The organism is Maridesulfovibrio frigidus DSM 17176 (genome assembly GCF_000711735.1).
Taxonomy (GTDB): domain Bacteria; phylum Desulfobacterota; class Desulfovibrionia; order Desulfovibrionales; family Desulfovibrionaceae; genus Maridesulfovibrio; species Maridesulfovibrio frigidus.
This window is the reverse complement of the sequence record NZ_JONL01000010.1, coordinates 1-57,671: the sequence shown is the minus strand read 5'-3', so window position 1 is coordinate 57,671 and position 57,671 is coordinate 1. Positions and strand designations below refer to the sequence as shown.

Below are 57,671 nucleotides of genomic sequence, written 5' to 3'. Positions count from 1 at the left end.
GTCGTAATAACTGACAAAATATTCAACAGCATTATTAGGGAAAAGAGTTTTGAATTCATTAAAAAGCTGTGCGGCAAGTGTCTTATTAGGAGCCATAACAAGAGTCGGCCTATTAAGCTGGCTTATCACATTTGCCATGGCAAATGTTTTACCCGTACCCGTAGCGCCAAGCAGAACCTGATCCTGCACACCGTGCTTCAAGTTCTCCACAAGTTGCTTCACAGCTTCAGGCTGATCACCTTTTAAAGTAAAGTCGCTGACGAGTTCAAATTTTCCAGACATCCTGCTCTTATTTCCTGACTTGTATAGTTAAATTAAAAAAGTTATGATAAACAGATTATTGGATAAACAAAAAAGTATTAAAACATTCATTTTAAGAGGTAGCAATGATTCCTATAATTCAAATCGAAAATGGCGCGATTCCGATAGACCGTGGATATGCAGTATCAATGGTAGTTCGCAGCTTTAAAGGTCGCCGCGATGTCGAAGTCCACCTTTTCAGACCTGAATGGCCTGAGAGTGACGAAGCATCTATTGATTGGAATAACCTCTTCGGACCACCAGCAATGCTGGATGCAGTATCGGACGAGAAAAAAGATCGCAAAATAATCCTTGAAGCCTTCACATCCGCTGAACGCGATCAGATAATTGACTATCTTAAAGACCACTACTCTTCAAGACTGGATTACATCAATTCAAATCCACTAGATTTCCCAGTTCCATCAGGCCTTCCGCCTCTTTCATCAATAGATGAAGGTAAAGATATTGGGCTGATAAAATTTGAAAAAGTGCCACATTTCAACCTCCCTTTCGCATTAAGAGGACTATATAATCTTAGTGCTCATCTGCCTTTAGTTGAAACACGCGAAGACGGTTAAAATTAGACAGGCCTACAGCCAAACAAGCAGTGATAAGCAGATTGCTAAGATATGAAATGTAAAGTTCAGATTTACTAAACTTTATGGCACGTATTTTACATGCATAAACGGAGAATTTCGTAATGAAATTCTCCGTTTTTATTGTGCGGGGAAATTAAAAAATCAACGAATGAGGTTTTCCGTTATCAAGTCATACTCATTAGCTAAAAACTCCCAGCGCCCTCTCAGGGCCGAATATTCCAATGAATCATCGAGCATAGATAAAAACTCTTCACGAGTGACTTCTTCCGCTCCAAGCGACTTAAGATGATCTGTAGGTTGCTGGCAATCTACGAAATGAAACTCTCTATTTTCCAGGTATTTTACCAAGTACGAAAATCCTACTTTCGAAGCGTCCGGCTCCAGAAAAAACATAGACTCACCAGAGAAAACCCTGCCCAGTGAAACACCGTAAAGGCCTCCTGCAAGCTTTCCATCCTTATTCCAGACCTCCACACTATGAGCGAACCCCAGCTTATGGAGTTCGACATAGGCATCAATAATTTCCTGAAGAATCCATGTGCCACCCTGCCCGGGTCTATTTTTTCCAGCACAGTTCGTAATTACATTCCGAAAATCCGTATCAATGGTGACGCGATATTCCTGCTTTTTAATCTTACGCTTCACGCGCTTTGAAATATACAGTTTGTCGAGACGTAAAATTAAACGCGGGTCCAAAGACCACCACAGTATAGGTGAAGTTTCATCATACCATGGGAAAATACCGGAAGCGTAAGCAGAAAGTAATCTTTCAGGACTTAAATCACCACCGACGGCAAGAAGTCCATCTGGTTCTGACTCATCAGGATGAGGAAAAATCGGCTCTTCAATTAGCCTATATACAACCATAAAAATCCCCTAAAATATGTCTTTCCACCATCATAATCTAAAGTTCATTTTTTACAACAAACAAATAAATAAAAAAAGGGACAGACGCTCAAACGTCCGCCCCTGATTATTTTATTAATAAATCAAATCAATTCAAAACTATTTCTCTCCAACAGACTTAAATTCAAAGGATAAAACTTCATCTTCTTCTTTAGATTTTTTAGTAGAGACAATAACCTGTCCACCTTTAACTAGCTTTCCGAAAAGGATTTCATCCGCGATTTCATCTTTGATGGAAGTCTGAATAAGGCGTGCCATTGGACGCGCTCCGTATGCAGGATCATGTCCTTTTTCTGCAAGCCAGCGTCTGGACTTATCATCAATGACAACAGTTATTCTTTGATCGACAAGTTGAGTGTTAAGCTCTTTAATAAACTTGTCTACGATCATTTCCATCACATCTAATTCGAGAGAATTGAAGGAAACAATCGCATCCAGCCTGTTTCTAAATTCAGGACTGAAAACCTTTTCTACAGCTTTAAGAGCAAGCCCCTTATCTTCTGCACCTTGAATTCCAGCTCCAAAACCGATGCCGCTCTTAGTCATTTCACGCGCACCGGCGTTAGATGTCATGAGCAGAACTGTATTTCTGAAATCAGCCTTACGACCGTTATTATCTGTGAGTGTTGCGTAGTCCATGACCTGCAACAAAATGTTAAATACATCTGGATGTGCTTTTTCGATTTCATCGAAAAGAATGACGCAATGAGGATTCTTGCGAACTCCCTCGGTAAGCAATCCGCCCTGATCAAATCCGACATATCCGGGAGGCGCACCGATCATACGAGCAACAGCATGTTTCTCCATGTACTCACTCATATCGAAACGCATGAAGTGAATACCCATGGTTGTGGCAAGCTGTCTTGCAAGTTCTGTTTTACCAACTCCGGTAGGACCGGTAAGCAGGAAGGAACCTGTTGGGCGACCGACCTGTTTCATGCCAGCACGCGAGCGAAGAATAGCCTTAGCAATAAGGTCTACAGCTTCGTCCTGCCCGAAAACAACAGACTTGAGATTGATATCAAGTTCCTGAAGACGGGTGCGGTCTGACATGGTGATACGCCGTGTAGGAATGCGGGCAATCTTTGAAATTACCTTTTCCACATCGGAAACAAGAATCTTATTCCCTTTGCGTTTACGCTGACTGAGGCCATAGAAAGCTCCAGCCTCATCAATTACATCAATCGCTTTATCCGGTAAAAAACGTTCGTTGATATGACGCGCTGAAAGCTCCGCCGCAGCTTTGATCGCTGACGGAGAATAGAACACATTATGATGCTCTTCATAATAAGGCTTAAGCCCTTTAAGAATCTCAATGGTTTCTTCAACAGAAGGTTCACTGATATCAATCTTTTGAAATCTACGTGACAACGCACGGTCCTTTTCAAAGTGATTTTTGTATTCTTCGTAAGTAGTCGCGCCAATGCAGCGCACTTCTCCAGAAGCAAGGAACGGCTTAAGGATGTTCGAAGCATCCATAGATCCGCCGCTGACGGCTCCTGCACCTACGATGGTGTGAATTTCATCCACAAAAAGAACTGCCCCGGGCATATGTTTGATCTGAGCCAAAACACCCTTAAGACGTGATTCAAAATCACCTCTATATTTGGTTCCGGCGAGAAGTGCTCCCATATCAAGAGCAAAAACGTCTACGTTCTCGAATGATCTGGGAACCATACCTTTTGCAATGGCAAGAGCCAGCCCTTCGGCCATAGCAGTCTTACCGACACCGGGATCACCAACGAAAATCGGATTGTTTTTGCGTCTGCGGGAAAGCACCTGCAAGGTTCTTTCAATCTCATCATCACGCCCGATAAGCGGATCAATCTTACCATCGCGAGCTTTCTCGGTCAGGTTTGAGGCAAACTCTTCAAGTGGAGATTGTTTATCATCTTTACCACCCGGCTTACCTTTTTGTCCGGCCTGCCCAGGCCTTTGCCCAGGATCATTATGACCATGACTTTGTCCAGAACCGGGATTAGGGCTAATGTTAAGCCCTTCTGCCCAATCGTTTTCACTATTAAGGGCATGGGAAATATATTCGAGAATGTCGAGGCGAGTAATGTCATGCGTCTTCATATAGTAAACGGCATATGAATCCTCTTCCTCAAACATAGCGGCAAGCACGTCGCCCACTTCGACAACATCTTTGCCTGCCGCTTTTTTCTGCCATATAGCTTTTTGGAGAACGCGTCTTACGCCGAGAGTCTGAATTACTTCAGTTTCAACTCCCTCAGGAAGAGGTTCAAGATTTTCATCAAAAAATTTCTCTAACTGGCTTCTGAGCTGTATTAACTCAGCACCGCAACCAGCAAGAATATCCGCGCCAACCTCTTCTTGAACAATTGCATAAAGCAAGTGCTCCAGAGTAAGGAACTCGTGATTTCTGAGCCTGACTTCATTCACAGCAGAAGTCAGAGACTGTTCAAGGGCTTTGCTAAGCATTATTATCAGACCTCTTCGATTGAACATTTAAGAGGAAAGCCGGCTTGGGTTGCAAGCTGCCTGACCATTTCCACACGAGTTTCAGCAACCTCTGCGGTGTAAATACCACAAATTCCGAACCCGTCATTATGAACTTTGAGCATGATGTCAGTAGACTCTTCTTCAGTTTTTCGGAAAACCTGAACGAGAACAGCTATTACAAACTCCATGGAAGTATAATCGTCATTATGCAACAACACTTTATACTTCCGAGGCTCTTTAAGCTCATCCTTAAATAACACATTTGAGTCAGAATCTTCACTATATTTAGACATATCCTACACACAATTTAAAATTTTTATCTCAACTTTATTTAACAATAAGAACTAAATTCCAACCTGTCGAGCAAGAATTAGCTGTAAAAAAGATATTAGCCCTCTTTTGTCACTTAAATCTACTGGAAGATTACTCCAAAAGTTTAACTTCCTCAGCTGTGAAAACAAAATTTTCATCAGGTACAAGCCCTGCCTTTGCACGGTAGTCCCTATTTAACTCGTGATATGTTTTCTTGCTAGAATCAGAATCCTTAAGATTGAGCTTTACGGCGCAGGATATAATATCCTTTTCAGAGCCCTCGATTTCTATAAAAGACCCGAACGGCAATTGATCCAGACATATAGTACAATTTTCTAAATCCCATTCTTCCCTGAATTTCTCGTACTTAAACACGGGCTTATATCCCAAGACCTCAAGTGCTGAGACTGTTGCATCAAAATCAGACACTTCAGTTTCGTGCTCAACATATACCTTCGCTTTTGAAGGTACTGGATTTGCTGGAATACGCTTAACAGTCATAGTTGTTTTTCCAGCCTGCCTGACTCTAAGCAGTGCTGACCTTTTAAACAAAGTGCGCCCCGGATCATCTAAAACGATATTTCGCTCATAGTGACGGGAAAGAAATTTTCCACCTAAAGATTCAAGGGTCTTTTTAAGCTTATCAATGTCCGCATTCAAATATTTAAGTTCTATCTCAAAAGCCATTTCTCTTTTCTCTTATAGCTTGAAGTGTTACTGATTTTTCAGCATTAAAAGTAAAACAGGACATAGTTTATGTACAAGTATTTATACTTAGCTGCTGGCGGAGCTGCCGGCACGCTATGCAGATATATGGTTTCGGGCGCGAGCCAACGCATCTTCGACACATCTTTCCCAGCTGGTACATTCACAGTTAATATGCTCGGATGTCTGCTATTTGGTATTATTAGCGGAACCTTTGAGGATAGGCTAGGACTTTCGCCGGAAATGCGGCTTATGATTCTAACCGGATTCATGGGAGCATTTACAACTTTTTCAACATACATGTTCGAAACAACCGAGCTGGTAAAAACAGGACAATGGCCCTTAGCAGCCCTTAATATCGGAGGCCAAAGCGCCTTAGGATTTGTTTGCGTTATTGGGGGCTTAGCTCTTGGAAGATTAATAGTTTCATAAATATATTTCCATTATTAAAACATTTCAAGAACGGAGAGACATATGGATTTACCAGAAAAAGCGGTTCGACTCAGAATTTTTACTGGAGAAGAAAACCGCGTCAAACATAGCCCAACTTTTGAGGTAATAGTTAACGAGGCAAGAAAACAAGGTCTTGCTGGAGCTACTGTTTATCGAGGGGTTATGGGGTATGGAATAAATAGCCAGGTAAGAACAACTTCCATTTTAAGGCTTTCAGAAGACCTACCAATGATTATTGAGATTGTTGATTCTGCGGAGAAAATTGAAAGCTTCAAAGAATTTTTAACAGAAACAATGACAGAAGGTTTAATTACCGCTGAAGAAGTTGAAATAGTCTTCCATAAACACAATCAAGGTAAAAAATAAAAATCTGTCAGGATATTTGCTGGAAAGCTATATCCTGACAGATTTAAAATTTCATTACATTCTGCGAATCAAACTACTTATTACCTAGCAGCATTTTGCCACAACTTCGTGAGCAATTCTTTTAAGTGGAATTACTTTATCCACACCACCATGCTTAATTGCTTCTTGCGGCATACCGAAGACGACACAGGACGCCTCATCCTGAGCAAAACAGTATGTTCCAGCATCGTGCATCTCTTTCATGCCTTTAGCGCCATCATCACCCATTCCGGTCATGATAACCCCGACAGCGTTCTTGCCTGCACTATGCGCTCCCGATCTAAATAATACATCAACGGAAGGCCTATGGCGGCTAACTAATGGTCCGTCTTTAACTTCTACGTAATATCTAGTTCCAGACCGCTTGAGGAGCATATGTTTATTGCCTGGAGCAATTAACGCCTGCCCTCTAAGAACAGTATCCCCGTTAACAGCTTCCTTTACGGTAATGCTACAAACGGTATTTAATCTTTGCGCAAAAGCCGCGGTGAAATGCTCAGGCATATGCTGAACAATTGCGATACCGGGACTATCAAGTGGCATTGCCTGTAGAAAAGTCTGCAAAGCTTCAGTACCACCAGTTGATGCTCCAACCAGAATGATCTTTTCGGTAGTCTGCAAACAGCTTCTTTTACTCATGGGAAGCACAGCGTCTGCGGTCAACTTAGGCTGAACATTCATAGGCTTCGATGAAAGTTTTTTAGGCTTAGTGAGCGCCGCAGCTTTAACAACATCACAAACACTGATGCTGGACTCTTCAAAAAATTGTCGAGTACCAACTTTCGGCTTAGTGATTACTTCAACAGCACCATATTCCAGAGCCTTTATGTAAGTCTCAGAACCTTTTTCGGTAAGAGTTGAGCAGATAACAACAGCTATTGGATGCTGAGACATAAGTTTCCGCAAGAAAGTAAGCCCATCCATTTTCGGCATTTCTATGTCTAAAGTTATTACGTCAGGAACAACAGTCTGCATTATCTTTGCTGCGGCAAACGGATCACCCGCACTGCCGACAACCTCGATATTAGGGTCTGTGGCAAAAAGTTGCTGCAAGGTACTTCTTACAAGAGCAGAGTCATCAACAATCAAAACACGGGTTATCTTTCTCATTTATTTCCTCAAATCTTCTGATAAACAGTGGGAGCTATCTGTCGTAAGGGCAGGTCCATTCCTGAAATACTTTCAGAATGACCAATGAATAAAAAGCCACCTTTGGACAGTCTCTCACAGAACTTTGTAAATAGACTAAATTGGGTAGGTCGATCAAAATAAATAACAACATTTCGACAAAAGATGATGTCTTTCACATCATCAAAAGGGAATTTTTCCATAAAATTAAGTCTACGAAATTCTATTTTTCGTCTCAATTCAGGAGCAATCCTAACGAGAGGCTTATCCTTACTTTTACTTTTCAAAAGATATTTTTTCTTCATCGCCATAGGGATCACTTCGACTTTACTCATGGGGTAAACTGCGTTTACAGCCTTATTTAATATGTCGTTCGAAATGTCTGTTGCGAGGATTGAAAACTTGAAATCACGGTTTTGATCGGCAAACTCACTGAGGACAATCCCAAGGGTATAAGGTTCTTCACCACTTGAACATCCAGCAGACCAGACTTTTACAGGTGCGCGTCGCTCCGCAAGTTCTGGTAAAACCGTGCTGAGAAGCAATTCAAAATGCTTGGGTTCACGAAAAAAATCAGTTGTATTAGTAGTCACAACGTCAATAAGCTGCGTCAATTCTTTCTCAAGACCGCCCGGACTGAACAAAAAATCACAATATTCAGAATGTGTCCCAAATCCCAAAGCACGCAACCTTTTCTGAAGCCGTGCCTCGAGCATAGTTTTTTTGGTTAGAGGCATTTTTATTCCAAACTCACTCTTAATAAGGTTGCTGAATTTTTTAAAATCAGCCTCCTTCATCTTAGGAGTAACGGAAATGGCAACATCATGTGAAGCCGGGCGTTTGGTCTCTGCTTTTTTCATTGTGACTATTTAACCTACAGCCTTTATCTCGGCAACGACAGTGCGGACAAGTTTAGGGACATCAAGTATTAACGCAAGAGTTCCGTCTCCTTTGATCGTTGCCCCTGAAATTCCTTCAACATCTCTGTAAACACGACCTAAACTCTTAATTACAGTCTGATGCTCGCCAATTACAGTATCGACGACAATCCCCATTCTATTGCCCTCTACCCCGGTTATAACAATCTGCTCAATAGCGGGTAATTCACCTTCAATATCAAACCATTCCCTTATTCGTAAATATGGAACAATTTCCCCGCGCAAATTAACAAATTGCTGCCCATTAGCTTCTTCAATATCTTGGCGAGTTAGTTCAACACACTCTTCGACCAGGGAAAGTGGAATTACGAAGAATCCATCATCGACCTGAACCTGTAAACCATCAATAATTGCGAGGGTTAAAGGCAATTTAATAGTGATAATCGACCCTTTACCTTCTTCACTATTGACATCGATTCGCCCTCTCAGAGAATCTATAGCTCGTTTAACAACATCCATTCCGACACCGCGTCCGGAAACATTGGTAACCTTAGCAGCAGTTGAAAATCCGGGCTCAAAAATAAGATTAAAAATTTCTTTTGATGAAAGTTCAGCATCGGCAGCGACAAGGCCTTTTTCAATAGCCTTAGCCATAATAACATCTTTGGACATGCCCTTACCGTCATCTTTAATCAAAATGACAACTTCACCGCCGGAATGTTCAGCAGAGAGAGAAATGCTACCGCGGCGAGGCTTATTGTTGGCTTCGCGGACTTCGGGAGATTCAATACCATGGTCAATTGAGTTTCGCAGCAAATGAACTAGAGGATCACCAAGTCGCTCGATTACAGTTTTATCAAGCTCAGTTTCAGCTCCAATAGTATGAAGATCCATCTCTTTACCTAGTTCATCAGACAGGTCGCGAACTAATCTTCTAAACTTACTGAAAGTGCTCCCAATCGGCAACATTCTGATTCCGAGAGTGCTATCCCTAAGTTCATCAGATAGACGTTCCAACTCTTCAGAAAGAACAGTAAGCGAAGGGTCATTCTTTTCGCCAACCACCTGGCTTATCTGTGCCTGAACGATGACTAGCTCTCCGACAAGATCTACCAGAAAATCCAGTTTTTCAGCTGAAACGCGGATTGATGACGCCACTTCCATTTTGCGGCGGGTGATCTTTTCTTTAGTTGCACTCTGCTCTGCAAGAGCACTATCAACTTTATCCCGTGTAACTACACCTTTAGCTGTAAGCAGTTCACCAAGAGGCTTCTGGTCTGCGAGGACTTCTGTGAGAGTTTCTTGAGTCAAATCTCCACGATCAATAAGGATTTCACCCAACTTTTTAGGCCCTTTAGGCTTTTCTTCTGGGCTGTGAACAAAGACACTGCTATCGCCGTCTACGGCTCCAACCCCGGCAGCAGTAGCAGAAGAACTAGCGACACTGGATTCAGATGTTTCTGAAACAGAACTTACACTTTCAGACTCTTTCTTTGCTTTTGCTATGTATTCTTGAAGCTTATCAATATTTAGCTCTTTAACTTTCACAACTATCGGAACATCTGTAAAAAAGAAAATTTCCTCAACAGAAGAACTATCTGTATTGCTCAGTAATAGGACTTCCCACCATTTTCCGGAATGAGCAGAATCATTTTCGTAGTCGGTATGAACAACTTCTGATTTAATTTCACCTACACGGCTAAGTTCATCATAAAGCGGAGATAAGGCTTCGGTAGAAACATCATCTGCAGCTTCAGAATTAATGATAATTTTATAAAGATTGTCCCACGGAATCACGGACTCAGATTCTTCTTCAACAACTATAGGAGCATTCTCAGCAGTTTCATTCTCAGCTATATCCGCAGGAGCATCCTCGCTTGATTCACCTTGAACTATACACCTGAGCCCTTCAAGAATACTTTCCCCTACAGCAGGGTCCCCTTCTCCGGAAGTAGATTCTAATAATGTATATATATAATCTCGCGATGACAGGACTAAAGTAAGCAATTCTTTTGTGATTGGAATGGCGCCATTTCTTACCATATCAAAGACAGATTCAACATGGTGGGTAAACGCTGCGATTGCATCAAACCCAAACATTGAACCAGAACCTTTAATTGTATGGAGGGCTCTAAAAACTCGATTAATCAAATCCATATCATCAGGGACATCTTCAAGCTCTAAAAGTGAAGTTTCAAGCTCACCTAAAAGCTCAAAAGCTTCTTCTTTGAAAACTTGAGTAGTCATATCATCGGTCATAAAGAAATCTCCCAGTCATTATTAAAAATAGATTCTCTTTTGATTTTTATACATTAAATTCAGTTTATTCAAGAAGTATTGTAATAAATTACGCTAACAAAAAAATCTTTTAAGAAAACACTCGAAAACAATTAATACTATTCCTAAGATTTATTATATTATATTTTTTTTCTGCGAGCTAACATGCGCAATGCTTTACGCCTTCTATGTCTACGGATAAAAAATAATGCGATGAAATATGAGACTATCGACATTGGAATCGCAAGTACTAAGCCACCAAACATTAAAATCGTTATACCCTGCCACCCGATCTCCATGAAATCCGTAACCTGCCACGTAGCTGGATCGAATTTAACATCAATAGGCAGAAGAAACACACCTATTTTAAACTGAACATAGTAAAATAAAAGCCAATTAAGTGGATTTGATATCCAAGTTGCAACAATTGCGGCAACCTTACTACCTCTGGTAACAAATGCAGCAATAACAGCAATTACTGTTTGTAAAGGCAGGCCAGGGATAACGGGAAAACAACCGCCAAAAACACCACTGGCCACTCCCAGAGCAACTTGGTGAGGTGAAGCATTTAATCGTATGACTTTTAGATAATACAAACGAATAAGTCGTTTAATCTTCTCGTACTGACTTAAATATTTAGGCATTAAAAATCCTTCTTCAACTCAAAATTAAAAAATTCAAAAGTATCTTTTAAATAATCTGCTTACAATTACAGCTAACCAGTTAGATTACAAACAAAATAAAACACCAAGTCGTTAATCTAAAACATCAAAACTCTTAAAGATCATCGCAAATCCTGCTCGTCCTTGGGTAGAAGACCTTAGTTCGGTAGAAAAGCCAAACATTCTAGCAAGGGGTGCAATAGCATGCACAACTTTCAGCCCACCGCGATCGAGCATATTTTCAATGCGAGCTCCTTTGGCCCCAAGCAAGCCGATTGCGTCGCCAACAAACTCATCCGGCACCGAAATTTCAACATTCATTATAGGCTCGATCAATCTAGGGGAAGAGGCCAACAAAGCTTTTTTTACAGCGCGCCCTGCGGCTAAGTGATACCCCTGAGGACTGGATCCTCCGTCTTTCTTCTTTATTTCCAAAATTCGTACTCTAATATCCTGAACCGGAAACCCTTTTAGAGGCCCACCTTGCAGTGCATCCTCAACACCTTCTGCTACCGAGTCAAGCCAATCAGAAGCCCAGTTTCCGGTATCAATTTCGAAACTAACCTTACGCCCAGATCCACGCTCAGAAGGTTCAACCGATAGCCTAACAAAACCGTAGTGTTTTTCATCACCAAGCAATTTATCAAATTCTTCCTCAGCTTCAACCATCTTGCCGGGAACTTCCTGATAAACGACTTGAGGTTGTCCAGACCTAGGAGCCAAACCGTATTCACGGCGCATTCTTTCAAGAACAACTTCTAAATGAAGCTCCCCCATACCTGATAAAACTATCTGTCCTGTATCTTCATCATTTTTTAAACTAAGGGTAGGATCTTCTTGTAAATATTTATCTAAAACATCATCAATCTTATCTGCATCTTCAGAAGTTCTTGGCTCAATTGCTAATGATATAACGGGCTTATACAACTCGATTTGCTCAAGAGTAATTGGCTTTTCAGCTGTTGAAAGAGTATCTCCTGTGCGCGAATTTTTAAGACCAGCAACGGCCACAATATCTCCTACTCCCGCAACCTCTAGCTTCTCTAGCCTCCCGGCATGCATTCGAAATAGCCGATCCATTCTCTCTTCTATTCCACGGGTAACATTTTTTACAACACTACCTACCTCAATTTTTCCAGAATAAACTCGAATGAGCACAACCTTTCGACCGGAGTCCATAATTATCTTGAAAACAAGAGCTTGAAAATCAGCAGAGACAGAAGGATCAACCACCCTTTCTATCCCTGTAAGCGGATCAATTCCCGTAATTGAGGATACTTCAAGCGGACTCGGCAAATATTTACAAACGCCATCAATTAGAGGCTGAACACCAACATTCTTTAACGCGGAGCCTGAAAAAACGGGAACAAGATCAAGTTTAAGCGTAGCTTTTCTGATCACAGACTCAATATATTCAGGATCGATATCATCCTCTAAATAACGCTCTAAAAATTCTTCATCAAACTCCGCAAGAGTATCGCACATACGTCCACGCCAAGGCGAAACAATATCTAGCTCATCTTGAGAGAGCTCTAATATTTCAAACTCTTCTCCATTCTCATCTTCATCATAAACAATTTTCTTAAGGTTAATTACGTCAAAGACTCCTGAAAAATCTTCACCCTCGCCATCGGGGATCTGGACGGGCAAAGCATTAACATTAAGCCGCTTGGTTATGGATTCGAGCACAGATTCGAAATCGGCTCCGAGTCTGTCCATCTTATTTATGAAAATTAATTTAGGAACGCCGTAACGTTCACTTTGACGCCAAACGGTTTCTGATTGCGGTTCAACTCCGCCAACAGCACAAAAAACACCAACGGCACCATCTAGAACTCTAAGAGAGCGCTGAACCTCAATAGTAAAATCAACATGTCCAGGGGTATCAATTATATTGATAGTATTTTGTCCCCAAAAACAGGAGGTGAGAGCAGAAGTAATTGTAATACCACGCTCCTGCTCTTCCGGCATATAATCCATTGTGGCTGTGCCTTCATGCACTTCTCCGAGCCTGTGAATCTTTCCGGAAAAATAAAGAATACGTTCAGTTACAGTGGTTTTACCGGCATCAATGTGTGCAATAATTCCAATATTTCGAACTTTAGCTATCCCTTTCGGGGAGAAGTCAGATTTATCACTCATAAAATCACCTTTAATATGTGTAGCTTATTGCTAAAAACACTAACAGACTGCAAGAGCTACGGAATCTTTTTTAAAGAAAATATCTGTGAGATCACTCCATATCCAACAACCTTCCTGGCCATGTGACAGCACTAACTTAAAATCAACAAGTGCTTCACCCACAAGTTCAGCCGGGACAACAACAGCATAACCACTAAATTCGGCTAAATCTTCAATGGAGACTTCTTCAATAATAGCATCAGGGTGTGCAAAGCTTAAAATATCCATGTCGGGTCCATCTTCGTCAAGACATACAGCTATGCGAGGTACAACAGGAGCGCGCCAATATTTAATATTCTGGGCATATGGAATGTCAGTAGGATTTGACCTTAGGTCGAGAATAGCAGAATCGACTTCTGAGTCTTTAATATTTGATAATAGTTCATCACACTTTTCATTTTCAATGGAAATAACTGCTTCCTGACCAGCTAGCTCAAACCCGGTTAAAACAGCTTGAGAAAGTTCGCCTTCACCTGTGAAAACTACAAGAATATTTTTTACACCTGCAGCTAAAGCCGGAGTCAGCGCAGCAAGAATTCTTACGGCTGAGGTTGCACCTTGATCAACAAGCATAACAACACAGTCAAGCGGAGCTGTTGAAACTTCCGTTTCAAATCCCCCTTTCCATGTGTTGACGACCCATGTCTTTTGTGGTGAATCGGGAGAATTAACAGCATATACTTGCGCAATTGTCTTTTTCATCCATGCTCTGCGCGGTGGCAAAGTTGCCTCATAAGCAGATCCAAAAACATCATCACCTATCTGAAATTCTTCAATCCAATCGGGAAAAGTAAAAGAATCTAAAGTCATATTTTTATACCTGTCACAGTTAATGTCTTATTTTATTATGAAGTCAGCTAATATCTTCTAAATATAAACTTAATTATCCCCTATCACAATGAAATAAACCAGCTAAAAAAATACCCGGCAAACTAGCGTCCGCCGGGTAAAATATCTACTTAAAGAGTAATGTAATTCTAAACCACTTTTACAGCCATTCTAAGAATTCTTTCCAACTGCCTTGCAGTTTTTCTCTTTCGGCTTGTGATAAGGTTTTCTGAAATTCATAATATGACATTTCAGCTTGTTTAATGGCATATTTACGGACCTTAGGAAGATCCTTAAAATTACGAACTACAAAAGCATATCTCTTCCATGCTGAACCGTACTTCTTAGATCTCCAGAAATAATCAGCAATGAAAAGCTCCTGATCTGCAAGAGCACGCCTACATTTGAGAATATACTCTTTAGAAGCAGTTGCATATTCGCTTTCAGGATAAGCTTCTTCAACGCGGTAAAAATATTCTAATGCTTCACTCACGCTATGCTGAGGCTTATCAATAGAACTAAATAAAGAAAAATTACTGAGCCCAATCTGGTATAACACGTAAGGAATTTCGTCGTTGCCCGGGTGGAGTGCTGCAAATTCTTTATAAGCTTCTGAAGCATCAAAAAATTTACCGTTGAGAAAATACGCATCCCCAAGACTGATTTCTGCCTTAACTGTATACGGACTGAAAGGATAACGGTCTTTTAATTTAGCAAAATACTCTGAAGCATTACCATATTCCTTATCGGTCATAGATTCTACACCAGCTTCATAAAGCTCCTGGGCAGTATCTTCAGATTTAGGTAAAAAATAATAATCAAGAACACCACAGCCTACGCTGCTGAAAAGTAGAATGCCAAGTAAAACAATAGAAAATATTCTGCTACGCATTATTTATGTTCCAAAAACGCAAAAGCCGCTGTTGCAGCAGTTGCGCCATCACCTACTGCGGTGACTACCTGCCGGCATTTTTTGGACCGTATATCTCCGGCAGCAAAAATGCCCGGGATGTTGGTTTCCATTTCACAATTTGTTTGAATGAAACCAGCCTTGTCCAATTTTAGCTCAACAGGAAAAAAATTACTTACAGGATTAAATCCCACAAAGATAAAAACTCCATCCACATCTAAAATAGAATAATCATTGGTTTTGGCATCTTTAACTTCAATACCAACCACTTCGGTATCACCGACTATGCGGGACACAACTGAATTTAAAACAGGAACAATTGTAGAATCTGAAAAGCACTTATCCTGATAGCACTTGTCACCTCTAAATCCTTCCCTGCGGTGAATGAGATATAATTTCTTTACGAGTCTTGCAAGGTAAAGTGACTCCTCGAGAGCAGAATTTCCACCGCCAACAACAGCAACGACTTTATCTTTAAAAAAATTGCCGTCACATAATGCGCAGTATGAAACGCCTCGCCCCAAAAGCTTTTCTTCATTTGGAACTTTGAGCTTACGGAAAGTAACACCCGTTGTAATAATAATTGCACGGGTTCTAATATGTTCTCCATCAACTACTATCTCATGAAATTCCTTACCGGGAATAATCTCCCGAACTTCATCGAAAATTTTATCATACGGAAACTGTTTAACATGCTCAGACATCTGATCTGCAAGTTCATAGCCTTTGATACCACCGGGGAATCCTGGGTAATTTTCCAGTTCTTCAGTAAGAAGCATCTGCCCGCCGGGTGCAAGCTTCTCTACAGCAAGTATATTTACACCTGCACGAACAAGATAAAGGGCGGCCGCCATACCGGCTGGGCCGCCCCCTATAACAATGGCGTCATAAGACTTCATCAGATTAAAGAGCCTTGCTAGTAATCATTTCCTTAATGCTACTTTTAGAAACAGCACCAGTAGTCTGGTCAACAACTTCACCATCTTTAAAAAGAATCAGAGTAGGAATAGCACGAATACCGTACTTGCCAGGGGATGTAGGATTGTCATCAACATTCATCTTACAAATTTTAATCTGGCCAGAAAATTCTTCAGCGAGTTCATCAATAACAGGTCCCATAGCGCGACATGGTCCACACCAAGGTGCCCAGAAATCAACCAAAACGGGCTTGTCGCTATTAAGAACTTCTTCTTGAAAATTGGAATCGGTTACCTGCAAAGCCATGACTTGCTCCTTGTTGTAGTAATAATTGAAGTAGGAATCCCTCCATGCGGAAGGTCATACTGATTTTTAAAATTATCAAGTAAAGCTATAAAACCTATACTCGATTATGAAATTTAATTCTCGTTCGCCAAAGTGTCAAGCTGTATCCATGCATCCAACTGACAGTAATCGAAGATTAACTATCTATGACTAAAATGGCAACACACCAAAGTTATTTTTCTGAAATACGGGTCCAATCCTCTGGAACAACCCGCCCCCTTGGAATAGCCTCAAGCTTGAAATCGTGACGATATCCATCTTGCGCTAAGAGATAGCCAGAATAAGCAATCATTGCTCCGTTGTCTGTGCAAAATTTAAGAGAAGGTAAAACCAGAGGAATTGAAAATTTATCAGCGACGTCAGACATCACGGAACGTACGACTGAATTTGCTGCAACTCCTCCAGCCACGATCAAAGATTTAACACCCTTATTACGCTGCAGTGCACGATCAACTTTAACCCGAAGCTTATTGGCAACGGTGTAATTAAACGAAGCAAACATATTATTACGTCGCCTGACAATTTCCGGATCATCAGTTTCAGAATCAGGAATCCCCATCATAGGCAGACGCAATTCAGTGTTTGCCTGAACGTAAAGAGAAACCGCTGTTTTAAGCCCACTAAAGCTGAAATCAAGATTATCATTCTTAATGTAAGGCGTAGGAAACATTTTCGGGTCTACAGTCCCTAGCTTACCAAGCTCATCGACAATCTTTCCACCAGGATAAGGTATATTTAATAATTTAGCGGTCTTATCAAAGGCCTCTCCAGCCGCGTCATCCAAAGTTCTGCCCAGTAGAACAAATTCTGAAGTACTCTTAATAAGATAAATATGAGTATGACCACCAGAAACGAGTAGCCCAAGAGAAGGGAATTGCAATTCCTGCTCGAGTCCCGCAGCAGTGAGGTGCGCCCATAAATGGTTAACTCCGATTAAGTCTGCTCCCGTTGAGAGAGCCAGCCCTTTAGCAAAATTAAGTCCCATCAATAAACAGCCCTGTAAACCCGGTCCGCGCGCAACGGCGATAACGTCAAGATCATCAGCTGTCAGCGATTGCTCGGACATAAGTTCATTAAACAAAGCCGGGAGTGCCCGCAAATGTTCTCTAGAAGCTATTTCAGGAACAACCCCTCCGAAAAGGGCATGTACATCAACCTGAGAAGCAAGTTTTTCTGCGATAAACTTTCCATCACGGACAAGTGCCAATCCGGTTTCATCGCACGAACTTTCAATACCAAGGCATAGCATTAGTCGCTCTCAGCCTCATATATATCGCGAATAGTGGAAACTTCGTGCTTGGAGCCAATAAAAAGAGGTACTCTCTGGTGAAGGTCATCAGGGACAATATCAAGTATCCGCTTAGTTCCATCAGTAGCCATTCCGCCAGCCTGCTCTACAAGCATAGCCATTGGAGCTGCTTCACACAAAAGTCTTAATTTACCCACAGGCTTACTAGGCTCTCTATGGTCAGCCGGATACATAAATACCCCGCCGTAAATTAGATTGCGATGAAAATCTGCCACCAACGAACCTATGTAACGTAAACTATATGGCTGTCCGTGAATGTTATCAAGTGACTTGAAATAATTAACTACTTTTTGAGTAGTTTTACTCCAGTAAGGCCAATATCCTTCATTTACTGAATAGATTTTGCCCACTTCAGGAGTTTTAATATTAGGATGTGAAAGTAAAAACTCACCGACTCCTGGATCAAGTGTAAAGCCGTGAACTCCATCGCCAGTGGTAAAAACCAGCATGGTGGAAGAACCGTACAAAATATACCCAGCGGCAACCTGTTCATCGCATTTCTGAAGCACATCAGAGGACTGAACCGGTGTTCCAACTTTGCTTTTGCGACGATAAATCGAAAAAATAGTTCCGATATTAACATTCACATCAATATTTGAAGATCCGTCGAGCGGATCAAAAATTATTATATAGCTTCCCTGTGGCAGACCGTGAGGAATGTCGATGATATCGGCATTCTCTTCAGAAGCCATCGCACAAAGAACTCCTGACCGTGCCATACGGTGAATCAAAATCCGATTAGCATATTCATCGAGTTTTTTAACTTCTTCGCCCTGAACATTAATTTCTCCGGTAAAACCAAGAACATCAACAAGACCAGCTTTATTAACTTCTCGTGATATAATTTTAGCCGAAAGAACAAGTTCATTAAAAAGGTGCGTAAACTGTCCTGTAGCACCTGGAATCTGCTTCTGATGAAGTAGCAAGTGTTCAGTGACTGTTATCTGCTGGGTCATTTATCCTCCTAAAGGAATGTCTCTAGTGTGCGGCAGTAAGGTGGTCTATCCAGCATAATACCAGATTGAACTTCTATCACCAAACAATTTTAGAAAAACCAGAAATCCGCATCATCATCGCCATCATCTGAAACGGCCTTGGTAACGTAAACAATCTGAGTATCACTTATGTACCTCGAAAGCCAGACGAATCGGCTTTCTCCTACCCTAGTGACACCAGAAACATTTTCGTCAAGAAGTGCATCCCAGTCTATCTTCAAAAAAGCTTCTTTGTTAAAATTTTCAACCCCGGTCCAAACTCCCCCACCATCAGGCTGCATAATTACCAGCTTTTTAGGGTCCGGACAAAAATTAAGTAGAATACGCGGATCAAAATGAACTACGACAAGTCCCTTGAAATCTGCATCCTTAAAAAAAGGAGTACAAAGATACATTTCAGGGCCAAACTCTGAATAATTGATGAAAGATTTCATCTTAATTTCAGACCAGTCTCCCTCATATTCAACCAGCGGTCCGGGCTTAAAAGGCTTCATTCCCTGCTCAGGCAACCTGACTAAAACTGAAGCCTCGTCATCTACAGTGAATACGCCGCTAATCCATGGAAAGCGCATAAACAGGAGCCTGAACCAGTCTTCGTCAGGATGGGAATCAATATTTGAAAGAAACGAAGTCAATGAAAGGATTTTTTCATCAACAGGTGTGAACAGAATTGCAAGCTTATTGTCGTCTGCGTTTTCAATTCCACCTGTTGATAGATCGATAGTAGGATTAGGATTAACTGCTTCCTGTGTGTCATGCCAAACTTTACTGCCATATTCACAGCCACTGGCAAACATCAGGAATATAAAAAAAGCAAAAAGCGCGATAAATCGCACTGAATTTTTAAATCTCATATTAAAACCCGAATGCTGTACAATAGTTAACAGCACTTCTTATATAATTATTTGAAAATTTTCTTTTATCTTGAAAGAGGAAAACTATTACCGTGCAGCCCGTGCTTCGAGTCTTTCTGCAAGAATTTCAAGGGTATTCATCAACTTATTCTTAGCATTTTTTATGTACGGATCATCGGCCTCGCTACACTCATCACCAACGCAGTTGCTTTGGCCATTGCTAATTTTGGCTGAAATATCAGACATAACTATCAGCAATTCGTCCTTCTGAGTTTCCTCAGCTCTGGAGAGAAGTTCACGGTAAATATCAAGTGCCGCCACAAGCTCACCCTGAGAAGCTAGTACATCTGCCATGGTTCTTGTTCTTAAGCTATCCATGGCAACAGAGGATGTCAAAGATCCATCAACTTTTTCTCCGTCGATATCAATTTGGGCTGCAGCATGCTCAATTTCGCGGGACAGTATGTCACTATCTGAAAGTTCACCTGAATCAGGATCTTCCGACGATTCATCGGATGAAACTTCGGATAGGCTTTGGTCCTTAGAAACAGGGCTTATACCTGTCAGTTCTTTGATACCCTCAGACATAACATCAGACCAGGAAAGAGGATTGCCGTGGAGCGCAGAAAAAAGAAAAGCCATTGCACCGGCAACATCATCATTCCCTTCTGAAACGGAGTCTCCCCACATTTTCCAAAAGGAAGGATACGAAGAAAAAAGTCGTGTAAGAGGAGCCACTGCAGCCTTAGCTTCTGAATCTCTCCCTAACTTAGTAAGAGTTTCTACAAGAAGCAAACGAGATTCTAGATAGTCAGGATGTCTATCCAGTCCCATCCTGAGTGCAGTTACTGCCTTTTCAAGATTGCCGATTTCAACATAGAGGCGGGCTAAAGGAAAAAACACTTTAGAGCTGGGTTCAAGGGCCAATACTTCCTGATACCACTCAATTTTGCTTTGCATCTGCTGTCGCTCCCTGTTTCTGTAGCTTCACTTTATCCGGGAAAATATACAACAATTCGTTCTCTTTGACATAGTTCATACGACTTCTGATTATTTTTTCCTGATAAGTTCTATCAGATTTCAGACGCCTTATTTCTCTACTGAGTTCAAGTGTGCGACTATCGGCTTTTTCAATTTTTTGTTCAAGCTCAAGAACTTTTTTATCGAGATCAAGATAGCCAAAAACGCCCTGCTCACTAAAACCAAGCCGCAGGATCAAAACTAAATTGATTAAAACTAAAAGCCCAAGCAGAAATCTACGCCTCAGCACTATAAACTCCTACTGTAGACGCATAAAAAGTTTGTCAGATGAATCAAGGTGACTAAGTGGTTCCTTAAGTTCATCAAGAAAATTACCTGTAGCAGACTCAATTCTCAGCACGTCATCTTCGGTGACCTGAACTTTCTCAATTTTTTCCATAAATGCCTTAAGAAGCTCAAGCTCTTCAAGAAAATTACGGTTTAAATCAAGCTTTTCCAGTGCCTGTTCAAGCTCAAGAATAGTCTCAAGACAGTTATTAAGCCTTACAACAAGATTACTTCTATCAATACTGGTCATGATGCACCTAACTTGAGTAATTATTTAAGTACTCACAAAATTATTCGCTAGTTAACCAAATTTTATGCAGATTGTACATATAATTACCTGCGGAATACACAGTAAGTACCAATGCTACGTAAAGAATCCATGTTCCGACGACATGCATATCCATACCAAGGTAGGTATAATGCAAAAGCAATCCGCCCAAAGCAAGGGATTGAACCACGGTTTTGAGCTTACCCAAATTGTCAGCGGCAAGAACAAGTCCCATATCAATAGCAATGGCGCGAAGCCCCGTAATTGCTATCTCGCGGCAAATAATTACTATAGAAATCCAAGCCTCAACGTAGCCTATTTGAGTCAACATAATCAAAATAGAGCTGATTAAAAGCTTGTCCGCTAAAGGATCCAAAAATTTACCTAAAGTCGTCACTTGATTCTGGGTACGGGCGATATACCCGTCGAAAATATCTGTGAGAGATGCCAGAAAAAACAACGAGCACGCAAGGAATAACGTAACCTTGCTAGGGTAATAAAGAAGAACCACGATAACAGGGATCGTAAATATGCGGCCAAGAGTAAGTGAATTAGCGAGATTAAGCATAGCGTGTCCCGGTTCAGAAAACATTAATTCAAGGCACTAAACATTTTTTATCAAAACGTACCCTGAAAGATATTAAACGATTTGTTACAGGGAGTCATATATCAAACTCCCTGTAACAAATCGATACTTATTACTAGCGGCCTTTAATAAAGCCAGCAAAAGACCTAAGTGTGCGTGCTGGAAGCAATTTCCAGACTACTCGCAGCAGCTTCGGCAATGCGGTCTGCAAGAGCTCTAAACGCTGTTTTAGCAGGAGAGCTTTCTTCGAGAAGAACCACAGGTTTGCCAAGATCAGCGGCAACAACAGCGGTCGGGTCTAATGGAATAGCTCCAAGGAAAGGCAAGCCGTATTTTTTAGCAAGCTCTTCCCCGCCGCCTCTTTTGAAGAGATCAATCTGCTCATTACAATGAGGACAGACAAGACCACTCATGTTTTCTACAACGCCCATGATATTTGCTTTGGCGTACTGGAGAAAATTGATAGCCTTACGTACGTCAGCAAGAGAAATCTCCTGCGGAGTAGTAACAACAACAGCCAGAGACTCAGGAATAGTCTTAAGCACTGTCATAGGTTCATCGCCTGTTCCCGGAGGGGAATCAACAACGAGGAAATCCAAGTCGCCCCACTCAACATCAGAAACAAACTGTCTGATAGCGGAAGTCTTCATAGGTCCACGCCAGAGCACTGCCTGATCGGGGTCTTTTAGCAGAGATTCCATAGAAACAACATGTAAGTTATCATTCACCTTTTTAGGAACAACAAGATTACCGCGTTCAACATCAAGCTGCCCAGTTATTCCGAGAAGATGAGGAACACTTGGACCATGGATATCAACGTCCAGAATACCTACTTTAAAGCCTTTGTCTGCGAGTGCAGCAGCAATATTTACTGCCACGGAGCTTTTACCAACTCCGCCTTTGCCGCTCATAACAAATATTTTATATTTAATCCGCTTCAGAGTTGTAGAAATCAACTCATTCTGAAGAGCATGGGCGGCATCAGGTTTGTTGCCGTCTTTTTTTCCTGTTGAGCAGGAACCACATGATGAACTCATTTTTCTACCTTTGTTGTATATTAGATTAAAGGGAAATTTTCCCTCACGCAAAATCAGCCTTTTTGAGCTGAAGATACCCATTCCAAAAATATTACTATCGCAAATCCGACAACCATCAAACTTACAGCCATTGCGAAATCAGCATCATATGCTGGCGGCAAAATATTCGCTTCACTTAAAACATGGGTTTTTCCGCGAACAACAATTGAATCCAGCACTTCTTTCCACGGCCATATTTTACGCATGGCTCCGGCCATAAATCCCGTAAGGATACTGACGGTAACACCATGATGCTTTTCAAGAAAATAATGAAGAACGCGTGAAAAAAGGCTTATTCCAAAAGCACAACCACAAGCAAAAGCTATCAATATAGCCGTATTTTCGGGATTTGCAGGATTTCTAAGTGCTCCGGTTATGTACTCATATTTGCCAAGCAGGAGAAGTATAAAAGCCCCGCTTATTCCCGGCAGGATCATGGCACATATAGAAATAGAGGCACACAAAAAAACAAACCACAAGCTATCAGGTGTTGAAACAGGAATCAATCCAACCAGGATAAAGCTAAAAATAGCCCCTAACACACCGAATAAAATATTTTTAACCGAAAAATTACCAACTCTTTTGCCTACAACAATAATGGAGGATGCGATAAGCCCGAAAAACAATGACCAAACCTGAACTGGATGGGTGAGTAGAAGTTCGTGGATAATCCGAGCCATAGAAACCATGGCCACAACAATCCCGAAAAGAAGTGGAATCAAAAATTTTAAATGCGGAACGGCAATCGCTCCGGTCAAATCAAATTTAACTAATTTCTTGAAAAATTCACCATTAAATGAACGTATGGAATCAATCAATTGATCATATATACCCGTAATAAAGGCCATTGTACCACCGGAAACACCCGGAATGATATCAGCAACCCCCATACATAATCCTTTAAGGATCACGACTAAGTATTCTCGAATCGAGTTCGGCCCAGGACCGTTATTCCATGCTTTAATTAAGTTCATTAGATCTCCAGAAATCTCATAATTACCAGCCTTGTTTACCAACAAGATCGACAAAGGAACATCCACCCATGTCTGTTTCAGTAACTTTACCATCTTCCTTTGTGACAAGAATAAGCTGCTGCTTACGCTTTTGTCCTCCAACAGGTATAACCATCCTTCCATTATCAGCAAGCTGATCAACAAGATATTGCGGAATTTCAGGCCCGCCTGCGGTAACAATTATCCGGTCGTAGGGAGCCTCGTCCGGCCAGCCCATAGTTCCATCATCTAACTTGAGATTAATATTAAAATATCTGAGCTCGAAAAGAAGAGTTCGCGCCGCGATAAAAAGCTTACGTATCCGCTCAATGGAAAAGACATCCGCCCCCATTTCACCAAGCACTGCAGCCTGATAACCGGACCCCGTACCTATCTCTAATATTTTATGCCCCGGCTTAATCTGTAAAAGCTCTGACATATAAGCAACAATAAAAGGCTGTGAAATTGTCTGCCCTTCTCCAATAGGTAGAGCACTGTCAGTATAAGCACGGTCTGCAAGTGCATCCTGAACAAATAGATGTCTGGGAATTTTCCGCATGGCGTCAAGAACAGTTTTGTCGACCACACCCCGGGCAACAATCTGTTCTTCCACCATTTTAGTTCTGCGGAGCTTCGGATCAATCCGCATAATATCTCCCATGAGGCTCTGCCCCAATAACAAACTATATATTTATAACAGTTTGCAAAAAATTCTTTGTTAGTCCCCAATTATGAGGTAGAGTTCAGACAACGACATAAATATTACCGTTTGATGTTGAGAATCAGATTTTAAGGGCCAAGTCAACCTGAATACAGCTTTTAATCGATTAAACTTCAATTTTATGTATCTGCCACTTGAAACATAAGCTTCATAAAGAGAGATTAAGACTAAGGAAAAGGAGGGGATTATGCTTAAAGTTAGAGACTTAATGACCACTAACCTGTTCACCCTAAATGAGAGTGACACACTGAAGATGGCCAGATCCTTAATGGATCTTCAAAGAATCAGGCATATCCCGATAGTAAATGAAAAAAGGATGTTTATAGGACTCATCACACATAGAGACATACTGGGAGCTACAATTTCGCATTTAGCTGAAATTGACCCTGCAACTCAGGGTGAAATTGATTCTGGTATTCCTGTCGGTGAAATAATGAGAAACGGCATTAAGACAGTAACAGCAGATACCTTGCTGAAAGAAGCCGCAAACTTGCTGCTTAATCACAAATACGGATGTCTGCCAGTAGTAAATGAGGAAAATGAACTTACCGGAATTTTAACTGAAGCTGACTTTATGAAGCTTACTATCAGCTTGATGGAAGCTTTAGAACAAAACGAAGAATAAACATAAACTTAAAGAGGTACCGGGGTGCATATTGATCCCGGTACCACGCTTTTGAGTCCCATCAGTCTTCTTTGAACTCTTCAAGAAATCTATTCACTTCTTTTCTTGCAACATCTAGAAAATGCGGGAAGGTCTTCTGAACTTCTGGAGTCAATTCCAAACTCCACTCTGTATAGCTTTTAGGCTCCATACCGATCACACGCATTCTAGGTCTCTTGCCAACCGCTTCCGCCATCTCTAATGAGTCAAGTAGATCAATATCATGCAAAGATAAGCGCTGTGAATCATTCTTCACAAGATCATCCTCGTCAAAAATATATACCGACCCCGGTTCTTTGTCTGCATGAACAATATCAAGTACTAGAAGCCCGTCATACCCTTCAAGGACATGGAAAATATCCTGAGTGAATGTCCCGCCATCAACCATGTGGACATTTTCAGGCCATTCTTCTTTCTGGAGAGCTTGAATGGCATGCACTCCAACACCTTCGTCCATAAGCAGAATATTCCCAACGCCCAAAACAAGTAATTTCTTCATTTTTAATCCTTAGAACAGATTCTATGAATCCATTCTCAATTGTATCGGCGGAATTCAAATAAAAACGTTCTGAAATGAAACTCCCGGACACGGGAATATTCCTGTGCCCGGGAGCTATAGCAATCCAAAACGTTCTCACAAAAGTTAGGCGGGACTATGTCCCGACTAGATTATACAAGATAACCTAGCAGCCTTCCTGAATGTGATGAACTGTTGTCTTACCAGTCTCTGCGTGCAACACGTGCACGGCACAGCCTAGTCATGGATCAAAGGATCTAATGATCCTTGATATATCTACAGGACTTCCAGTGTCTGGAACAGGACAGCCGATAAGGGCTTCCTCAACCGGTCCACGCTGACCCATGTCATCGCGAGGATTGGTGTTCCAGAGAGTAGCAGGCATAAGCTGATAATTAGCTACTTTGGAGTCTTTAATGTTTACGTAGTGCAGTAATGATCCGCGAGGAGCTTCGGTGAAACCGATGCCTTCACCAGTTGCAGGAATTTTAGACTCAACGAAAGTATCTTCGCCGGGTTTAACATCCTTGAGCCAAGTATCATTGATTGCATCAGCAACAATGAGAGCTTCCTCAGCACGAGCAACGTGACGACCCATGAGAGAAAACGCCATGTCTTCTCCGAGATCGCGGAATTTAACAGCTTTAATACCGTAAAGGTCTTTAAGCTGTTTTTTACCGATATCACTGAGTTCCGGATTGTGTATCCACATACGAGCAAGCGGGCCAACTTCAACAGGCTTCTTGTTGTAACGAGAAGCTTTAACGAAGCTGTATGCGCCTTCTTTGTGAATATCCGGAATGGTTTTACCTTCGCTCGGATGGAGATCTGAGCAAGAGTCTTTAAACCATGAGTATTTGACGTACTCTTTAATAAGAGCAGGATCAAATTTAGAATCTTTGCCTTCAATGTAAACACCGGATTTCAAGAGGACATTTTCGCCCTCATCATCCATTGGGAATACACCGTATGACATACAGTTCTTGTAACCACCACCGATACTAAACAGATCTTTATAAACAGATCCGATAAGGTAAACGGTAGGCAGGTAAGTTTCTGCAATGAATTTCCTTACTTCTTTGAAGCGGCTAGCATATTCTGCAAGCTTTTCCTTAGTAGGAATTTCAGTGGTTCCACCTACAACCTGACCAGAGATATGAGGCATTTTTCCGCCGAAGAGAGCTACCATTTCATGGCAGACGCGACGAACTTCAAGAGCCTTAATGTACTGATCAACTGCAACTGCATTGGTTTTTTCATCTAAACGAAGATCAGGATGATCGAAACGAGGAACGAAAGGTGCTTTACCTGGTCCTCGAACGAAATCAAGAGCTGCTAAATGATAAAAATGCAGAATGTGGGACTGCAAGTAGTTAGCACCAAAGATGAGGTTTCTTGTAACTCTACCATTGGTAGTAAGTTTAACGTCACAAGCATCATCAAGGGCCAAACAGGACGCAGTGGAGTGCGCTGTTGGACATACACCACAAAGTCTCTGAGTCAACTGAGCTGCATCACGAGGATCGCGACCAACTAAGATATTCTCGAAACCACGGTACATTCCACCTGAAAGCCAGGCATCAACAACTTTTCCGTCTTTAACAGTAACCTCAGCTTTGAGGTGGCCTTCGATCCGGCTAACCGGGTCGATGGCAATCTTAAGTTTCCCGTCTTTCGCGGGTGCTTTCGATTTCGACATTAGGAAAGATACTCCTATTACCGATTAACCGGCTTCGTAGAAGGGAGACATTTCATCCGGGAAACCCGGCTCAACACAACCAAGACATACAGCATTCTCTACACACCAGTTGACGCCGCCATTCCATTTGCGTTTGAAGCAATCGGCATTAGCGCTCGGACCTTTACAGCCGAGTTCGTAGCGACAATTATCTTTGTCAGTAAACACTTTTGAGTATGCGTCTTCATCGAACTTATCGAGGTAAGGGCAATTGTCATGAATGTTTTCACCAAAGAAAGGTGTTGGACGACCTTCGTCATCAAGAAGTTTAACAACTTCGCCAAGTCCACCTTCAAGTCCATTCTCTTCAATCGCATTAATAGCGACAACAAGAGTTCCAACCATCCAATCTGGATGTGGAGGACAACCGGGGATATTGACAACCGGAGTCTTAATTCCATTGTCAGCAAGTACTTTTGTTACTGAAGTAGCTTCAGTAACGTTGCCTTCAGCAGCAGGAATACCGCCGTAAGCAGCACAAGTACCAACGTTGACAACAAGAGCAGCATTCTTGGCCATCTCGATCGTAGTCTCGAGCATGGTGTACTCTTTATGGTCCTTCTCACCGAGGATACAATAGTGGCCGTTTTCTGCCACTGGTACCGATCCCTCAAAGATCATGATGTATTTACCTTTCTGCTCTTTAGCCACGTCTGTCATGTGGCCCCAAGCCATTTCCCCTTCCGAACCCATAATGGTCGGATGGAAATCTAGGGTAATTACATCAAGCAATACTTTCGCAATTGAGGGGTGCACTGAATTAAGAAGTGAAACCGAACATCCGGTACAGCCCTGTCCCTGTATCCAGAATACATGTGGTACAAACTTCTCAAGTGCTTGCACAATACTTGGGTTGAACATTTGGGAAACCCCAAAGCCAGCCACTGTTCCTGTGCACAATTTAACAAAATCTCGCCTGGTCAAACTCATCCCTACCTCCTTGGTAGTTGCCGGCGCTAGTAAGGCGCTGTCCTTACTCGTAAAAAAATAAGTCACACTGACAATATTTTTTAATTTGAAATACACACTCTAAACTTTTACGTCAACACCAACTGATAGAAACTTAGCAAAACCATAGTTTCTATCTATAGCTAATATAGACCAACTCAAAATATACAATGTTGTACATTGAACAACCGCCCTCTTTCCTGCTAGGGTCTTTTTTTAAACAAAGTCTAAATAATTTCATAAATAATATCATCGAATCAAAGGACACCCCTCATGGCTAAAAGTAAAAGTCGCATTATACCATTCATCCTAACAATCATAATTATCGGGCTTATAGGCGCAGGAGCATATCTATTATATAAAGATACGACAGCTCCAATCATTGCGATCGGGCCGGATAAAGGATTTATAACTTATAAGACTCCTATTAATGTTACAATGAGCGACGCCCAGTCAGGGATCAAAGCCGTTAAGATTGTGCTTACTCAGGGCAAGAAGAAAATAGTCCTCGCAGAAAAAACTCTTCCAAAAGGGACCATCGATTATAGTCAGGAAATTTTAATCAAGAAAAAGCAGATCAAACAGGGGCATTTCGAAATTGCCGCGTGGGCTGTTGATAGTTCCTATGCCGGATTCGGAAGCGGCAATGCAATTATAGCTAGAGGTAATTACACACTAGATACTGTCGCACCGAAAATAACAGTACAATCAAGCACTCATAACTTAACGCAAGGCGGTTGCGGCCTGGCACTCTATACTGTAGATGCCGATCCTGAAAAAACTGGTGTTATGGTTGGAGAGGACTTTTTCCCTGGCTACAAACAGCCTAACGGGGAATATGCAGCTCTTTTTGCTATGCCTTTTTATGTAGATTCAAAAAACTTCTCCCCTACTATCATTGCTCAGGATACAGCTAAAAACACCAAAACGGCCACTTTTTGGTTCCATGCAAACAGTAAGAAATACCGTCACGACGACATCAACATTTCGGATCGTTTTCTTAATAGCAAAATGCCTCAGTTCGAAACCGAATTCCCGGACACAACTGATCCGGTTGAGCTATTCTTGAAAGTAAACAGAGAGCTACGTAAAAAAAACAGAGCTGAGCTACGCAAAATAGGCTTAGATACTGCGCCCACCTTCCTTTTCGAAGGTAAGTTCCGTAGGCTTCCAAATGCAGCCTCCAGGGCAGGATTTGGAGATCAGCGTACATACAAACATAATGGTAAAAAGATCGACAACCAGACTCATCTAGGAATCGATCTCGCCAGCACAAGACACGCTCCAATACCAGCCGCTAATAAGGGCCGTGTTGTTGTAGCAGAACAGGATTTCGGAATCTACGGCAACGCAGTGATCATTGATCACGGCTTAGGATTGCAGTCACTTTACTCGCACCTTAGTCAGATTGATGTTGAGGTCGGCGCTACAGTTGAGCGCGGTCAGGTCATTGGTAAAACAGGCTCAACGGGTATGGCTGGTGGAGATCACCTTCACTATGGAATTCTTTGTTCAGGTATTCCTGTTAATCCTTTTGAATGGTGGGATGGAACTTGGATCAAAAACAATATCACCAGCAAGTTACCTACAGATTAACTTTTACACATAAATCTACAAAAAAGCGTCTGAAGACAAAATCTTTAGACGCTTTTTTTATGTCGAAATATCGACAGTAATAACCATAAATCGTCAAGTTTGAACGGAAAAATTCCCATAAAACATTTGCAACAATCATTGAAGGTCTAATTTTATTAATTTTATACTAATACGGTCTGTTTCTTGTATCAATACATTCGAAAGGAGGCATTATAATATTTTTCCGCTAGCCATAAGGAATGTGAAATTATGTGGAAAACCATCATCATTTTAATAGCAGTTTTGTTTTTAACTATACCCTCTGTCATTACTCAGGCTGAAGAGCCTAATCAAGGAAACGAGGTAAGTTTGAGAGCAAATAGGAATGAGGCAAAGTCGGGGCTAAAAGGGAACACTGGACCTAATAATAACTTAATAATCTCAGACGGAGTTAGCGCAGGCTTTATCTTCGGGCTGGATTCAAACCGTCCAGAGAATAAGCATGGTCTAGTTCCTGAAAACAAAGGATACGGACTGGGATTGGGATTTAGCTTTAATTTCTAACTATTCAACCTCACCATTTAGCCATCAATATTGGGATTATGCCAGAGTAAAAGCAATTAACTAATTACACGGTTAATGTACGTGCATATTGCCCACAATACATCTGAAGCCCAGACCTTTAATCTCTTTTTATAGCCAAAAAACCATCATTTGAAACGCACTCCAGTCATTTACTCCGAAAGCACTTCCGTATATAATGAACCAGTTTAGTGTGCATTTGTGCTTCTTTAACATCACAAAGACATTGTATTTACTACATTAAGATAATAAAAATAGATCATAATAATTTTCTGCAAGATCAAATGAAAGGTAATCACATGGATAAAAAAATCATAATTTTAATAACAATTCTGCTTATACCAATAGTGGCAACTCAAGCTTATGCTAATGACATAAATCTCGGAGATGCTTTAGTTGTTAAAGAAAATTCAGACAAAAAAAAGCAGACAATGAAAAGTGATATTGATAAACAATTTGCACCGCACGACGACCTAACAATCTCCGATGGAGCGAGTGCGGGCCTTATTTCAGGACCTGCCCAGAATAGCATGACAAGCAATAGCAGAATTTCCCCTGAAGGAAAAAAGGATGAAACTAGAGTGGGTGTAGGACTAAGTCTTAGTTTTTAAAAAGATTAGCCTTATTCACAACTCGCCAGAAAACGGATTCCGCGGACGCGTTGCGCTCTCCTCCGTATGACTGCCCATTTGTCAGTATTACAAAATAGTAACCCTTGAACTTACACGCCATTGCTGTGTATATCCCTGCATAATTTCCATTATGACCGATTGCACCGTACTTATTCATCATGCCAAATCCGTATAATACCCCGGCATAACTGGTAGAGATAAACTGCATCTGTTCCGCCAGTAGCTCCTTGCTTATTCCATAACCATCCAGATATGCTCGTAACCATTTCATAACATCCGTAGCAGTCGAAACACCGTTAGCGGACCCCCATGCCCATGAGGGATTAATTCTCTGGCTAAGGTTACTAATCGTGCCTGTTGAGGGATCATAATCATACCCTTTGGCATATGGTTTCGCGAGTTTAGAGCTGGTAGATGGAAAAGACGTGTTGTTAAGCCCCAACGGCTTCAGAATACGGTGGTAAATTTGATTTTCAATTTTGTCATTTGTAAGTTTCTCTACAATCATTCCAAGCACAACATAATTGGAATTATTATACTCAAAGTGTGCTCCCGGCCTAGGGTCGTGTTCAATATAGCAGCCGGCGTCAGTCGCAGATATGTTTTCGAGATCATCATCTCTACCACTTGTTGAGCAAAATGCTATCAGCTCTGGTGGCGACCACACATACCAAGGCTGCGCGCGAAATTTCTTTAAAAACCCTTCATCAAATGAAAAATTAGTCAGCCCACTCCTCATTTGCAAAAGATGCCCAATAGTAATTTTAGTGTCGTTAATAACAAGCCCTGGCAATATTTCACGAACCGTCATATCGAGATTTATGCCCCCCTCTTGCACGAGCATCAACACAACAGAGGCGACAAAAGTTTTTGTTATACTCCCAATTCGAAACTTTAAATTGGATGTCATAGGATATTTTTTAGTAATTGCCGGATTTGAGTTGATATCTCTAACTCCAGCAACAAAAGAGGTCTCCTTCCCATTTGGAGAATGTATAAGCATTACTGCACCAGGTATGTTTAAACCCTTAACAGCTTCTTTAAATATTAATTGAAGCTCATCCTGATCATTCACATCAGATTCGACATAAGAAATCATTACAAATGTGTTAACAAGAACAATTAATATAATTAATACTGATATTTTCATAACATACACTTCTTTCGACTGTTTCAATATTACGTAAATACTAACATAACTCTATTTTTTATAGAAACACTTAATTTAAAAAAGTGTAATAATTTTATGCTTTTTCAATATAATTTCGACTAATTATCAAAAACTCAACAAAAAAAGGGTGCTCACCAATTGGTGAACACCCTTTAAATATTCAATAATAAATCTAAAACTAATGGGTAGGAGCCTGATATTCATCTTTAATAAGGTTCAGAGCAATAGGAGTTATATCGTCCTTACCTCTGAATAATTCTTCTGCTGTCAGACTATCAAGCGCGTGACTGAGTACTTCGTCCATATTTTCCACTGGAATAATTTCAAGGTCCTTAAGAATTTCGTTTGGAACATCCTTAAGATCTTTTTCATTCTCAGACGGAATCAAAACTGTTTTAGACAGTCCTCTATGGGCCGCGAGCAACTTCTCTCTAAGTCCACCAATTGGAAATACTCTGCCGCGCAGGGTAATTTCACCTGTCATGGCAAGGTCGTGCCTTACGGGGACATTCAAGAATGCAGAAGCCATCGCCGTACAAAGCGTAATACCCGCAGAAGGTCCATCTTTAGGAGTAGCTCCTTCAGGAACATGCACGTGAATATCAATCTTCTCATGGAAGTTTGGTTTCAAACCAAACAAATCCGAACGGGAGCGGATATATGAAAGAGCAGCCTGCGCTGATTCCTGCATAACATCACCTAGCTTACCAGTAATGACAACCTTGCCCTTACCTGGCATCAGAACAACCTCAACCATCAGCATTTCACCGCCAACCTGCGTATATGCAAGTCCTGTTGCAACACCAATAAGAGATTTTTCTTCGCTTGCTCCGTGACGGAACTTGTGAACACCAAGTATGCTTGCAAGATTCGTTTTAGTAACGTGCAGACTCTTGGTCTTATCGTTAGCTTCAACAATTTTCATTGCAGTCTTTCTGCAAACCTTAGCAAGTTCACGTTCAAGGTTACGAACTCCAGCTTCTCTTGTATAGGTCTGAACAATTTCAACCATTGCATTGTCAGAAATGGCTACGTTGTCAGTACTAAGGCCATGCTCTTTAATCTGCTTAGGCAGCAGAAAGCTTTTGGCTATCTGAGTTTTTTCGGTTTCAAGATAACCGGGCAGACGAATAATCTCCATTCTATCCTGCAAAGGAATAGGAATAGAATTAAGGTCATTAGCGGTTGTTATAAAAAACACCTTTGAAAGATCATAATCTAAATCAAGATAGTGATCATTAAAAGTATTGTTCTGTTCAGGATCGAGAACTTCAAGCAAAGCTGAAGAAGGATCGCCCCTGAAATCTGTGCTCATCTTATCAACTTCATCAAAACAGATAACTGGATTACTGAAATCACAACGTCTGAGTGAATGAATTATTTTACCGGGAAGCGCGCCGACATAAGTACGACGGTGACCTCTGATCTCAGCTTCATCACGGACTCCGCCAAGAGATAGACGAACAAACTCACGATCCATAGCTCTGGCAATAGAACGTGCTATTGAAGTCTTACCAACTCCGGGAGGGCCTACTAAACAAAGGATAGGACCTTTTATAGTTTCAACTAAAGACTGAACCGCCATATATTCAAGGATACGCTCTTTTGGCTTTTCAAGTCCAAAATGGTCTTCATCCATGATTTTGCGGGCTTGAGCAATATTTAGATCAACTGATTTATATACATTCCAAGGAAGATCCAGCACCCAGTCTACATAGTTGCGCACAACTGTGTATTCTGCGGATGAAGGAGCCATCTGGCGAAGTTTTTTAATTTCTTTAAGGACACGATCGCGAGATTCATCACTCATCTGCTTAGCTTCAAGCTGCTTTTCGAGATCATGAGCTTCCGCCTGCGGATCATCCTCACGTCCCATTTCCTTATTAATAGCTTTAAGCTGTTCGTTTAAATAGTACTCACGCTGGTTCTTTTCCATCTGCCCTTTCACGCGGTTTTTAACGCGCTTCTCAATGGACACAATTTCAATTTCACCGAGCAAGAGTTCGTAAACAGCTTCAAGCCTCTTTAAAGGATCGACAATTTCAAGAATTACCTGTTTCTTAGCAAACTCAACCTTGAGATGAGGCATTATAGAATCAGCAAGTTTACCTGCTGTGCGAATTGTAGAAATAGCGAGAACTGTTTCAGGCGCAACTTTTTTGTTCACCTTTCCAAAACTCTCAAGCGCACCATGGACAGAACGAACCAAAGCTTCCGTAACATTAACGTCTGCAGAAAGGTCTTCAATCCGTTTAAGGTTAACCATGGGATAAACGTCTTCAAAAGTCTTGCCATCAGCAGCAGAATCCCACTGAGCACGATACAGACCTTCGAAAAGGACCTTGATTGTGCCGTCTGGCAATCTCAACATCTGGAGAATTTTGCTGACAGTTCCAACGGCATAGAGATCTTCAGGTTCAGGCTTTTCCTTTTCTGGAAATTCCTGTGTCACTAAAAATATCTTTTTATCATGCTCTGCAATAGCTTCTTCAATGGCTTTGATGGACGACTCACGTCCAACAAATAGAGGAATAATTGAACGCGGAAACATTACAACTTCCCGCAAAGCCATCATTGGAAGAAGAATATTTTCAGCGGATTCGCTGCCACCTTCTGTTAATGTTGACGACATATATCCTCCTGCTTTTTATCTAAGTACTAATTTCAATTTAAAATATAACCCTTCAAGAACATGAAATAATACTCGCAACTGTTTTGTCAAACCAGAACACGTAATAATATCGAAATATGAGAAAAAAAATAAAGGAGTGAAAAAAATAAATATGGAAATATTCCAGGCAGGCGACAAAAAAAAACGCCTCCAGCTTTATCGGCTGAAGGCGTTTATAAGTTTATGCACTTTTAACTTCATTATGGAAAAACAGTAACGGTTCAATTCCTGTTTCAACCACACTTTTATTAATCACACATTCTTTCACCCCTGTGAGCGAAGGAAGCTTGTACATGATCTCGAGCATGATAGACTCAAGGACGTTTCGCAGTCCGCGAGCACCGGTCTTTCTCTTCACAGCCAGAGCTGCAATGCTGTTCATAGCATTCTCTGTGAAAGTCAGACGGACACCATCAAGGTCGAACATCTTCTTGTACTGTTTAACAAGAGCGTTCTTTGGTTCCTGAAGAATCCGAACAAGATCGTTTTCAGTTAATTCTGAAAGTGCTGTCTGAACCGGAATACGGCCCACAAATTCAGGAATTAAACCAAACTTAACGAGATCGGCCGGTTCTGATTTTTTGAACAACTCACTGATGCCAGTTTCTTTCTTAGCTTCAACCTTAGCTCCGAAACCGATACCTGATCCGGCCAATCTCTGCTGAACGATTGAATCAAGTCCGATAAACGCACCGCCAAGAATAAACAAGATATTCGAAGTATCAAGTCTTATAAATTCCTGCTGAGGATGCTTACGTCCACCTTTAGGAGGAATGTTCGCTTCGGTTCCCTCAATAATCTTGAGCAGAGCTTGCTGAACGCCTTCACCGGATACATCACGAGTGATGGATGGACCATCTCCCTTACGGGAAATTTTGTCGATTTCATCAATGTAGATAATTCCGCGGGAAGCAGATTCAATATCGTAGTCAGCATTCTGTAGAAGCTGAACAAGGATATTTTCCACATCTTCACCAACATAACCAGCTTCGGTGAGAGTTGTAGCATCAGCAATAGCGAAAGGTACTTTCAGAACTCTTGCGAGAGTCTGAGCAAGCAATGTCTTACCTGAGCCGGTAGGCCCGATAAGAAGAATGTTGCTCTTATCAATCTCGACATCGTCAGCACCTGATTTTGTATAAAATACACGCTTGTAATGATTATGAACAGCAACTGCCAGAATCTTTTTAGCGTGAGTCTGTCCAATTACGTATTCATCAAGCAAATCCTTGATTTCCTGCGGGGACAGCAGATTTCCTGCATCAAACTCCTCACTTACCGCCTCCTGCGCCATGATGTCATTACAAAGCTGGACACATTCGTCGCAGATGTAAACATCAGGACCGGCGATTAATCTCTGAACCTCGTCCTGAGACTTGGAACAGAAGGAGCAATTAAGGTCCTGTCCTGGACCTTTTTTTTCATTACTCATCAGGAACTAACCTTCCTTGGATTCAAGTTTTGAACGCGAAGTAAGAACCTTATCAATAAGGCCGTATTCAATAGCTTCTTGAGCAGACATGAAAAAGTCACGGTCTGTGTCTTTCTGAATTTCTTCAACAGACTTACCTGTATTTTCAGCCATAATAGCATTCAGAGAAGCTTTAAGTCTTATAATTTCATTAGCCTGAATTTCGATATCGGTAGCCTGCCCCTGTGCACCGCCGAGAGGCTGGTGGATAAGGATTCTGCTGTTAGGCAGTGAATAGCGGCTTCCTTTTTCTCCGGCACACAATAGGAAAGCGCCCATGCTGGCAGCTTGGCCCATGCAAAGAGTCGCTACAGGAGCGGAAATGTACTGCATAGTATCAAAAATGGCTAAACCAGCAGTAACCGATCCTCCGGGAGAATTGATGTACATGTAAATTTCTTTTTCTGGATCTTCAGACTCCAAAAACAACAACTGTGCACAAATTACGCTTGCAACGTGATCATCAATAGCGCTTCCAAGCACGATGATTCTGTCTTTGAGCAGGCGTGAGTAAATATCATAAGCGCGTTCAGAGCGCCCAGTAGTTTCAATAACAATAGGGATTGTTCCAGACATCTATAATCTCCCGAGAGAAGAATTGTGATATAATAAGGAGGGGCAAAGCACCGTTAATACTTAACTTAACCACCTACCATGAGAGCCTTTTTTACGAAATATATTCTAATCATTTGAAAGCTCAAGTACAAGTATAAATCTTAATAAAAGATTTTATACAACATTTACTTGATTAGTTAACGACATATACGATTATAAACAACCCTTTTCCCGGAAAAGCAAAAAGGCGGCACGGTTAATAAAACTGTGCCGCCATTTTAAATCTAACGAAATGAGCTAAAGTGACTAGTCAGTTTTAACTTCTGGATCAATTTCAGTAACATTTGCGTTGTCGTAAATGAACTCAGCAGCTTTATCAGCAACGAGTCTATCTTTAAGAGGAACAAGAAGATTGTTTTCTTCGTAGTAAGACTTAACGGAACTGAAGTCCTGCTTAGTCTGCTGAGCGATCTGGTGAAGAGCGCCTTCAACTTCCTGAGGATCAACTGTGAGTTCTTCACGGTTTGCAACAGTAAGAAGGAATATTTCAGTACGAACGCTTTCTTCAGCAAGAACAGTCTGCTCTGCGCGAAGTTCTTCCATGCTCTTACCAATTGACTCAAAGCTGCGGCCTGAGTGCTCAGCACGAGTAATAACATCAGCTACCATACGATCAATGCGATCGTTAAGAAGGGATGGAGGAAGTGGGAAATCAAGGTCTTTTACAATCCCACCAACCAACGTAGTTAGAGCTGAGCTCTTACAAAGCTGCTTGCGGTTAGCCATGTAAGACTGCTTTACGATTTCACGCATTTTTTCAACAGACTCAAATCCACCGACCTGCTTAACGATATCGTCAGTCAGTTCAGGCATTTTGCGTTCTTTAATAGCGTGAACAGTAACTTTCATTGTTGCAACTTTTCCGGAAAGTTCAGCATTAATGAAGTCTTCTGGGAAAGTGATATCAACAGCTCCGGATTCGCCGGATTTGAGAGTCTTTACGTAGTCTTCAAATTCCTGCAGGGAGTGACCTTCACCGATTGGCAGGTCAAAGTTGTCAGCCTGAACACCAGGAATTGGTTCGCCGTCCATCTCAGCTGAGAAAGTAACACAAGCAAGTTCGCCATCTTTAGCAGGACGATCATCTTCGATCGGTGCAATTTTAGCCATGCTCTGAAGAAGTCTTGTTTCGACATCTTTAAGCTCAGCTTCGCCTACTTCAGCGCGTTCTTCTTCAACGTCAAGACCGAGGTAAACAGGAGTATCGAATTCAGGAACGATTTCGAAAGAAATAGTGTATGTGAAGTCTTCACCGCGAACGAGTTCCAAAGCGTCAACGTCAATCTTAGAAACAGGAACAATTGACTCGCCGTTAAGAATTTCATTGATCTGGTAATTAACGAGATCAGTGGTTGCTTCGGTGATAATCTGTTTTTTGTATTTAGACTGAACAACAGAGGAAGGCACCTTGCCCTTTCTGAATCCCTTAATAGGAGTCTGAACCTTGTATAAAGCAATAGTAGCGTCGAGTGCTGCTCCAACTTCTTCCGCAGGAACAGTAACCTTAACAGTTCTTTCTACCGTAGAAACTTCTTCAATATTAAAATCCATCTGATGTATCCTCCTAAATATATTCGCCGAGCTTGAACCAAGACGGCGGTAGTGTACTTTAAATATGCTATAAAAAAAAGGGTACGTGAACCCTTTCACAAGTACAGCAAAAGAACTCGGATTATTTAGGCAGTTTCCACACAAAGTCAAGCCCTGTGAAGGAATCCTTTACGATTTATGCTAATTTTATTAATATTTACGTCTAAAAACAAATAAACGGGAAACCATGTAAGATTTCCCGTTCGAAGAAGAACCAGCATCAACAACTTTTAAACAACAACTTTTTTAAGAGTATCCATCTTACTTTTCATTCTGTTTATAAGTGCAGCCTGCCCTTTATGTTCAGGATTTAAATTACTCACCGCCTTATTATATGCATCGACGGCCTCGTCTATCTTTCCACTCATCTGATATACAACTGACAAATTATTATACATTGTAGCACGGTGAATTTTCTTAGAATTACAACCAGCAAGACTGATCGCCCGCAAAATATTGCTTTCGGCTTTATCAAATTTACCATCATTACAAGCAACCATTCCTTCACGATTCAATCTCCAAGCACTACTGAAACCACACATACTCGACTCCTCAAAAATATAAGATATTACCAATCACTTTTGTCACTTATTTAACTTTGCCTTCGTTAAATTTAATTTATTGAAAATGATTATCAATGTCAATAGGTATTATTTATTAAACTCACTTTTCTTCATATCTAAAATGCTAATCATCATAATTATGAAGTATTATTTATTTTTTATTTAATTTATATTTGTCCATTTAATATTTTTTTTACATAATGATAAGAATAACCAAACAAAGGAGACAAAATGTTGAACAAAATATCTTTAGGTGGTCTGCTTCTAGCTTTTTTTATCATCTCCAGCCCTGCTTTTGCTCAAGATCAATCATTTAAAATTGTAGATACAGGCCAAAAAGCGTGTTTTGATAATACTAATTTAATGGATTGCCCAGATTCCGGACAAGCCTTTTTCGGGCAGGATGCTCAATACAAAGGTAACCAACCCATCTACCGCGACAATGGCGACGGAACTATAACCGACCTTGTCACGGGATTAATGTGGGTTAAAGCTCGCGGCTCTAAAGTCACATGGAACTCTGCTTTGGATGGAGCTAAAGACTGTAAAATAGGCGGACACTCAGATTGGCGAACTCCTACTATTAAAGAACTGTACTCTTTAATCGATTTTAACGGCTGGCTGCTTAACGCAAAAGGACCCAAGCCATTTATTAATACAAAGTTTTTTGATTTTAAATATGGGGATACTAACGCAGGCGAGCGCGACATAGATTGTCAGGACTGGTCAGCGACAAAATATGTAAGCAAAACAATGAACGGCAACCCTACTGTCTTCGGAGTCAATTTCGCTGACGGTCGTATTAAGGGGTATGCCATAACAAAACCTCGCAATAGGCAGAAGAACACGCTCTATATTCGTTATGTGCGCGGTAACACAAAATATGGTCAGAATAAATTTGTGGATAACGGAGATAAAACCGTAACAGATCAGGCCACTACCCTAATCTGGCAAAAAGATGACAGCGGTAAAACCTTAAACTGGGAAGACTCCTTAAGCTACTGTGAAAATCTTACCTTCGCAGGTCGCACAGACTGGCGCCTGCCAAATGCAAAAGAACTGCAATCAATAGTAGATTACTCGCGAAGCCCTGCCACAACGAGTTCTGCAGCCATTGACCCGATTTTTAACGTATCCGACAAAGAATCCTACTACTGGACATCTACAACTCATCTTGACGGCCCCCGTCCTAAGAATGCCGTATATGTCACTTTCGGCCGGGCTAAAGGATACATGAAATCTCCACGCACAGGTCAAGGGCAATGGCTGGACGTTCATGGCGCAGGAGCACAGCGCAGCGATCCAAAATCAGGTGACCCTTCCAAATTTCCAAACGGGCACGGCCCTCAAGGTGACGACATACGCATCTTCAACTATGTGCGCTGTGTGTCAGGCGGAGTAGCCATTCCAGACAGCCCACCTACCCCGACAGGTTTCAGATCCTCAAAAAACAAAAGATCTTCAAACTCCATGCAGCGCCAAGGCGGGATGAATGGAAAGGGTAATGGGAAAATGAATGGACAAAGCCAAGGAAAAGGCAACGGCAGAAGCATAAGACAAGGACCACCAGCTGAAGCTTTAAATGCATGTGGTGGTAAATCTCAGGGAGATAACTGCTCTTTCACCACTCCGCGGGGAACCATGAACGGGAATTGCCTTCAAATAGGACAGGATAATCAAATGGCATGCGTGCCGGAAGGCCATGGTAAAAGACAACAGTAAAAACATCGATAATCAATCATTTGTCTGAACTATAAAGACTAGCAATAAAGGCCGCATCTATAATAGATGTGGCCTTTATTGCTATTAAGAGCCACCTAGGATGTGTTGACTATAAAAGGATCTATTCTATGAAAATAAATAAAATAGCTAAGCATTCAATAAACATATTAATTAGCTATTTAATAAAAAACTAAATAGCTAATTAATTACAATAACAACTATTCATTATTATTTAAAAACATACTGTTTATTGCTTTTATAACATGTTATACATGTAGCCATGTTTTATATTTTTAATAACGTTTAAATATAAAGGAGCCTGCTATGAGTTTAAAGGTTAACACTTACAACGACATTAGAAACCAAATGAAACCTGGTGATGTCATTGCTTTTGGAGGGAAAGATCCTTTTTCTGAAATCATAAAAATGGCAACAAGAGCTGACGTTTCACACCTAGCGGTTATTCATCATAATTATGAAAAAGCAGAAGGTGGAGGCTACATAAATGAAATTATTGAATCAACTGTCGCCATTGACTCTAATGGAGTATCAATCTCACAACTGAGTAAGGTTCTTAATGGATACAATGGCAATGTTTGGTGGCTGCCAATCCGTAAAGATCTAAGAAGAGCTCCTGAAGATCTTACTGTTTTTTATGACTTCTTGAAAAATATAGCCGATGGCCACGTCAAATATGATTTAATTCAAGCCGTTAAATCAGCATTTGACCTTTTTGACGGAATTGATCCTATCATACTGGGACCGACGTACAATAAGGAAGACTATGGCAAATTTTTCTGTTCCGAACTTGTGGCTGCAGCGTTAGAAAAGGCTGGAGTTGTGCCTGAAGTTAATGCGTCAGAAGTCACACCTATCGATCTATGCAGGTGGAATATATACGAAGAAGATTACTACCAGCTGCTGAGTAGCGGCCATCCTACTAAGATTAAGAATTACAACAAATTAGATCCAAAGCTATGGAATGTGTAATTGATACTTTCCATATAAAAAAAATAGACCCTTCGAAAATAGGGTCTATTTTATACGATTCATTGATCGTAAGCACACTTATGCCAAAACGTTAGCCATCTCTATGAAATATAGCCTACAGACGAAATTATCTAGGCTTCCTAATCTCAAAATTAATCATCACCATCAAAGTCACCGCCATCGTAATCCGAGTCATTTCCCATATCCTGCATATTCATAAGATTAGCCATTCCGACAGCAGTAATGTCTGTATTATTCCTAAGCTTCACGCCGAGACTAGCTTTTCTATACATATCTCGTGACACCCATAAAAGTAATAATCCACATCCGCCAAGCAGCAATGCGAGAAAAAGCATCGCGAGGGGGTCATCAGCACTTATATCAGGCGCCGCAAAAGCTTCTATTGCAATGCCGATTGCCGGCAAAAGAAAAGCAAGACCGAGAATTGCGACGATGAAACATCTAATTTTAGTGCCAAAACTGACTGAAAAATTTTCTGCCATAGCTACCCTCACTTGTAAGTGTTTGATAAAATCTGATAATTATCAACAACCATTTTCACGAGGCTTAGAGTTTAACATAAAACATCTACATTGTGCAGGACCTATTTAACAGAGGGCGACACCACCCCTTCCTGGATAAGATAAATACCTATATCTGCGCTTCTTTTATCTAATTTTATGCCACTATTTTTTTTAAGCTTCGCTATCACTTTTTCTCTTTCCATACTTTTCCTGTATGGACGGTCAGTCATAGTGGCATCAATAAAGTCAGCAACAGATACAATTTTTGATTCCAAAAGGATCTCATCACACTTTAATCCATGCGGATACCCTGACCCATCAATACGTTCATGATGTTCAAGAATTATTCTTTGTATCGGCCATTCTGTTTCCATTGTTTCAAATATTTCCGCCCCAATAAGAGGATGTGTCTTGATTATTGAAAATTCAGCTTCTGTTAGGGAGTCAGGTTTATTTAGAATTCCAGTTGGAACAGCAACTTTACCAATATCATGAACCAAAGCAGCAAGTTGCAGACCTTGAATTTGATCTGAGCTAAGTCCAAGGGATGTAGAAATTTTCGTAGCAATATCGGCAGTTCTATCCATATGACCGGCAGTATAAGGGTCTCTAAGTTCAACAACTCTGGTAAATGCTCTAATGGTTCCTTCTAGTCCTTTTTTAATTCTCCGAACAGCTTCCAATTCCCTAGATGCATGGACCATTCGATATTGTTGAACACCAGCCTCTACAGCTTTTACTAAGTCCTCAGTCTGGCATGGCTTAGTTAGGAATCTAAATATATCGCCATGGTTTACAGCTCCGATGGCAATTTCTAAATCCGCAAATCCGGTAAGTACCATTCGTATAGAGTCGGGGTATTTAGTCCGTATTTTAGAAAGTAATTCTATCCCGTCCATCTGCGGCATTTTAATATCAGATACAACCACAGAAAACGGCCCCTCTTCACCCATGATTCTGAGGGCTTCTTTACCACCAAGTGCGGTTGAAACGGAGAAGTATGACCTTAGTGTTCTTTTGTAGCTATTAAGAATATTAATCTCGTCATCTACAAAAAGAATCTTATTTTCTCCATGAAAAGCATCTATCATTTTACATCCTAATTAGGGACCAATACATCTATAGGTTCTCTAATACCCACTTTTTCCGCAAACATAATTATCCGATCAATCTTATCTTTATCAAGCTCGAGGCTTTTCCTTAACAGCAATGCCCCCTGATTCGAAAGGATATCATCATAAAGAATCATACCCGGATGCAGGTCCCCTTTATAAAGCTTTTTAACTTCGTAGTGAGCTTCAACTCCAAGAAGTCCCTCAAGGTAATAGAGAAGTTCAGGATCATACAGCTCAGCTTGATCTTCAAGCCTTCTAAATGCGGCGCTCGCATTCTCTTCGACATTTAAATACAGATCGTAATCCAGTGCAATTCTGAGAACTCTTCCTCCTAGAGGAATTCTTTCACCTTTTAGAGCATCTCTAGGTGTTCCAGATCCATCAAAACCTTTTAATTGGTAGGCTATCATTTCTGCGATCGCTTCCATTCTGGGTAATTTTGCCACAAGACTTTTGGCAATAACTGGATGCATTTCGAACATTTGTTCTTGTTCAGCTGTAAGTTCTTTCCCTGACAAGAGATCGTCCAAAGTATCTGGAGGCAAAATAAGGGTGCCTAATTGAGAAAGCATCGTCGCGATATCATACCGCCAGAGATCATTAGCGCCTTTTTTCTTAGCAAGATATTTAACATATCTTCTCGCTCTGTTAATTCTGGCTCCAGCTTCCGGATTCACGAGTGCTGTTATTTCACTGAGCAATTCGACACTGCCCTTCAGAGTTCTCTCAAGCAGGATTCTTTTACCGGTGACAAGTTCATACTGCTTTACAGCCTCCTTAAGACTTTCAAGCAGCGTCTCCTTATCACAAGGCTTTGTTAAAAACCTAAATACATGGCCATCGTTTACAGCCCTCATCGCGTTTTCTAAGTCTGCATATCCAGTTAACATCAAACGGGTTGTATCGGGCCTAATCCTTTTGACTCCTTTGAGAAACTCAATGCCGTTCATTTTGGGCATACGATAATCTGAAACTATAGCTGCATACGGCTTTGCACTCTGCAGGCTAACTAAAGCCATTGCCGGATCAGACTCGGTATCAACTTCATAAGCGCCCCGAAGTTGTCTTTTCAGTGAAGAGAGAACATTAGGCTCATCATCAACAAGTAAAATTCGCGCTTTCATGAATATCCCTCTACTTCCGGAGATGTTCAATCACATCAGAATCAAGAACATTAAAATCTGTTATACCTTGCCAATGCAGGGAAATATGAGAGATCCATTCTTCAAGTTTAGCATTACTCGATGGGGGTAGTACCGATTCATCAATTACAATTCTTCCGTAGTCAGGGTTGATAATTACACATTGATGATCAATCATATCAGCAACTGAAACAATCATTGGTATACTAAGATCACATTTATCATATGAATGATGATACCCTATTCCATGAACAACTTCCCCACTCATCCCCCAAAGCCCCATCAAATACGCACCTATTTGAGCATGCGTTGTTCCAAAAACTGACAGTTCACATCTATTTATAGGATCTTTAGTTTCCCTAATTTTATCAAGAACCTGCGAATATTTTTCTGGGAAACTATAAGCCAAAATAAGCTTGCCCACATCATGGAGCAATCCTGCCATACGCACCTGTATTATTGTATTCTTATCAAGGTTTTCCTTTTCAGCAATAAGTCGGGCAATATTTGAGACGCGAAAACTATGTTCCCAAAGCAAACTCAATGACAATTTAGGCAAAGCTTTTTCGTCGTACATCGAAAAAAGATGTGTCCCGAGTATCAATGTCTTAATTGTTTCAAGCCCCAATAAACTTATCGCTTGAGAAATCGATTTAATATTTGAAGGCAGTCCAAAATAGGGAGAATTAATCAATTTCAAAATCTTAGCTACAAGCCCAACGTCCTTGGATATCAAATTTGCTATTTTGGAAATGGACGGTTCTTCTTTCCGCAACTCATCCTCTATAGATTTGAAAACGCTGGGAATCACAGGTAGAGCATCAATTTCAGTTACCAATCTTTGCATTGCAGGATCAGTCAATATTTCTCGAGATTTGAGCGCACTTTCGATCTTAGTAACCAAAGTTTCCGCATCGCATGGTTTTGAAATATATTGATGAACAGCCCGAATGCTGCGCACAACTTCACTCAACCCGACCTGCCCAGACAAAGCAATCCTGATAACTCCAGGATACTCATCTTTCAAACGGGTAAGTAGTTCCGCACCATCCATTCCTGGCATTCTTATATCTGAAACAACTACGTCAAAGATTTTTTTGTCAAATAAATCCAAAGCTTCTTCACCAGACTCGGCAAATTCAATATCCCATTCGTTTCTTTTGAAACGTAACATTCGTTTAATTGATGTTAACACATTGGGTTCATCATCAACAAAAAGAACCGAAATTATATTACCCATTGTTTAGCCTCTGGTAGAGAGTTCGCTCAATAGAACCAAATCTTCCTAAATTTTAACAAAAAAAACAACCAACACATCTATAATTTTAAAATCTATTAATATAACTATTACTTAAAAAGACCACATTTTCCAATTATTTATTAGCATCAATTGTAAATAAGCATCAACAAAAACACCAAACTTTACTGATTGAGTGTTATTTACAGATAGAAATAGTCCTTTTATAAACTGTAAATAATAATTAATATATGAAAAAACCTATTTAATTTGAACTTTGCCAACTATTCACCAACTATGTTAGATTATATCTGTATAATAAAAAACTGGTAAAAATTTAACTTTCGCATAATACATTAAATTAAGAAATATTGCTTCAGATAAGATATATTGAAGACAAGGAGATTCCGATGCCCCAACAAAAAAAGAGCTTAGCTCTCTTGGCAGCAATAATGGTTATCATTGCAACTTCTTTGTCTCTTGCAGGGTCTAAGCTTCTGTATGAAACCTCATTGACCGAACAAAGGCATCGCCTTCATGAACTTGTTCAAAGTCAGGCCAGCTTAGCAAAAGTGCTATTCCAACACTATGAGAGAATAGATAATAAACTTAATATCGGATTTGATATTGATAAAGCTATCAGAAAGCTTGCTTCAGCACAGAGAGAATTCAAGATACAAAGCAAAAGCGGTGAATTCACAGTAGCTCAAAACACCAACGGCCATATTAAATTTCTCATTGTAAACGGCGATGTAGTTCTCCCCGAAAGCCCTCTCAGGAAAGTTACTTTTGACTCTAAAGAAGCAATCCCCATGAAAAAAGCCCTGAAACTATCCTCAGGAACAATAATCGGTCTTGACTATAAAGATAAAGAAGTTCTTGCGGCTTATACTCCGATGAAAATGGGAGATTTGACACTAGGGATGGTAGCTAAAATTGATATGAAAGAACTCAGAAATCCGTTCATTATTACAAATATCAAGATCTTGGTCATTGGAATAATACTGATTGCCATAGGAATATTTCTCTTTAAAAAATTTAGCGAACCATTAATCATTGAACTTGAAGAACGCGAGCGAGAATATAGAGAACTTGTTGAAAATGTAAATATGATCATTTTAAAAGTAGCAAGCGACGGCAGTATTATCTTCGCTAACCAGTTCGCAAAATCACTGTTTGTCCAAGATCGAAACATTGTAGGTTTAAATATTCTTGACCTTTTATCCGGAGAGGATATTTCAGATGAAATAGATAATAAAGATGTATGTTTTAAAGTTTTTTTTGGGGATGGAAAAGTAGCCACTGAACGGCCATTTGAAACATCAGATGGAAAAATAAGATGGATTGCCTGGAGAGCGTGGCAAAAAGAGGGAGTAGACGGTGCGCCGAATGAATTGCTATGTATCGGAAACGATATCACAGCAAAATATGTAGCACAGATGAGCCTGCAAAACAGTGAATTTCAGTACCGCAATTTATTTGAAAACGCCCCTCTAGCAATGGTACATTTTGACTCCACAGGAATGATAACTGATTGTAACAACATATTTATTGAAATGATGGGCGCCCCCCGAGAAAAACTGATCGGCTTCAATGTAGCGGAATCTAAACGTTCACAAATGCGTGCAGCATTAACCGTAGCATTAAATGGCGAGCAATCCACATATGAAGATTTATACACTTCAGTTACTGGCGGAAAAACAACATTTATCCATGCAATCTTTAACCCGGTGAAGAGCCTAAGTTCTCAAATAGAAGTTATTGCAACTCTGGAAGACATATCCACAAGAAAAAAAATTGAACATGAGCTACTTGATAGTGAAGAACGTTTCCGCGAAATCATCAATGCTGCTCCTGTAGGAATGATCATTTCTGACTTCGACGACCAGCTGATTTTTGCTAACAAGAGGGTATCTGAACTGACAGGAATTAAAACTAACGATTCAAATTCTAAAAGTTGGATTGATCTGCTGCACCCCGAAGACGTGACTGTAGTCACCGATAAGTGGAGCAGAGGAAATTTCGTAAATCGAAAACCACTTGAAGTAAGGTTCATAAATGATTCAGTTAGTGTGTGGACAATAGCCCATAGCGTAAATCTTGAGCATCAAATAGACAGCAACCCGTGCTATGTTGTTACCTTTACCAACATTTCAGTACTAAAGGAATCTGAAGAACAACAAAAAAGACTGATTGCAGCAATTGAGCAATCTATTGAATCCATCGTTATTACGAATACGTCCGGAATAATTACATATGTAAATCCAGCTTTTGAAAAAATCAGCGGTTACACGAAATCAGAAGCCGTTGGCCAGAATTCCAATATTCTTAAAAGCTCTGAGCAGACCCAAGAGTTCTATACAAATTTATGGAAAACTATATCACAAGGAAATATTTGGAGCGGCCAATTCGTTAACAGAAACAAAGAAGGCAAATCCTATACTCAGGAAGCAACGATATGTCCGGTTCGTAACGAGAATGGCCAAATAATAAACTATGTAGGTGTTGCCCGTGATATTTCGAAACAATTGATAGTGGAAGCGCAACTACGGCAAGCTCAAAAACTAGAATCAATAGGTGAACTTGCTGCAGGTATTGCTCATGAAATCAATACACCGACGCAGTATGTCAGCTCTAATATGAAATTCCTTGAAGATAGCTTTGTAGATTTAATGACAATGGTCACAAGTTGCGACACAGCATTTAAAAGTCTTGCCGAAGGAAAGCCACAGTCTGAAGTTCTCCAATATAAAAACGACCATTTTAATGCTGATGATTTTGAATTCTTATCTGAAGACGTTCCAAAAGCTATCGAAGAATCTGTAGAAGGATTAAAGAGAATCTCGAAAATTGTTCAATCCATCAAGCAACTGGCTCACCCCGGAGAAACACATAAAGGATTCTTTGATCTCAACAACATAATCAAAGATGCTGTAACGGTTTCATCTAATGAGTGGAAATATGTGGCTGAAATAGATCTCCAACTAGAAGAAAGCCTTCCTCAAATACAATGTATGAAGGGTGAAATGGGCCAAGTACTGCTTAATTTGATCATCAATAGTGCTCATGCAATTGAAGCAAAGGGTAGCAGCGAAAAGGGTACTATTTCTATTACAACAAAACATGATGCAACCCATGCGATCCTTGAAGTTGCGGACACGGGCTCAGGAATGTCTAGCCAAGTAATAGAGAGAGCTTTTGATCCATTCTTTACAACTAAAGAAGTAGGTAAAGGAACAGGACAGGGTCTTGCCATTGCGCATAATGTAATTGCTAATATTCACAAAGGAAATATTAGCGTAGAGTCGAAAGAAGGAGTAGGAACTAAATTTTTAATTCAGCTTCCTTTCACCGAGTAAATTTTCTCATTAAAAATAGGTTAATCATTGTTCAGATAAACAAATTCTTGAGGAGTAGTTTTGAGTTCAAAAAATAATATTATCATATCGATTATTCTTTGCAGTCTATTCCTCTCCAATCATGTCTTTGCAGCTGCCCATGATTCTGAATCTATTGAAAAAAAGAGCTATAATGTTTTATGTCTAAATCAAGGAATATCACTTACTCACTGGAAACTTCAGATGTTTACATCGTGCAAGGTAGAATTGACCAAATTGCTCGGCGCAACCGTCAATTTACATATTGAAAACATATCAACAAAAGCTTTACAAGACATAGATCTGCGTCAACTTCTATACAAACGATACAACGGCAAAGTAGACTTCATCCTTACTCGCCGCAAAGTCTCTAGCTTAAAAATGATACAAAAAACATTTCCAGGCATTCCAGTCATAGTTACCAATCTTGACAAAGCAGATGAATCACAAATCGAACAATCTCCAGAAAACATATACACTACCATCACGAGAATATGCCCCACCAGAACGGCTAAAGCTATGGTCCGGATGCTTCCGCATGCCAATCGCATTATTGTCATAGCAGGTAGCGATTCATTCGCAGAAGGACTCATAACTCATGCCAAAGAAGAGATGAAGGCACGCCTTAAGGGAGTGAACATCGAATACTGGATTGGTATCCCACTTGCCGATCTTCTAAAGCGTGTTCATAATCTTCCAACTGGCAACATGATTCTATTTCTTACCATGGCCCGAGATTCAATAAATGAGCACTACACCTCAAACGATGTTGTCATGAAAATTGGGGCGGTGGCCAAAGTTCCGGTATTTGGTATTGCAAGCAGCTATTTTCAAGGAAACAGCATTGTTGGCGGTTATATCGACTCCGCGACTATAGTAGGAGGAAGAGCGGCTAGAAGCATGGCCTCCATTGCAAAGGGCACTCCCCCGCCCCACGTTGCTGAGCTTAAAAACTATGGACAGTACCAATTCGAGTGGCGACAACTACAGCGCTGGAATATTAGTGAAGATCTTCTCCCGGTCAACTCCGTAATTTTCAACAAACCGAACTCATTTTTTGACCTACACCCTACAGCAAAATACATACTTGCCTCTATCTTAACTGGCGCCCTAATTTTAATTATTGCTTTTATTGTGTATTGGAAAAAACGTTCGGTATTCATCAATACGATAACTGAAAAGGAAAAACGGTATAGAAGTCTGTTCGAGTCCTCTCATCTATCATTATGGGAAGAAGATATGAGCGGACTCGTTCCGATCATTAAAAGACTTAAGGACAAAGGAGTTACAAACTGGATTGATTTTTTTGAAAAACACCCAGAAGAACTTCAACACTGTGCTGAAGCAGTAAAAATAGTAGACATAAACAAAGCCACCCTCGTACTTCATGAAGCAGAATCCAAAGAAGAGCTATTTGATAATCTTGCAAAAACATTCTCGAAAAGGTCATGGGAAGTATTCGGACTTGAAGTGGCGTCCTTAGCTCAAGGTAAAAGACATCTAATGGTCGATGGAGAAATAAAAACTCTCACCGGCAAGACGCTGGGTATTCTCGTATACATAGATGTGCTAGCCGGATATGAAGAAACTCTTGAGCGGGTGATTGTGACTATCGTCGACAGAACGGAAAAACGAAATCTCGAAAAAGAATTGTCTCAAGCGCAAAAATTGGAAGCTATAGGTTCATTGGCCGCTGGCGTGGCTCACGAAATTAATACTCCACTACAATACATCAATGTAAACCTGAGTTTCATCAGCGAAGCGATTACAGAAATCAAAGACCTGAATGACCATGAGAGCTCATTATTGGTTCAGGAAATTCATGAAGCGGCGAAAGACTCTATTGCGGGAACAAATAACATTAATGCCATTGTTAAGGCCATGAAAAGACTTGCCCACCCGTCACAAGGCGAGATTCAAACTACGGATTTTAATGAGCTAATACAAACAGTTATTATGCTAACCCAGAATGAATGGAAGTTCCATGCGGATGTCAATTTCGAACCCAGCGAAGACCTTATGATGATAACCTGTATTCCAAGCAAACTATCTCAAGTTATCTTAAATTTAATAGTTAATGCCAGCCATGCAATAGAAGCTAGTTTCAAAGAAACAAGTACGAAAGGTATTATAGATATTAAAACATATGAGGAAAGCCAGTATATTGTGTGTGAAATTTCTGACACAGGATGTGGCATGTCTGACGATGTTTTAAAAAATATATTCGACCCCTTCTACACCACGAAAGAAATCGGCATGGGTACAGGACAAGGACTCTCGATAGCCCTTTCAATCGTTAATCACCACAAAGGCTCACTAAATGTCCAATCAGAAATAGGATCAGGAACCACTTTCACAATTCGTTTACCTGTTGAACCATCAGAGGTTTAGCTTCGTAATATGTAAGTCCTTACAAAAAAACGCCCGCTATCAAAAATTTTTGGTAGCGGGCGAACTAAATTCTAAAATTAATCCTAAACTATTTCTTCATAAATATTCTGTCTAATTTCAGCACTGTACTTGAGCACTCCCACTTTGGCGTCAATGAAGTCATAGAGCCGTGGCCGCTTACCGTCAGCCGGTCTTAAAATACGACCTATAATCTGCACGAGCCTGCCTTTTGATTTGATCGGAGAACAAAGGAACAAAGTAGATAAACCGGAACAATCAAACCCTTCGCCTATGAGTGACGCTGTGCTTGCCAGTACTTTAATTTTTCCAGCATTAAGATTCTCAACAATCGCCTCTCGTTCACCTGCAGGAGTTTTTCCGGTCAGAACGGAAACACTTACACCCTGAACTTCTAAAATGCCAGCCAATGCGTCAAGATGCGCAGTTCTGTCCGCAACAAGCAAAAGGGTCCCCGAATTCTGCTCAAGTTCTCCAATCACGCAACCTGCTATTAGACTGTTGCGATCATAGTCCTCAGCAATAGCTGTCATCATTAGAGGATATTGATTTGAAGGATCACCAACAAAGGAGAAGGCAGTATTAACTGTGTGTATTTCCGGCTTGAGAATTGCGCCTGTCTCTCTAAGCAATTCAGGATCAACCCGGTGAACAACATTTCCAAGACTCATGTCTATCATACGGTCGAGACCGTCGTTCCGATATGGCGTAGCTGAAAGGCCAGTCAGGTACTTTGCATCAAAAGAGGTAACAACCTCCTGAAAGGTACTAGCGGGAGCCCGGTGGCATTCATCAACCACTACATGGCCGAAAACCGGAGTCAGCTTTTCTAAACGATTCCGAGCTGTCTGAATCGTAGCAACTGTGAAAGGTTGAATATTAAACTTACCGTTGCCCACCTGTCCGACTTCGATACCTAAAAATTGACGCGCCCTCTCTACCCATTGCAGAAGCAGTTCCTTTGTGTGGACGATCACAAGACAAGGCTGCTTGCGCTCGGCAATCAAGGCCAGAGCCATAATGGTTTTCCCAGCCCCAGTTCCAGCTTCAAGAACACCTTGGGTCGGCAGGGAAAAAGATTGAAGGGCTTCCTGTTGATAGGGCCGTAGTTCTCCTTTGAACACAAAATCCACGGGTTCAAGTTCACGTCTATTATCTTCATATATAATGTCTTCACCTGCTTCTTTAGCAAGCTTATGAAGCTCAATCCCGAACCCTCGCGGACAATGCAGACGCCCTTTGCTATCGCCTGTGTACATCTTGATGTGCTTTTTAATACGTCTAGCGTTACGTCCGTACTTCATGGCATTTACAAACGCAGGATTCATCAGGGTTAAGGACTCTTTTATTTCATCCACCAACGCAGAAGGAATATCGCTTAAGGTCAAGTCCTTTGATATATTAATCAGCATAAATGCTCCTATTGTAGCTCAATCCATATTATACGAGGTAATTCATTTTCTGTGGCTATGACTTTTCCAACTAGAAGCAATAATTCTAAATTTAAATGCGCAGGACTGCTCTTGCTTCAATTCAGTCAGAAGGGCAAGAATGTTCTTGTGGTTATTATCAAAAAAGAGTTTCGGGATAATCCCTGCAACAGACTATCTTTGGCTCTTGAACAATAAGAGAAGCCCAACCAGTTATGAAGCATAAAAAAACTCGATTATTACGATTGCCCTTCAATTTGGGACAATCATAATAATCGAGGTGGTTCTTTGGGAATGGTTTATTTGCTAAGGAATAAATCTACCTATAGGATTGAGTGGTAGCCGTGACTTTAAAAACTGCGGGCTGATTATTTTCTGCATTGAATTCAGGATGTCCTATAAAACCTGTAAGAACTCCTTTTCCAGTAAGTTCAACAATCTCACCTTTAACCAGAGATGTTAATTTGCCAACACTCTTAGCCTTAACTTGGATATTTTCTCTAGATTCGTCCACAAATCCTGTAAGTAAAGAAGCTCGAGGAGAAGAAACACTCCGCATATTGATATAGCTGTCACACATCTTTCCATCTTGTTTTACCATAAGAATCATATCACCCAACATCACATTATCTACTAAATTAGTATATTCAATTGAGTAGTGATAAACTTTTTGTGGGGAACCTGCCGGCAAGGATAAATCTTTGCTAAATGATGCTAATAATCCATTAGCACTGAGCAAAGTTTTCCCCCACTCTTTTTTTTGAACTAATTGTTTTGAATTTATTCCAAACACGTAGAATATAGCATTTGAGAAATCTACCGATAAATCTTTAACTTTCATTTCACATTCCATATCAGAATAAAGAATTACCCTCGTAACCATGCCTATCTGGTTAAAACGGGCTTCATCTGAGGCTAAGGTGAACATAATATTTTTGGGTTCATTGGTAGAAGCGTCTCTTTTGGAATAAATTTGCCCCAAAGAGGATCCTAATCTTGTTTTAAAAAAGGCGCGTTCTTCAGTGAGGGTATCAAGTGGATCTTTGCTAAAGAAACTCCCAATCCCTCTATTATCCTTAATTTCGCGTACCTCTGCTGCGGTATATCCGGGCCACGCTCCAGACCAAATTTCCTTAACATTATAACGTTCAGCGTCCATTAGCATTATGGTAACTTTTTCAGCAGGCATAAGTGAAACTTCTAACTTTGTGGCGATTCTTTTAGCCCATGATGTTTCACCTTCACGCATCACACTTTGGTCTATATAGACAACTGTCTGCCTGAAGTTATTTTTACCATTAAATTTAGCTATATCAGGAAGACTTGAACCAAGAAAAGCGAATGCCGAAGAGACTACAGACAAGCTCAAAATTAGTGTAATAAAAATTGTTCTTATTATCATATTTCCTACCAGTTAATTAAATTAACGACATAATCCTCATCAACACGAAAAGGATGTTTTACTAAATGTTGCCGTGATATTATCTCGCCATTAGCAGCGTAAATATTAGTATTCTCATTTTGCTTCAGAATTCCAATCAAAGCTCTTTGATATATGGTTAAAGTTTGATTCGTAACGTTAGTAATTCCCTTAATTATTTTAAGTCTGTGGTCTTGCAATGTATTGTACAAGTCTAAATGCTCACCAAGATCTTCATTAAGAGCTAAAAGTTCATTCTCAACATTATCTTTCTCAACGCTGCGGCTAGCATTATATGCTTTGATATTTGCGTCATGACGCTTTGTTAACTTACAAAATTTATGTTCAGCACGTTTTTTTTGCTTTGCAGCGTCAATATAATCCGGATTTTTATCATGAAAATAATATGAGACACAAACCCCACTACCCCACACAGCAAGATTGAACATTAAACTAGTCAAAGCTGATGCATGTGGACCTACACCATGCAATTCAAGACTTCCTAGATTTAAAATATCAATACCTGCTGCAGCTTGGACACTCGCTTGAGCGTTAGCTACTGCAATGAAGCGAACAAAATAAAGTCCGACAAAAGTTAAAAACAAAAAAGATGATGCAACAAAAAATTTCCATCCTAGCGACGTCTTATCCTCAGGCTGAACATGCTTTCCAAAATAATGACTATATTGTTTAAGAGCTATTCCATGCTCATGAGAAGCCCACGCCATTAAAAAACCGACAATGGCCGCTCCAGAAAAAGCAAAAGCGGGAATTTCCATAAAATCGAAAATAAATTCGTAATTTAGAAAAATTTCTCCAACCCCCAACACGGCTAAAACAAGAAGATATAACCAAAGCGGACGAAGACCAACGTCACGATTACCTTCTTTATATCGGATCCTTTTATATCTTTCGCGAGCTTCTTCTAACTCTTTATTCATCTCGACATATTTATTGGTTGAAGTAATACCAGCTTTTTCATCACTAATTTTACCATCAATTCCATCATCAATTTGTTGATAACGAACTTCCAATTCGCTGTATTTTTTAATCTTCTTAATATGAGGAGCACAAGCTGTCATAAACTCGCAATAACAGACATTAAAATTATGAAGTGATTCTTTAGCAAACTGCGAACAAACTTCGCTCATGCCTTTAGTCAATCCAAAATCATCACAAAAAATATTATTTTCAGAAGCTTCCTTATTGGCCGCTTCAAGTATTTTTTCATTTATACTGTGAGGAGAAGGATAACTCCATCCCTTGCAAGCATTAAAAGAGTCTCTTATATGTGATTCGACTCTACTTCTTTCATTCATGTTCACTCCTTATAAGTCTTTATAATTACAGGCTTGTCCTTATACGTTTCGATTCTAGGCCTTTCAGCAGTCGCATTAGCATTAAGCCTTGCATCCACTTCCGGTTCTACTTCAATGTCTATTTCAGGAAGTCTAAGAACCTCAAGTTCTCGGATTGGTTTTCTAACATCTTTTTTTACTTGCGGATTGTGCGTATGATCATCAAGGCAGCTTTCACAAAAATCAGCTTCATTTACAAAATAACGATTAGCGTCTCTATCATCTGATATTATAAATTCAACCCTTCGATTAAGGGATCTTCCTGCAGATATTTTATTAGAAGAAATAGGCTGACTTTCACCAATTGCCATCGTGGACATTTGATTATTAGCAACCCCTTGTTTCCGTAATGCTTTTAGAACATTAACAGCTCGGCGGCGCGATAAATCCATATTATGTTCCGGAGAACCTTCACTATCAGTATGTCCTAGGAGAAGCAGTTGAGTGTCAGCATCTTCCTGCTGCATTATTTTAGCAACTAGTTGGATAATTTTCTCTGCCTCTATTTCAAGTTTGTCAGAGTCAGAATCAAAAAAAGCTAACTGTGAAAATCGCACCCTAACGATAGGAATAGCTTTTGTTGTTCCGCTCGGTAATCGTTTATCAATTTGAAAACGGTCAACCGAAGTATGACTGCTAAGATCATAATAACTAATTTGGTTATTAATCCTACTTTCGCGAGCTTCCAACTTTACTTTATCACTTCGGGTGAGCCTATCTGAACTTGTGTCAGAACCGTCTTTAATTGAACTCTTATCATTCCATTCAAATTCCTGCCCCTCAGTCTGCTTCGAATTTGGATCTGTACGAACGCTATTATTACTAAATAGGCTACAATTTAATATCGAAGTACATAATAAAAATATAATTAATACTTTAAAATAAACTCTAAACATCCCCCCCCCTTCTTATGACTAATATTTACTACATTACTGTTATGCATCAGATAATGATCTTGAAATCCCATATTACACAATAATTAGGAAATATTAATATCATATCATACTTAAAAAACAGTATACAATACGACAATTTATATTAATATAAATCTCATTTGTGCCATAAATTATGCTACAAAAAGTTGACACAGATAACCCACATAGGCATGAATTAACAAAAGTTCACACAACTCAATGACACGTATACTCTATTTTAATCAAGCGTATATGTCTATATCTTAATCATATAAACTATATAAAACAGACACACTAATCCTCCACGGTTTTCCACTTAAATACTAAACGAATTTGCTTCACGATTCTTGATAGAGTGTTCTCAAACCACAAGCCGCTTACACACTTGCAGTACAAAAACAGATACGGCGAATGGCTTTCTAAGTTAGAATTCAATGAAATGCTTGAAGCGAAAAAATCATGGCGGGCAATGCATGGAAAAATAAGTCACGGTAGCGGGCAGCCATATCACACTTTCGATTATTGAGCTTCAACCATATAGATATAGGCTGGACATGAAATCTCTTTTTAGATGTCTGAAATGCTACATAAATAACGGACAGTCCGTTTTAGGTTAGGCAGCTAGTTTTTGTTTACGGTAATATTCCTGCTCAAATTGTTCTGGTGAAACATAACCGATGCCGGCATGTCTTCGTTTCCTGTTGTAGAAGATCTCAAGGTAGATAAAAATATCCTGCCTTGCTTGTTCCCGAGTTTTGTACGTCGTGCGATAAACACGTTCCCTTTTCAGTTTACTGAAAAAATTCTCTGCTACTGCATTGTCCCAACAGTTTCCCCTACGACTCATACTGCTTATACAGCCGGATCTGCGAAGAGCCGATGAAAAAGAAAAGCTTGTATATTGACTCCCTTGG

At 40.4% G+C, this 57,671-nt stretch carries 53 protein-coding genes (1 of these 53 running past the window's edge); 11 read left to right on the top strand and 42 right to left on the bottom strand.

Annotated features, from left to right (window positions below):
• Positions 1–282: the beginning of an excinuclease ABC subunit UvrB gene (gene uvrB / locus BR06_RS0117095; protein WP_031485257.1), read on the bottom strand. It extends 1,725 nt beyond the left edge of the window; only the first 282 of its 2,007 coding nucleotides appear in the window; the start codon lies at positions 280–282; the stop codon falls past the left edge of the window.
• Between the two features lie 104 nt (positions 283–386).
• On the opposite strand from uvrB, the gene BR06_RS0117090 reads away from it, so the two are divergent.
• Positions 387–878, top strand: coding sequence for a hypothetical protein (locus BR06_RS0117090; RefSeq protein WP_031485255.1), 492 nt, complete (start codon positions 387–389; stop codon positions 876–878).
• 162 nt (positions 879–1,040) lie between these two features.
• Here BR06_RS0117090 and aat read toward each other — a convergent pair whose 3' ends face one another.
• The 4 genes from aat to BR06_RS0117070 form a co-directional block, all read right to left on the bottom strand.
• The gene (aat, locus tag BR06_RS0117085) at positions 1,041–1,766 is read right to left on the bottom strand and encodes a leucyl/phenylalanyl-tRNA--protein transferase (protein WP_031485254.1); all 726 of its coding nucleotides are present in this window, start codon (positions 1,764–1,766) and stop codon (positions 1,041–1,043) included.
• A 138-nt stretch (positions 1,767–1,904) separates the two neighbouring features.
• Positions 1,905–4,250 carry an ATP-dependent Clp protease ATP-binding subunit ClpA gene (clpA, locus tag BR06_RS0117080; RefSeq protein WP_031485252.1) on the bottom strand — a complete coding sequence of 782 codons (2,346 nt, stop codon included), beginning with the start codon at positions 4,248–4,250 and terminating at the stop codon, positions 1,905–1,907.
• Positions 4,251–4,255: 5 nt separating this feature from the next.
• A complete protein-coding gene (clpS, locus tag BR06_RS0117075; RefSeq protein ID WP_031485250.1) occupies positions 4,256–4,564 on the bottom strand; it encodes an ATP-dependent Clp protease adapter ClpS in 309 nt (102 codons plus the stop codon).
• Positions 4,565–4,694: 130 nt separating this feature from the next.
• Positions 4,695–5,270 (bottom strand): class IV adenylate cyclase, encoded by a 576-nt coding sequence (locus BR06_RS0117070; RefSeq protein WP_031485248.1) that lies wholly within the window; start codon positions 5,268–5,270, stop codon positions 4,695–4,697.
• Positions 5,271–5,339: 69 nt separating this feature from the next.
• On the opposite strand from BR06_RS0117070, the gene crcB reads away from it, so the two are divergent.
• On the top strand, positions 5,340–5,720 hold the full coding sequence (crcB, locus tag BR06_RS0117065) for a fluoride efflux transporter CrcB (protein WP_031485246.1): 381 nt from the start codon (positions 5,340–5,342) through the stop codon (positions 5,718–5,720).
• Positions 5,721–5,762: 42 nt separating this feature from the next.
• Positions 5,763–6,107 (top strand): DUF190 domain-containing protein, encoded by a 345-nt coding sequence (locus BR06_RS0117060; RefSeq protein WP_031485244.1) that lies wholly within the window; start codon positions 5,763–5,765, stop codon positions 6,105–6,107.
• Positions 6,108–6,191: 84 nt separating this feature from the next.
• Here BR06_RS0117060 and BR06_RS0117055 read toward each other — a convergent pair whose 3' ends face one another.
• The 19 genes from BR06_RS0117055 to BR06_RS0116965 all read right to left on the bottom strand — a co-directional run bounded on the left by BR06_RS0117055 (position 6,192) and on the right by BR06_RS0116965 (position 24,310).
• On the bottom strand, positions 6,192–7,256 hold the full coding sequence (locus BR06_RS0117055; protein WP_031485242.1) for a protein-glutamate methylesterase/protein-glutamine glutaminase: 1,065 nt from the start codon (positions 7,254–7,256) through the stop codon (positions 6,192–6,194).
• 8 nt (positions 7,257–7,264) lie between these two features.
• Complete coding sequence (locus BR06_RS0117050; protein WP_084154234.1) at positions 7,265–8,134, bottom strand: CheR family methyltransferase; 870 nt, start codon at positions 8,132–8,134, stop codon at positions 7,265–7,267.
• A gap of 9 nt (positions 8,135–8,143) precedes the next feature.
• Positions 8,144–10,411, bottom strand: coding sequence for a chemotaxis protein CheA (locus tag BR06_RS0117045; RefSeq protein ID WP_031485238.1), 2,268 nt, complete (start codon positions 10,409–10,411; stop codon positions 8,144–8,146).
• 158 nt (positions 10,412–10,569) lie between these two features.
• Positions 10,570–11,073 (bottom strand): DUF2062 domain-containing protein, encoded by a 504-nt coding sequence (locus tag BR06_RS0117040; protein ID WP_031485236.1) that lies wholly within the window; start codon positions 11,071–11,073, stop codon positions 10,570–10,572.
• A 111-nt stretch (positions 11,074–11,184) separates the two neighbouring features.
• Positions 11,185–13,233 carry an elongation factor G gene (gene fusA / locus BR06_RS0117035; RefSeq protein WP_031485234.1) on the bottom strand — a complete coding sequence of 683 codons (2,049 nt, stop codon included), beginning with the start codon at positions 13,231–13,233 and terminating at the stop codon, positions 11,185–11,187.
• Positions 13,234–13,272: 39 nt separating this feature from the next.
• Entirely contained in the window at positions 13,273–14,082 is an 810-nt protein-coding gene (locus BR06_RS0117030) for a histidinol dehydrogenase (RefSeq protein WP_031485233.1), read from the bottom strand.
• A 178-nt stretch (positions 14,083–14,260) separates the two neighbouring features.
• Complete coding sequence (locus tag BR06_RS0117025) at positions 14,261–14,992, bottom strand: outer membrane protein assembly factor BamD (RefSeq protein ID WP_031485230.1); 732 nt, start codon at positions 14,990–14,992, stop codon at positions 14,261–14,263.
• Positions 14,992–15,909 (bottom strand): thioredoxin-disulfide reductase, encoded by a 918-nt coding sequence (gene trxB, locus BR06_RS0117020; RefSeq protein ID WP_031485229.1) that lies wholly within the window; start codon positions 15,907–15,909, stop codon positions 14,992–14,994. The genes BR06_RS0117025 and trxB overlap by 1 nt, the downstream gene beginning before the upstream one ends.
• A 4-nt stretch (positions 15,910–15,913) precedes the next feature.
• A complete protein-coding gene (gene trxA / locus BR06_RS0117015; RefSeq protein WP_031485227.1) occupies positions 15,914–16,234 on the bottom strand; it encodes a thioredoxin in 321 nt (106 codons plus the stop codon).
• Between the two features lie 211 nt (positions 16,235–16,445).
• The gene (tsaD, locus tag BR06_RS0117010; protein ID WP_031485225.1) at positions 16,446–17,522 is read right to left on the bottom strand and encodes a tRNA (adenosine(37)-N6)-threonylcarbamoyltransferase complex transferase subunit TsaD; all 1,077 of its coding nucleotides are present in this window, start codon (positions 17,520–17,522) and stop codon (positions 16,446–16,448) included.
• Positions 17,522–18,538, bottom strand: coding sequence for a class 1 fructose-bisphosphatase (fbp, locus tag BR06_RS0117005; protein ID WP_031485224.1), 1,017 nt, complete (start codon positions 18,536–18,538; stop codon positions 17,522–17,524). Before fbp ends, tsaD begins: the two co-directional genes overlap by 1 nt.
• Positions 18,539–18,627: 89 nt before the next feature.
• Positions 18,628–19,431, bottom strand: a complete 804-nt coding sequence (locus BR06_RS0117000) for a hypothetical protein (protein WP_051677162.1) — start codon at positions 19,429–19,431, stop codon at positions 18,628–18,630.
• Positions 19,432–19,518: 87 nt separating this feature from the next.
• Positions 19,519–20,391, bottom strand: coding sequence for a tetratricopeptide repeat protein (locus tag BR06_RS0116995; protein ID WP_031485220.1), 873 nt, complete (start codon positions 20,389–20,391; stop codon positions 19,519–19,521).
• Positions 20,375–20,701, bottom strand: a complete 327-nt coding sequence (locus BR06_RS0116990; protein WP_031485218.1) for an FtsB family cell division protein — start codon at positions 20,699–20,701, stop codon at positions 20,375–20,377. Before BR06_RS0116990 ends, BR06_RS0116995 begins: the two co-directional genes overlap by 17 nt.
• Positions 20,702–20,710: 9 nt before the next feature.
• The gene (locus BR06_RS0116985; protein ID WP_031485217.1) at positions 20,711–20,989 is read right to left on the bottom strand and encodes a hypothetical protein; all 279 of its coding nucleotides are present in this window, start codon (positions 20,987–20,989) and stop codon (positions 20,711–20,713) included.
• A 40-nt stretch (positions 20,990–21,029) separates the two neighbouring features.
• Complete coding sequence (gene pgsA, locus BR06_RS0116980; RefSeq protein ID WP_031485216.1) at positions 21,030–21,575, bottom strand: CDP-diacylglycerol--glycerol-3-phosphate 3-phosphatidyltransferase; 546 nt, start codon at positions 21,573–21,575, stop codon at positions 21,030–21,032.
• A gap of 164 nt (positions 21,576–21,739) precedes the next feature.
• A complete protein-coding gene (locus BR06_RS0116975; protein ID WP_031485214.1) occupies positions 21,740–22,630 on the bottom strand; it encodes an Mrp/NBP35 family ATP-binding protein in 891 nt (296 codons plus the stop codon).
• Positions 22,631–22,683: 53 nt separating this feature from the next.
• Positions 22,684–23,643, bottom strand: coding sequence for a DUF368 domain-containing protein (locus BR06_RS0116970; RefSeq protein ID WP_031485213.1), 960 nt, complete (start codon positions 23,641–23,643; stop codon positions 22,684–22,686).
• Positions 23,644–23,665: 22 nt separating this feature from the next.
• Positions 23,666–24,310: a protein-L-isoaspartate(D-aspartate) O-methyltransferase gene (locus BR06_RS0116965; RefSeq protein WP_031485211.1), complete on the bottom strand. Its 645-nt coding sequence runs from the start codon at positions 24,308–24,310 to the stop codon at positions 23,666–23,668.
• A 259-nt stretch (positions 24,311–24,569) separates the two neighbouring features.
• Here BR06_RS0116965 and BR06_RS0116960 point away from each other — a divergent pair, with 259 nt between their 5' ends.
• The gene (locus BR06_RS0116960) at positions 24,570–25,007 is read left to right on the top strand and encodes a CBS domain-containing protein (RefSeq protein WP_031485209.1); all 438 of its coding nucleotides are present in this window, start codon (positions 24,570–24,572) and stop codon (positions 25,005–25,007) included.
• A gap of 61 nt (positions 25,008–25,068) precedes the next feature.
• Here the strand turns inward: BR06_RS0116960 and hysD are convergent, their stop codons facing one another.
• The 3 genes from hysD to hysB all read right to left on the bottom strand — a co-directional run bounded on the left by hysD (position 25,069) and on the right by hysB (position 28,231).
• Positions 25,069–25,545: a NiFeSe hydrogenase maturation protease gene (gene hysD / locus BR06_RS0116955; RefSeq protein ID WP_031485208.1), complete on the bottom strand. Its 477-nt coding sequence runs from the start codon at positions 25,543–25,545 to the stop codon at positions 25,069–25,071.
• Positions 25,546–25,804: 259 nt separating this feature from the next.
• The gene (hysA, locus tag BR06_RS0116950; RefSeq protein ID WP_031485207.1) at positions 25,805–27,262 is read right to left on the bottom strand and encodes a NiFeSe hydrogenase large subunit HysA; all 1,458 of its coding nucleotides are present in this window, start codon (positions 27,260–27,262) and stop codon (positions 25,805–25,807) included.
• A 24-nt stretch (positions 27,263–27,286) separates the two neighbouring features.
• Positions 27,287–28,231, bottom strand: coding sequence for a NiFeSe hydrogenase small subunit (gene hysB / locus BR06_RS0116945; RefSeq protein WP_031485205.1), 945 nt, complete (start codon positions 28,229–28,231; stop codon positions 27,287–27,289).
• A 291-nt stretch (positions 28,232–28,522) separates the two neighbouring features.
• Between hysB and BR06_RS0116940 the strand changes: the two genes are divergently transcribed.
• The 3 genes from BR06_RS0116940 to BR06_RS0116930 all read left to right on the top strand — a co-directional run bounded on the left by BR06_RS0116940 (position 28,523) and on the right by BR06_RS0116930 (position 31,017).
• Positions 28,523–29,845, top strand: a complete 1,323-nt coding sequence (locus BR06_RS0116940) for a M23 family metallopeptidase (protein WP_031485203.1) — start codon at positions 28,523–28,525, stop codon at positions 29,843–29,845.
• Positions 29,846–30,094: 249 nt separating this feature from the next.
• Positions 30,095–30,388 carry a hypothetical protein gene (locus BR06_RS0116935; protein WP_031485201.1) on the top strand — a complete coding sequence of 98 codons (294 nt, stop codon included), beginning with the start codon at positions 30,095–30,097 and terminating at the stop codon, positions 30,386–30,388.
• A gap of 317 nt (positions 30,389–30,705) precedes the next feature.
• Entirely contained in the window at positions 30,706–31,017 is a 312-nt protein-coding gene (locus BR06_RS0116930) for a hypothetical protein (protein WP_031485199.1), read from the top strand.
• Here the strand turns inward: BR06_RS0116930 and BR06_RS0116925 are convergent.
• The 6 genes from BR06_RS0116925 to BR06_RS0116900 form a co-directional block, all read right to left on the bottom strand.
• On the bottom strand, positions 31,007–32,188 hold the full coding sequence (locus tag BR06_RS0116925; RefSeq protein ID WP_031485197.1) for a serine hydrolase domain-containing protein: 1,182 nt from the start codon (positions 32,186–32,188) through the stop codon (positions 31,007–31,009). The two genes, BR06_RS0116930 and BR06_RS0116925, sit on opposite strands and share 11 nt — an antisense overlap.
• A 199-nt stretch (positions 32,189–32,387) precedes the next feature.
• Positions 32,388–34,841: an endopeptidase La gene (gene lon, locus BR06_RS0116920; protein WP_031485195.1), complete on the bottom strand. Its 2,454-nt coding sequence runs from the start codon at positions 34,839–34,841 to the stop codon at positions 32,388–32,390.
• Between the two features lie 220 nt (positions 34,842–35,061).
• On the bottom strand, positions 35,062–36,312 hold the full coding sequence (clpX, locus tag BR06_RS0116915) for an ATP-dependent Clp protease ATP-binding subunit ClpX (RefSeq protein WP_031485193.1): 1,251 nt from the start codon (positions 36,310–36,312) through the stop codon (positions 35,062–35,064).
• A gap of 6 nt (positions 36,313–36,318) precedes the next feature.
• Positions 36,319–36,927, bottom strand: coding sequence for an ATP-dependent Clp endopeptidase proteolytic subunit ClpP (gene clpP / locus BR06_RS0116910; protein ID WP_031485191.1), 609 nt, complete (start codon positions 36,925–36,927; stop codon positions 36,319–36,321).
• Between the two features lie 285 nt (positions 36,928–37,212).
• A complete protein-coding gene (gene tig, locus BR06_RS0116905; protein ID WP_031485189.1) occupies positions 37,213–38,517 on the bottom strand; it encodes a trigger factor in 1,305 nt (434 codons plus the stop codon).
• A 269-nt stretch (positions 38,518–38,786) separates the two neighbouring features.
• The gene (locus BR06_RS0116900; RefSeq protein WP_031485188.1) at positions 38,787–39,098 is read right to left on the bottom strand and encodes a tetratricopeptide repeat protein; all 312 of its coding nucleotides are present in this window, start codon (positions 39,096–39,098) and stop codon (positions 38,787–38,789) included.
• Positions 39,099–39,350: 252 nt separating this feature from the next.
• On the opposite strand from BR06_RS0116900, the gene BR06_RS0116895 reads away from it, so the two are divergent.
• A complete protein-coding gene (locus tag BR06_RS0116895) occupies positions 39,351–40,841 on the top strand; it encodes an Lcl C-terminal domain-containing protein (protein WP_031485186.1) in 1,491 nt (496 codons plus the stop codon).
• A gap of 324 nt (positions 40,842–41,165) precedes the next feature.
• Entirely contained in the window at positions 41,166–41,831 is a 666-nt protein-coding gene (locus tag BR06_RS0116890; protein WP_031485184.1) for a hypothetical protein, read from the top strand.
• Between the two features lie 152 nt (positions 41,832–41,983).
• Here the strand turns inward: BR06_RS0116890 and BR06_RS0116885 are convergent, their stop codons facing one another.
• The 4 genes from BR06_RS0116885 to BR06_RS0116870 all read right to left on the bottom strand — a co-directional run bounded on the left by BR06_RS0116885 (position 41,984) and on the right by BR06_RS0116870 (position 45,852).
• Positions 41,984–42,334, bottom strand: a complete 351-nt coding sequence (locus BR06_RS0116885; RefSeq protein WP_031485182.1) for a hypothetical protein — start codon at positions 42,332–42,334, stop codon at positions 41,984–41,986.
• Positions 42,335–42,435: 101 nt separating this feature from the next.
• Positions 42,436–43,446 (bottom strand): HD domain-containing phosphohydrolase, encoded by a 1,011-nt coding sequence (locus tag BR06_RS0116880; RefSeq protein WP_051677161.1) that lies wholly within the window; start codon positions 43,444–43,446, stop codon positions 42,436–42,438.
• Between the two features lie 8 nt (positions 43,447–43,454).
• On the bottom strand, positions 43,455–44,594 hold the full coding sequence (locus BR06_RS0116875) for an HD domain-containing phosphohydrolase (RefSeq protein ID WP_031485178.1): 1,140 nt from the start codon (positions 44,592–44,594) through the stop codon (positions 43,455–43,457).
• A 10-nt stretch (positions 44,595–44,604) separates the two neighbouring features.
• The gene (locus BR06_RS0116870; RefSeq protein WP_031485176.1) at positions 44,605–45,852 is read right to left on the bottom strand and encodes a response regulator; all 1,248 of its coding nucleotides are present in this window, start codon (positions 45,850–45,852) and stop codon (positions 44,605–44,607) included.
• Between the two features lie 407 nt (positions 45,853–46,259).
• Here BR06_RS0116870 and BR06_RS19915 point away from each other — a divergent pair, with 407 nt between their 5' ends.
• Together BR06_RS19915 and BR06_RS19910 are read left to right on the top strand one after the other, a co-directional pair.
• A complete protein-coding gene (locus BR06_RS19915; RefSeq protein ID WP_051677160.1) occupies positions 46,260–49,208 on the top strand; it encodes a PAS domain S-box protein in 2,949 nt (982 codons plus the stop codon).
• A 60-nt stretch (positions 49,209–49,268) separates the two neighbouring features.
• A complete protein-coding gene (locus BR06_RS19910) occupies positions 49,269–51,617 on the top strand; it encodes an ATP-binding protein (RefSeq protein ID WP_031485173.1) in 2,349 nt (782 codons plus the stop codon).
• Between the two features lie 83 nt (positions 51,618–51,700).
• On the opposite strand, the gene BR06_RS0116855 is transcribed toward BR06_RS19910, so the two are convergent.
• The 5 genes from BR06_RS0116855 to BR06_RS0116835 all read right to left on the bottom strand — a co-directional run.
• Positions 51,701–53,047 carry a DEAD/DEAH box helicase gene (locus BR06_RS0116855; RefSeq protein ID WP_031485171.1) on the bottom strand — a complete coding sequence of 449 codons (1,347 nt, stop codon included), beginning with the start codon at positions 53,045–53,047 and terminating at the stop codon, positions 51,701–51,703.
• A 337-nt stretch (positions 53,048–53,384) separates the two neighbouring features.
• The gene (locus BR06_RS0116850) at positions 53,385–54,467 is read right to left on the bottom strand and encodes a hypothetical protein (RefSeq protein WP_031485169.1); all 1,083 of its coding nucleotides are present in this window, start codon (positions 54,465–54,467) and stop codon (positions 53,385–53,387) included.
• A gap of 5 nt (positions 54,468–54,472) precedes the next feature.
• Complete coding sequence (locus tag BR06_RS0116845) at positions 54,473–55,804, bottom strand: hypothetical protein (RefSeq protein ID WP_031485167.1); 1,332 nt, start codon at positions 55,802–55,804, stop codon at positions 54,473–54,475.
• 2 nt (positions 55,805–55,806) lie between these two features.
• Positions 55,807–56,739, bottom strand: a complete 933-nt coding sequence (locus BR06_RS19905; protein ID WP_051677159.1) for an OmpA family protein — start codon at positions 56,737–56,739, stop codon at positions 55,807–55,809.
• Positions 56,740–57,370: 631 nt separating this feature from the next.
• A partial coding sequence (locus tag BR06_RS0116835; RefSeq protein ID WP_031485163.1) for an IS3 family transposase occupies positions 57,371–57,671 on the bottom strand: 301 nt, incomplete at its 5' end.

Bases quoted from the DNA above. Each gene is read 5' to 3' on its own strand.
- BR06_RS0116995 (WP_031485220.1), bottom strand. From the start codon at position 20,391: ATGCAAAGCAAAATTGAGTGGTATCAGGAAGTATTGGCCCTTGAACCC.
- BR06_RS19915 (WP_051677160.1), top strand. From the start codon at position 46,260: ATGCCCCAACAAAAAAAGAGCTTAGCTCTCTTGGCAGCAATAATGGTT.
- clpP (WP_031485191.1), bottom strand. From the start codon at position 36,927: ATGTCTGGAACAATCCCTATTGTTATTGAAACTACTGGGCGCTCTGAA.
- BR06_RS0117045 (WP_031485238.1), bottom strand. From the start codon at position 10,411: ATGACCGATGATATGACTACTCAAGTTTTCAAAGAAGAAGCTTTTGAG.
- pgsA (WP_031485216.1), bottom strand. From the start codon at position 21,575: ATGCTTAATCTCGCTAATTCACTTACTCTTGGCCGCATATTTACGATC.
- BR06_RS0117060 (WP_031485244.1), top strand. From the start codon at position 5,763: ATGGATTTACCAGAAAAAGCGGTTCGACTCAGAATTTTTACTGGAGAA.
- BR06_RS0116975 (WP_031485214.1), bottom strand. From the start codon at position 22,630: ATGAGTTCATCATGTGGTTCCTGCTCAACAGGAAAAAAAGACGGCAAC.
- BR06_RS0116895 (WP_031485186.1), top strand. From the start codon at position 39,351: ATGTTGAACAAAATATCTTTAGGTGGTCTGCTTCTAGCTTTTTTTATC.
- fusA (WP_031485234.1), bottom strand. From the start codon at position 13,233: ATGAGTGATAAATCTGACTTCTCCCCGAAAGGGATAGCTAAAGTTCGA.
- BR06_RS0116900 (WP_031485188.1), bottom strand. From the start codon at position 39,098: ATGTGTGGTTTCAGTAGTGCTTGGAGATTGAATCGTGAAGGAATGGTT.
- BR06_RS0116845 (WP_031485167.1), bottom strand. From the start codon at position 55,804: ATGAATGAAAGAAGTAGAGTCGAATCACATATAAGAGACTCTTTTAAT.
- BR06_RS0116960 (WP_031485209.1), top strand. From the start codon at position 24,570: ATGCTTAAAGTTAGAGACTTAATGACCACTAACCTGTTCACCCTAAAT.
- BR06_RS0117050 (WP_084154234.1), bottom strand. From the start codon at position 8,134: ATGAAAAAAGCAGAGACCAAACGCCCGGCTTCACATGATGTTGCCATT.
- BR06_RS0116890 (WP_031485184.1), top strand. From the start codon at position 41,166: ATGAGTTTAAAGGTTAACACTTACAACGACATTAGAAACCAAATGAAA.
- BR06_RS0117000 (WP_051677162.1), bottom strand. From the start codon at position 19,431: ATGAGATTTAAAAATTCAGTGCGATTTATCGCGCTTTTTGCTTTTTTT.
- BR06_RS0116855 (WP_031485171.1), bottom strand. From the start codon at position 53,047: ATGCTGATTAATATATCAAAGGACTTGACCTTAAGCGATATTCCTTCT.
- BR06_RS0117055 (WP_031485242.1), bottom strand. From the start codon at position 7,256: ATGAGAAAGATAACCCGTGTTTTGATTGTTGATGACTCTGCTCTTGTA.
- fbp (WP_031485224.1), bottom strand. From the start codon at position 18,538: ATGACCCAGCAGATAACAGTCACTGAACACTTGCTACTTCATCAGAAG.
- hysB (WP_031485205.1), bottom strand. From the start codon at position 28,231: ATGAGTTTGACCAGGCGAGATTTTGTTAAATTGTGCACAGGAACAGTG.
- crcB (WP_031485246.1), top strand. From the start codon at position 5,340: ATGTACAAGTATTTATACTTAGCTGCTGGCGGAGCTGCCGGCACGCTA.
- trxA (WP_031485227.1), bottom strand. From the start codon at position 16,234: ATGGCTTTGCAGGTAACCGATTCCAATTTTCAAGAAGAAGTTCTTAAT.
- clpA (WP_031485252.1), bottom strand. From the start codon at position 4,250: ATGCTTAGCAAAGCCCTTGAACAGTCTCTGACTTCTGCTGTGAATGAA.
- tig (WP_031485189.1), bottom strand. From the start codon at position 38,517: ATGGATTTTAATATTGAAGAAGTTTCTACGGTAGAAAGAACTGTTAAG.
- BR06_RS0116965 (WP_031485211.1), bottom strand. From the start codon at position 24,310: ATGCGGATTGATCCGAAGCTCCGCAGAACTAAAATGGTGGAAGAACAG.
- trxB (WP_031485229.1), bottom strand. From the start codon at position 15,909: ATGAAGTCTTATGACGCCATTGTTATAGGGGGCGGCCCAGCCGGTATG.
- BR06_RS0117070 (WP_031485248.1), bottom strand. From the start codon at position 5,270: ATGGCTTTTGAGATAGAACTTAAATATTTGAATGCGGACATTGATAAG.
- BR06_RS0116885 (WP_031485182.1), bottom strand. From the start codon at position 42,334: ATGGCAGAAAATTTTTCAGTCAGTTTTGGCACTAAAATTAGATGTTTC.
- BR06_RS0117030 (WP_031485233.1), bottom strand. From the start codon at position 14,082: ATGACTTTAGATTCTTTTACTTTTCCCGATTGGATTGAAGAATTTCAG.
- BR06_RS0117025 (WP_031485230.1), bottom strand. From the start codon at position 14,992: ATGCGTAGCAGAATATTTTCTATTGTTTTACTTGGCATTCTACTTTTC.
- BR06_RS0116925 (WP_031485197.1), bottom strand. From the start codon at position 32,188: ATGAAAATATCAGTATTAATTATATTAATTGTTCTTGTTAACACATTT.
- BR06_RS0116870 (WP_031485176.1), bottom strand. From the start codon at position 45,852: ATGGGTAATATAATTTCGGTTCTTTTTGTTGATGATGAACCCAATGTG.
- BR06_RS19905 (WP_051677159.1), bottom strand. From the start codon at position 56,739: ATGTTTAGAGTTTATTTTAAAGTATTAATTATATTTTTATTATGTACT.
- BR06_RS0116940 (WP_031485203.1), top strand. From the start codon at position 28,523: ATGGCTAAAAGTAAAAGTCGCATTATACCATTCATCCTAACAATCATA.
- BR06_RS0117090 (WP_031485255.1), top strand. From the start codon at position 387: ATGATTCCTATAATTCAAATCGAAAATGGCGCGATTCCGATAGACCGT.
- BR06_RS0116985 (WP_031485217.1), bottom strand. From the start codon at position 20,989: ATGACCAGTATTGATAGAAGTAATCTTGTTGTAAGGCTTAATAACTGT.
- BR06_RS0116935 (WP_031485201.1), top strand. From the start codon at position 30,095: ATGTGGAAAACCATCATCATTTTAATAGCAGTTTTGTTTTTAACTATA.
- tsaD (WP_031485225.1), bottom strand. From the start codon at position 17,522: ATGCTATGCCTTGGTATTGAAAGTTCGTGCGATGAAACCGGATTGGCA.
- clpS (WP_031485250.1), bottom strand. From the start codon at position 4,564: ATGTCTAAATATAGTGAAGATTCTGACTCAAATGTGTTATTTAAGGAT.
- BR06_RS0117040 (WP_031485236.1), bottom strand. From the start codon at position 11,073: ATGCCTAAATATTTAAGTCAGTACGAGAAGATTAAACGACTTATTCGT.
- BR06_RS0116875 (WP_031485178.1), bottom strand. From the start codon at position 44,594: ATGAAAGCGCGAATTTTACTTGTTGATGATGAGCCTAATGTTCTCTCT.
- BR06_RS0116850 (WP_031485169.1), bottom strand. From the start codon at position 54,467: ATGATAATAAGAACAATTTTTATTACACTAATTTTGAGCTTGTCTGTA.
- aat (WP_031485254.1), bottom strand. From the start codon at position 1,766: ATGGTTGTATATAGGCTAATTGAAGAGCCGATTTTTCCTCATCCTGAT.
- BR06_RS0116970 (WP_031485213.1), bottom strand. From the start codon at position 23,643: ATGAACTTAATTAAAGCATGGAATAACGGTCCTGGGCCGAACTCGATT.
- BR06_RS0116930 (WP_031485199.1), top strand. From the start codon at position 30,706: ATGGATAAAAAAATCATAATTTTAATAACAATTCTGCTTATACCAATA.
- hysA (WP_031485207.1), bottom strand. From the start codon at position 27,262: ATGTCGAAATCGAAAGCACCCGCGAAAGACGGGAAACTTAAGATTGCC.
- clpX (WP_031485193.1), bottom strand. From the start codon at position 36,312: ATGAGTAATGAAAAAAAAGGTCCAGGACAGGACCTTAATTGCTCCTTC.
- BR06_RS0116880 (WP_051677161.1), bottom strand. From the start codon at position 43,446: ATGATAGATGCTTTTCATGGAGAAAATAAGATTCTTTTTGTAGATGAC.
- lon (WP_031485195.1), bottom strand. From the start codon at position 34,841: ATGTCGTCAACATTAACAGAAGGTGGCAGCGAATCCGCTGAAAATATT.
- hysD (WP_031485208.1), bottom strand. From the start codon at position 25,545: ATGAAGAAATTACTTGTTTTGGGCGTTGGGAATATTCTGCTTATGGAC.